Below are 57,671 nucleotides of genomic sequence, written 5' to 3'. Positions count from 1 at the left end.
TGTCGGCCGTGGTCTGGCCGCTGCTCGTCCGGCTCCTGCTCCTCGTACCGGCGCTCGTGCTCGGGCTGCTGGTGTTCTTCCTCAACGGCGCGCTGCTGCTGCTCGCCCTGCGCCTCGACCCAGGGGAGCGCGGCACCGCCGCCCCGGAGACCGCCGTCGTGGTCGCCGCCGTGATGTCCGCCGTGGCGTCCGCCACCGGTGCCGCCCTGGCCGTGCGCGACGACGACGCCTACCGCCGCAGGCTGTACCGCCTCTCGGACCGCCGCCGCAGGTCCGGACCGCCCAGCCCGTCCACCCCCGGCACGGTCTTCCTGCAACTCGACGGCGTCGGCCACGACGTCCTGCTGGACGCGGTCGCCAAGGGCCTGATGCCCACCGTCGCCCGCTGGCTCGGCATCGGCGACGGCGCCCGCCCCACCCACCGGCTCACCCCCTGGCGCACCGACTGGTCCAGCCAGACCGGCGCCAGCCAGCTCGGCATCCTGCACGGCAGCAACCACGACGTCCCCGCGTTCCGCTGGTACGAGAAGGACACCCGCGAGGTCGTCGTGTGCAACCGCCCGAGCAGCGCCGCCGAACTCCAGCGCCGCGCCGTCGGCTACGCGGGGCACGGCGGTCTGCTCGCCGTCGACGGCGCGAGCCGCGGCAACCTGTTCAGCGGCGGCGCCGAGCAGCAGGCCCTCGTGCTGTCCGTCGCCGCCCGCCGCAGCCGGGAGAACCGCTCCCGCGCGGGCTACTTCGCCTACTTCTCCGACCCGGCCAACGCGGTGCGCACGGCCCTGTCCTTCGTCGCCGAGGTGGGCCGGGAGATCGGCCAGTCCACCCGGACCCGCCTCGGCAAGCAACGCCCGCGCGTCTCCCGCGGCGGCCTCTACCCGCTCGTGAGGGCCTTCGCGACCGTCGTCGAGCGGGACGTCGTCGTGGCCGCCGTGACGGGCGACATGCTCGCCGGCCGCACCGCCGTCTACGCCGACCTCGTGGCCTACGACGAGGTCGCCCACCACTCCGGCCCGGCCAGCCGCGACGCGCAGAAGGTCCTCGAACGCCTCGACCGCTCCCTCGCTCTGATCGAGAACGTCGCCGAGCACGCCCCGCGCCCGTACCGGATCGTCGTGCTGTCCGACCACGGCCAGAGCCCCGGCGAGACCTTCCGCTCCCGCTACGGCCTCACCCTCGGCGACCTGGTGCGGGCCGGCTGCGGACTGCCCGTACCGCGCCGCGCGGAGCGCACCCGCAGCGGGACGGAGGCCCGCGCCGCCGTCCGCGCCGCCCTGCGCATCCCTGTCGAGGAGCACGGCGAGGAGCACCGCCCCACGCGCCGCTCGGAGCCGATCGTGCTGGCCTCCGGCAACCTCGGACTGGTCTCCTTCCCGGACGTCACGCACCGCATGAGCAAGGAGGAGATCGACGCCCGCCACCCCGCGCTGCTGCCGACCCTCGCCAACCACCCCGGCATCGGCTTCCTGCTGGTCCGCAGCGACGAGCACGGCGGGGTCGTCCTCGGCGCGTACGGCGCCGAGATACCGCTGGCCGACCTCGACGACAACCCGGGCCCGCTCGCCCCGTTCGGCCCGGGCGCCGCCGACGCGGTACGCCGCACCCACTCCTTCCCGCACACCGCCGACATCATGGTCAACTCCTTCCACGACCCGGCCGACGGCGAAGTCCTCGCCTTCGAGGAGCAGATCGGCTCCCACGGCGGCCTCGGCGGCGAACAGGGCAAACCCTTCCTGCTGTCGCCGCTCGGCTTCTCCGCGCCGGTCGGCGAGGGGGAGGAACTCGTCGGCGCCGAACACGTCCACCGCGTCCTGCGCCGCTGGATGCGCGAGTCGGACGGCCCCCAGGTGCCACTGGAGAGCAGCGAGGAGCGCGCCGCCTGACTGCCGCAGCCTGATCCGGCAGGGGGTGCGGCTGCCGTTGAAGCGCCAGAGGGCCGGTCTTCCGCGTGAGTTGAACCGGAGTGTGATCGGATGGGGACCAGGAACCCGGTCGCGGTTCCGGATACTCATAGAAAGGATGCGTCATGGCAGCCACGCGCTCCGCACACACCGTGTGGGAAGGCAACCTGTTCAAGGGCAACGGCGTCGTCACCTTCGACTCCTCCGGCATCCTCGCCGAGCAGCCGGTCAGCTGGGCGGCCCGCACCGAGGAGCCGGGCGGGAAGACCAGCCCGGAGGAGCTGATCGCCGCCGCCCACTCCAGCTGCTTCTCGATGGCCTTCTCCAACATCCTCGACAAGGCCGGCACCCCGCCGACGAAGCTGGTGACCTCCGCCGACGTCACCTTCCAGCCCGGCGAGGGCATCACCGGCATCCACCTCACCGTCGAGGGCACCGTCCCCGGCATGGACGAGGCGGCCTTCCTCGCCGCCGCCGAGGAGGCCAAGGTCGGCTGCCCGGTCAGCCAGGCCCTCAAGGCCACGCCCATCACCCTGACCGCCAAGCTCGCCTGACCTGCCCCGCCCACGTCGCGCGGGCCCGCCCACCCGGGCCGGCCCGCGCGACGTCGTCGGTTCGCCGACCGCGCCCGGGGTATGAACCAGACGCTCTGCCGCCGACGGTCCGGAAGGAAAGCGATGCTGCCGGCAACGTCCACCAGCGCGACGGCGCTCGACTCCGCCACCCGTGACCGGACCCGCGTCCTGCTGCTCTTCAGCCTCTCCGGCCGGCTCCGCCCCCCGAACACCGCCCTCGGCGCCCTCGTCGACCGCTACGACTTCGGCCGTTTCGCCTCCCATCTGATGACCAGCCAGGACGTCCTGCCCGTCCCGGTGCTGGACGAACAGGTCGCGCCACGCCGGCTGCGGCTGCCGCACGGTGACCACGGCCTGGGCCTCGCGTCGCTGCGGATCCTCGTCGTCACCACCCCGCGCGGCGACGCCACCCTCGTCGTGGACTGCGCCTTCGCGGGCGAGACCACGGCCGGCGACCTCGCCGCCTGGCTGGCCACCACCTGCTTCGACCGGGAGCGGATCGAACTCGACGACCGCCCGCTCCTGCAGGCGCTGACCGGACAGCTCGGCGGCCGGCCGCTCGCCCTCGGCCAGAACGTGCACCAACTGGTCTTCCCCGGCGGCCGGTTACAGCGCGAGCTGCTCAGCGCCGACGAGGCCCGCAAGGCGATCCTGCTGAACGAGATCGTCTACCGCGGCCGGATGCCGTGGAACCCCGCCACGCCCTACGACGCGAGCCTCGCGCCGCACCTCAGGAACCACGGCGTCACCCTGTCCGCCCTCGGCCGGGGCGTCTCCGTGCAGGCCGGCTGGGCCCCGCACGTGGAGAACGGCCTGATGCTCGTCGCCATCGGCATGATCTCCGCCCTGGCCGCGCTCCAGCGCACCCGGCTCGCCGCCTTCGCGACGATGAAGGCCAACGAGCAGGCCCTGGCCGACTCGCCCACCGAGATCCGCTCCCTGATCTCCCGCCTCTCCGCGGGCGTCAACGAACTCCAGCTGGACCTCGCCTTCGGCGTCGAGGCCTACGTCGACAGCCTGCTGATCCCCGAGATGGTCACGGAGGCGTTCCAGTCCTCGCTGCGCGACGCACTCGGCATCCGCGACAGCCTGGAGAACTCGGCCCGCATGGTCGAGCGCCTGACCTCGGTGATCAGCGCCCGCTCCGCCGCCCTGGACGCCGAGCTCGCCGAGCGCGACGACCGCCGGGACCGCACCGTCTCCGGCCTGGTCGCCGCCGCCACGCTGATCGCCCTGCCGCCCACCCTGCTGCTGGCCTTCTTCGGCGTGAACGGCACGAACGTCGACGAGCACCGCTCCATCCTCGACCTGCGCGCCTACGCCCCGGCCTACGCGCTGGCCTGGCTCCCCTTCGTGCTCCTGGTCCTGATCGGCTACGTCCTGCTCAGACGGATCAGCACCCGCTCCGGCTCGCTGCTGCCGGCCTCCGACGAGGACGCCGTACCCGTCCCGCCTCCCCGCTCGCCCTCCGGGAGCCGACGACCATGACGCCACGCCCCGCCGTCTCAGCCCACCGGGGCGGCTCCGAGCGCGCCGGACCCGCCACCTGGGAGGCGTACGAGGACGCGCTGGAGTCCGGCGCGGAGTACGCCGAGTTCGACATCCGCCGCACGAGGGACGGGGTCCTCGTCGTCTACCACGACCCCCGGGTCGGGCCCGCCGGGCCGCCGCTGGCCGCGCTCACGCACGCCGAGCTGAGCGAGCGGGCCGGCTACGACGTGCCGGTGGCGGACGAGGTGATGGCGCTGATCGCCGGGAGGCTCGTGGCGCACCTGGACCTGAAGGAGACCGGCTACGAGCGGGAGGTGATCGACCGGGCGGTGGCCCTGCTCGGCGTGGACGGGCTCGTCGTGACGTCGCTGGAGGACTGCTCCGTGGCCGCCGTCGCGCAGGCCTTCCCCGGGGTGCGTACCGCGCTGTCCCTGGGGCGCGACCGCAGGGAGCTGGCCCTGGCCCGGCTGCCCGGGACCCGGCTGAGCGAGCTGTTCCCGGCCCGCCGCATCCAGGCCTGCGGGGCCGGCGGCGTCGCCGTGCACCAGCGACTGGCCAGGACCACTGTGCTGCGCGAGGCGACCCGCCGCGGCCTGTTCACCATGGTGTGGACGGTCAACGACGACACCCTGATGCGCGCCTTCCTCGCCCACCCGCGCGTGGACGTGCTCGTCACCGACCGGCCCCGGCGGGCCGTGGCGCTCCGCGGGCCGGTCACCCCTTCGCGCCATTGACAACAGCGCACTCAAGTTTTGTGCTGGAAAGTGAGAGTGCCCTGGCGGAAGGGGACAGCGATGGGACGTGCGGTCGGGATCGACCTCGGAACCACGAACTCGGTGGTCGCCGTGCTGGAAGGCGGCGAGCCCACCGTCATCGCCAACGCGGAGGGGGCCAGGACCACACCCTCGGTCGTGGCGTTCGCCAAGAACGGCGAGGTGCTGGTCGGGGAGGTGGCCAAGCGGCAGGCCGTGACGAACGTGGACCGCACCGCCCGCTCGGTCAAGCGCCACATGGGTGACGCGCACTGGCGCTTCCCCGGCCAGGGCGACATCGACGGCACCCGCTACCGGGCGCAGGAGCTGTCCGCGCGGGTGCTGCAGAAACTGAAGCGGGACGCGGAGTCCTACCTCGGCGAGGACGTCACCGACGCGGTGATCACCGTCCCGGCCTACTTCGACGACTCCCAGCGGCAGGCCACCAAGGAGGCCGGGGAGATCGCGGGCCTGAAGGTGCTGCGGATCATCAACGAGCCGACGGCCGCCGCCCTCGCCTACGGCCTGGACAAGGAGAACGACCAGACCGTCCTCGTCTTCGACCTCGGCGGCGGCACCTTCGACGTGTCGCTGCTGGAGATGGGCGAGGGCGTCATCGAGGTGAAGGCCACCAACGGCGACACCCACCTCGGCGGCGACGACTGGGACCAGCGGATCGTCGAGTACCTGGTCAAGCGCTTCAAGGGCCAGTACGGCGTCGACCTCGCGGGCGACAAGATGGCCGTGCAGCGGCTGCGCGAGGGCGCCGAGAAGGCCAAGATCGAGCTGTCCAGCTCCACCGAGACGACGATCAACCTGCCCTACATCACGGCCTCGTCCGAGGGGCCGCTGCACCTCGACGAGAAGCTGACCCGGGCCCAGTTCCAGGAGCTCACCGCGGACCTGCTCGACCGCTGCAAGGCGCCCTTCCACCAGGCCGTCCAGGATGCCGGTGTGAAGCTCTCCGCGATCAATCACGTCATCCTCGTCGGCGGTTCCACGCGCATGCCCGCCGTCACCGAACTGGTCAAGGAACTCACCGGAAAGGAGCCGCACAAGGGCGTCAACCCCGACGAGGTCGTGGCGCTCGGCGCCGCGCTCCAGGCGGGTGTCCTCCGCGGCGACGTCAAGGACGTACTGCTGCTCGACGTCACCCCGCTGTCCCTCGGCATCGAGACCAAGGGCGGCATCATGACGAAGCTCATCGAACGCAACACGACCATTCCCACCCGGCGTTCGGAGATCTTCACCACCGCCGCCGACAACCAGCCATCGGTCGGCATCCAGGTCTACCAGGGCGAACGGGAGATCGCCGCGTACAACAAGAAGCTCGGCGTCTTCGACCTGACGGGCCTGCCGCCGGCACCGCGCGGCGTGCCGCAGATCGAGGTGGCCTTCGACATCGACGCCAACGGCATCATGCACGTCTCCGCCAAGGACCTGGCGACCGGCCGCGAGCAGAAGATGACCGTCACGGGCGGCTCCGCCCTGCCCAAGGACGACATCGACCGCATGATGCGCGAGGCCGAGCAGTACGCGGAGGAGGACCGCAAACGCCGCGAGGCCGCCGAGACCCGCAACCAGGCCGAGCAACTCGTCTACCAGACCGAGAAGTTCCTCCGCGACAACGGCGACAAGATCCCCGCCGACACGAAGACAGAGGTCGAGTCCGCCATCACCGAAGTGAAGGAACAACTGGAGAGGCAGGCGGACACCGCCGCCCTGCGCGCGGGCGTGGAGAAGCTCGCCTCGGTCAGCCAGCGGATGGGCCAGGCGATGTACGCGCAGGCCCAGCAGACCCCCACCGAGGAGCCCCCCGGCACCCCGCGGGACGAGGAGGGCGTCGTCGACGCGGAGATCGTCGACGAGGAGAAGGACCAGGGAGACCGCAAGGGCGGGGCGGCCTAACTTCCCGCCGGGCTTTCCGCGGGCGGCAGCGTCGCGTGCACGGCGTCGACGACGGAGGCGTAGGGAGTGCCGGAGTCGGCCAGTCCGGAGCGGAGTCGCTCCAGTCCGGCCCGGTGCTCCGTGAGCAGGACGGTGTCGCCGGTACGTGCCGTGAACTCCAGTACCGCGGGCAGGAAGTCGGGCAGCTCCCCACCGGTGAGCTCCAGTCCGTGGGAGCTGTACAGCTCCTGGAAGCGGGCCGGCGAGATCCCGCGCCAGCGGCTCAGGTACAGGCTGTGACCGTCCGCGCTCTCGAAGACCTGGAGGTAGTGGGCGGCCAGCTCCCGTGGCTCGGTGACGGCCGCGTGATCGGCGAACTCCCTCAGCTGCGGGGCGGCTTCGCGCAGCAGCGGCAGCCGGGCCCGGAACTCGTCGCCGGGATACGTCAGGCACAGCGCGGCCGCCTGGTACAGCAGCTCGAAGCCGGGCATCTGACCTCCTTGGCGTGCGCTCTTCGCCCCGCCCCGTGCAGACGACGCTAGGGGCGGGCGGGGGAGCGCACCCGTCGGCGGCGCCCGTACGGGTCAAGCCCGCGCGCGAGGGGCCTCGCTCAGTAGGTCTCGCGGTACTCCCGCAGCAGCCTCTCGGTGCGCTGCGTCGAGGCGGCGCCCGCGGTCATGTGGTCGAGGACCTCCAGGTGCGCGGAGACCTCCTTGCGGGAGTCGAGGTAGAGCGCGCCGGTCAGGTACTCGGTGAAGACCATGTCGGGCAGTTCGGGCTCGGCGAAGCGGAACAGGGAGAACGGCGCGTACGTGCCCGGGTGCGGGCCGTCCTTGAACTCGGCGATCTGCAGCGTGACGCGGTCCCGCTCGGAGTACTCCAGCAGCTTGTCCAGCTGGTCCCGCATCACCTGGCCGTCGACGCTCACCGGCCGCCGCAGCACCGTCTCGTCCATGATCACCCACAGGTGCGGCGGGTTCGGGCGATCCAGCAGCCGCTGCCGCTCCATGCGCAGCGAGACGTGCCGCTCCACGGCCTGAGGCCCGGAGTTCCCGATGGTGCCGGCCTGCAGCACCGCACGCGCGTACCCCTCGGTCTGCAGGAGCCCCGGCACGAAGTGCGGCTCGTAGGACCGGATGATCCGGGCGGCGCCCTCCAGACTCACGTACAGGCTGAACCACTCGGGCAGCACGTCGTGGAACCGCTGCCACCAGCCCGGCCGGTTCGCCTCCTCGGCGAGTTCGACGAACGCGGTCACCTCGTCCTCGGCGACGCCGTACGCCGTCAGCAGGATCTGCACGTAGGGGATCTTGAGCGCGACGTCGGCGGTCTCCATCCGCCGGACCGTCGCGGGGGCGACGCGCAGCACCCGGGCGGCCTCGTCACGACTGAGGCCCGCCGCCTCGCGCAGCTCCTGCAGCCTCTTGCCCAGCACCACCTGGCCCACGGTCGGTGCGGCCCGCCGTTCACTCACGCCACGCCTCCCCAACGTGCCCCAGCCTGTGATCAGTCTGTCACGTTCCGACGGCAGTCTCACAGGGCCGCGGGCGAGAAGATCGCGGGAATCGGACGGGGCGCCGGGGCATTACCCCGCGGGTAATCGACCGGGCGCGCCCGGGACGGGATCGTGAACGCACCGGGTTCCGGGCCGGCGCACTCCGGCCCGGGACCCGGTACCCGCTGCCGCACCACGACACGACGGAGAGTGATGCACCATGTCCGCGACCCCGCTCGCCACGCTCGCCCGGACCAGCGCGCCGCAGTCGATGCTGCGCCGCTTCCTCGCCCTGGACGCGGCGGTGACCGGCACCAACGCGCTCGCCTACCTCGCGTTCTCCGGCCCGCTCGGCCGTTTCCTCGGCGTGGACCCCACGCTGCTGCTCGCCCTGGGCGCGTTCCTCACCGCCTACGCGGCGGGCGTGGGCCTGCTGGCCTCCCGCCGGCGGCCGCCGGCGCTCGGCGTGCGGGCCGTCGTGGAGGCCAACCTCGCCTGGACGGCGGTGAGCCTCGTGGCCCTGGCGCTGTGGCTCACGCCGAGCACGGCGGGCGCCGTGTGGACGGTGCTCCAGTCCCTCGTCGTGGCCGCGTTCGCCGCCCTCCAGTACACGGCGCTGAGGGCCCGTCAGGACAGGAGCGACTGAAGGTACTTGACCGTCGCCGGGTCGGCCGGGAGCAGCGTCTCGATGGCCAGCTCGGCGACGGTCACGTCCATCGGGGTGTTGAACGTGGAGATCGAGGAGATGAACGACAGCGTCCGCCCCTCGTGCTCGATCCGCAGCGGCAGCGCGAAGTACGGCACCGGCTCCGCCGGCTCCTCCACCGGATCCGCGTCGGGCACCGGATACGACGCCACCTCCTCGTACAGCGCCCGCAGCGGCTCGGAGCGGTGCAGCGCGATCTGCCGCTCCATCTGCTCCAGCAGGTGCCCGCGCCAGGCGCGCAGGTTGCGGATGCGCGGCGCCAGGCCCCGCGGGTGCAGGGCGAGCCGCATCGCGTTCAGCGGCGGTTCGAGCAGCGACTCGTCCACGCCGTCGACCAGCGCCATGATCCCCCGGTTGGCCGCCACGACGTCGTACACCGCGTCCACCACCAGCGCCGGATACGGCTCGTAGCCCCCGATCAGCCGTTCGATGCCCTCGCGCAGCGCGCCCAGCGCCGGGTCGTCCAGCGGCGTCTCGGGGTAACGCGGGGCGTAACCGGCCGCCAGCAGCAGCGCGTTGCGCTCCCGCATGGGGACGTCCAGGTGCTCGGCCAGCCGCAGCACCATCTCCTCGCTCGGCCGGGAGCGGCCCGTCTCGATGAAGCTGATGTGCCGGGCGGAGGAGTCCGCGCGCAGCGCCAGCTCCAGCTGGCTGACCCGGCGCTGTTCCCGCCAGGCCCGCAGCAGCGGCCCCACGCCCTGGTCGGTGGTGGACGGATGAGTGGTCATGCCGGGACCGTAGTCGAGAACCGGTCGCGCCGGACAGGTGCACCGCTGTGACCAGGGCCCCTGACGTCCCGCTGTGGCAGGCTGAGAAGGGAGAAGAGGTCTCCCGTGTCAGGGAAGGAGCGCTGCCCATGCCCGTCGAACCGCTGTCGCAGAAGGAGGTCGAGGACCGGCTGGCCGAGCTGCCGGGCTGGTCGCTCGACGGGGACCGCCTCACCCGCTCCTACCGGCTCGGATCGCACTTCGCGGCGACGGCGATGGTCGTGCACATCGCCCAGGTCCAGGAGGAGCTCGACCACCACTCCGACCTCACGCTCGGCTACAACACGGTGTCCCTGTCCGTGCACACGCACAGTGCGGGCGGCGCCGTCACCGAGAAGGACATCGAGCTCGCCCGCAGGGTGGAGGACCTGGCCCCCGGGCACGGGGCACACTGACCGGGTGCTCGACTACGACAAGGAAGCGGAGCGGTACGACGCCTCGCGCGGCGGTGAGCCCAGGGCGGCCGCCGCCGCGAACGCGGTGCTGAGCCTCGTGCCGCCGGACACGCGCAGCCTGCTCGACGTCGCCTGCGGCACCGGCATCGTGACCCGTCGGCTCGCGGCCGCGCGCGAGGGCATGCGGGTGACCGGCGTGGACCTCTCCCCGGCGATGGCCCGGCAGGCCACCGCCCGGCTGCCGGGTGCCGTGGTGCTCGCCGACAGCCGCCGGCTGCCCTTCCGGGACGGTGAGTTCGACGCCGTGTCCAGCGTGTGGCTGCTGCACCTGGCCGCCGGGCCCGCCGACGTCCGGACCATCGTCGGCGAGTGTGCCCGGGTGCTGCGGCCCGGCGGTGTCTGGGTCACCACGGTCGACAAGGCCGCCTCCCACAACGTGGGCAGTGACATCGATGTCGTCCTGTCCTCCCGCCCGCCCAGCCCGGTCCGGGACGCGGCGGCGGACGTCGAGACCCACGCCGCCGCCCACGGCCTGGTCCCGGCCGGGCAGGCACGCTTCCGCGGCCACGGTCAGGGCCGCAGCCCGCGCCGCACGGTCGCCGACCTGCGCAGAGGCTGGTTCGTCACCCTGCCGCCCGGCCACCCGCTCGCCGACGGCTTCGCCACCCGTCTGGCGGAACTCCCCGACCAGGACAGACCCCGCCCCGACCCGTACTTCACGCTCCGGGCGTTCCGGAAGCCGTGAGGGGCTGAAGTACGGCAACTCCCGCGCCCCCGGCGGCGACTGAGAGGCGGAACCCGCCCGTCCTTTCAGGAGGTCCGTCCCGTGAAGCACCCGCACAGGCACCGCAGACGCCGCCTGCTCCTGCCCGTCGCCGCCGTCACGGCGGCGCTCACCGGCGCCGGCCTGACCACGTTCGCCACCGGCGACACCGCCGAGGCGGCCACCGCCCGCCAGGTCGAGAAGCTGGACCGGGGCGTGGTCAGCGTCCACACCGGCAGCGGCAACCTGGTCAGCTGGCGCTGGCTGGGCACCGACCCGAACGACGTGTCGTTCAACGTGTACCGGGCCGGTACGAAGGTCAACGCGACCCCGGTCACCGGCTCCACGAACTACTTCCACTCCGGCGCCCCCTCGCACGCCGACTACACCGTCCGCGCGATCGTGAACGGCGTGGAGCAGGGGGACTCCGTTCACGCGATCCAGTTCCGCACCGGCTACAAGGACGTCCCGATCTCCCCGCCCGCGGGCGGCACGGCCCCGGGCAACTCGGCGTACACCTACGAGGCCAACGACGCCTCCCTGGGTGACCTGGACGGTGACGGTGCCCTGGACATCGTCCTGAAGTGGCAGCCGACCAACGCCAAGGACAACTCCCAGTCCGGCTACACCGGCAACACCATCGTCGACGGCATCAAGCTGGACGGCACCCGGCTGTGGCGTATCGACCTGGGGCGCAACATCCGCTCCGGGGCGCACTACACGCAGTTCCAGGTGTACGACTACGACGGCGACGGCAAGGCCGAAGTCGCCATGAAGACCGCCGACGGCACCCGCGACGGCACCGGCGCGGTCATCGGCGGTTCCTCGGCCGACCACCGCAACTCCAGCGGCTATGTGCTCTCCGGCCCCGAGTACCTGACGATGTTCAACGGGCAGACGGGCAAGGCGATGCAGAGCGTCGACTACGTCCCGGGCCGCGGCACCGTCTCCTCCTGGGGCGACAACTACGGCAACCGCGTGGACCGCTTCCTCGCGGGCACGGCCTACCTCGACGGCTCCCGCCCCTCCCTGATCATGGCGCGCGGCTACTACACCCGTACCGTCATCGCCGCCTGGGACTGGCGAGGCGGTCAGTTCACCCGCCGCTGGACGTTCGACACCAACTCCTCGACCAACAGCGGCAAGGGCTACGACGGTCAGGGCAACCACAGCCTGTCCGTCGCGGACGTCGACGCCGACGGCAAGGACGAGATCGTCTACGGCGCGATGACGGTCGACGACAACGGCAACGGCCTGTGGACGACCAGGCTGGGCCACGGCGACGCCGGACACGTGGGGGACCTCAACCCCTCCCGCGCGGGCCTGGAGTACTTCAAGGTCTCCGAGAACTCCGGCTCACCCGGCTCCTGGATGGCCGACGCCCGCACCGGCCAGATCCTGTGGCAGACGGCCTCCGGCTCCGACAACGGCCGCGGTGTCGCCGCCGACGTCTACGCCGGCAGCCCGGGCGCCGAGGCCTGGTCCGCCACCGACACCACCCTGCGCTCGGCGACCGGCGCCTCGCTCGGCCGGGAGCCGTCCAGCGTCAACTTCCTGTCCTGGTGGGACGGCGACCCGGTCCGCGAACTCCTCGACGGCACCCGCATCGACAAGTACGGCACCTCGGGCGACACCCGCCTGCTGACCGGATCCGGCGTCTCCTCCAACAACGGCACGAAGTCCACGCCCGTCCTGTCCGGTGACATCCTCGGCGACTGGCGCGAGGAGGTCGTCTGGCGCACCAGCGACAACACGGCGCTGCGCATCTACTCGACCCCGCACGAGACCAGCACGAAGATCACGACCCTGCTCCACGACACGCAGTACCGCACGGCCCTGGCCTGGCAGAACACGGCGTACAACCAGCCCCCGCACCCGAGCTTCTTCATCGGCAACGCGATGCCGACGGCTCCGAGGCCGACGGTCCACACCCCCTGAGAAAGCCGAGAGGGCGTATGCCGTCTCCGGCATACGCCCTCGTCGGGCACGGTCAGGCCACCGTGCAGCTCTGGTCACCCAGCTTGAACGCCGTCGGCTTCGTGTTCGTCCCCGACGAGTTCGCCGTGAAGCCGAAGCTCACGGTCGAGCCCGCCGCCACGTTGCCGTTCCAGCCGACGTTCTTCGCCGTCACCGCCGAACCCGACTGCGCGGCCTCGGCGTTCCACGCCTGGGTCAGCTTCTGGCCGTCGCTGAAGGACCAGCCGAGTGACCAGCCGCTCCAGGCGCCGGTGCCGGTGTTGGTGAGCTGCACGTCCGCCTGGAAGCCGCCCGACCACTGGCTGGTGACCTTGTACGTCACCTTGCAGGCACCGGCGGGGTCGGGGCCGGGCCCGGGGCCCGTGGTGCCGCCGTCGGAGCTGTCGCCGTAGATGACGCCACGGCCGTTGGTCGCCACGTACACCCTGCCGTACACCCTCGGGTCACCGGTGATGGCCGCGCCCGTCCAGCCCCACTGGTGGGCGTCGTCGTTGATGCGGGTCCAGTTCGCGCCCTTGTCCGTGGAGCGGAAGATGCCGCGCACGCCGCCGATCTTCGCGCTGGTGTAGAGCGTCTGGTAGGAGGCGCCGGGGGCCGCCTTGCCGAAGCCGATGGTGTCGGCCTGTTCGACGTTCGGCAGCTTCGTGAAGCTCGTGCCGCCGTCCGCCGAGTGCCACAGGCCGTACGCCCCGTCGCTCGCGCCGCCCGCCAGCCACACGTCGCCCTTACCGCCGGGCAGCGCCTTGAAGCGGACGCTGTCACCGCTGGGCAGCCCCGTCGCCGGTGACTCCTTGAACGTCGCCCCACCGTCCGTACTGACGTAGAACTTCCCCGACTTGAAGCCGTAGAAGGTCTTCGGGTCGACACGGTCCGACTCGACGATCGCCCCGGTGGGGATCCCGCCGGACGCCTGCCACGACGTGCCGAAGCCCGTCGTGTGGTGCACGCCGGCGCCCTCAGGGCTCCACACGAACCGGCTGCCGTCGGCCGCCGCCGCGACCGTGCCGCCGCCGCTCACACCCGAGGGGTCGGTCCCCGCGAACCAGTTGGCGCCGTTGTCCGTCGAGAACGAGATGTGCGGCCCCGAGTCGAGGTTGCCGACCCGGACGACCGTGTTCGGGTTCGACTCGGCGAAGTCCAGGCTCGTGGTCGTCGTGAAGTTCGGCTGGGTGAACATCATCGACGGGACCTTCGTCAGATCCGTGTGCCGGAAGCCGCCGATGTCACCCAGCGCGCTCAGCAGCGGCGCGCCCGACGGCGGTGACGCCAGGTCGTTGACCGCCGTCTCCTCCAGCCCCTGCACCATCGGCTTGACGGCGAACTTGCTTCCGCTGTCCCAGTTGGTGAGGTTCTCGGTGCCGTAGATCGTCGCGCCCGTCCCGTACATCATGCGGTTCGAGTTGAACGGGTCGATCTCCAGGGCTTCCGTCATCCACCCCAGCTTCGGCGTCTGCTCCGGCGGCTGCGGGTTGGCGCCCCAGGTCAGCCATGGCGAGGACGAGAGATCCATCGTGTAGCGGTTCTCGCGGTTCGGGTACGACGAGTAGTCCCAGGCCTTGGTCCAGGTGGCGCCGCTGTCCGTGGAGCGGAAGATCTGCGTGTCCGGCCACCAGGCGCTGTACGCGGTCGCCATCACCGTGCCCGGCTTCTGCCGGTCCACCGTCAGCCCGCTGAAGCCGTAGAAGGTATCGGCCTCCGCCACCGGGCTGATGTCCTTCCAGGTCCCGGTCCCGGTCGCGTACCGCCACAGCTGCCCCTTGCCGCCGTCGTACGGTCCGCCCTTGTCGCTGTAGGCGAGGTACAGATGGCCGTTCTTCGCGTCCAGCACGCCCTTGTGGGCGAGGTAGCCGGTGGGCTGCCCGGCCAGCCGCTGCCAGGTCGCGCCCGCGTCCGTCGAGCGGTACACCGCGTTGTCCTTGTCGGCGACCCCCACGTAGATCGTCTTCGTGGCGCTGCCCGACGTGCCCGTGGACTCGTCGAAGGTGACCCAGACGATGCCCTGGTTGTCGGAGGCGTAGCCGCTGGTGTCGCTCGGGTCCTGCGCGTAGTTGCCGACGTTGGGGAAGTTGGCCACCTGCGACCAGGTCACGCCCGAGTCCGTCGACCGCCACAGCCCCTTGCCGCTCGGCGCGCCCAGGTACAGCACGCTGTTCCGGTTCGGGTCGACGGCCAGCCGCTCGCCCATGCCCCGCCCCGGCATGTTGCCGCCCAGCTTGAACGGCAGATTCGCCTTCTGCCAGCTCGCCCCCCGGTTGGAGGAGCGCATGACCGCACCGTTCTTGGGATCCCAGCTGTTGGTGTACGTCCCGACCGCCGCGTACACCTTGTCGGGATCGACGGAGTCGGAGGCGATGCTGACGACCCCCGTGTGCCCCCAGTCGTCCCACCCGACGGAGTCCAGCAGCGGCGTCCAGGTCTTCGACGCCTCCTGCCACCGATAGGCACCGCCGATGTCGGTCCGGGCGTACGCGAGGTTCTTCTCGGTCCGGTTGAAGACGATCCCGGGGACAAAACCGCCCCCGTCGATCCGTGCGTTCTTCCAGGAGTACGTATCGGCGGCGATCTTCGTCGACGGCGGATCGGCGGCCAGGGCGACAGGAGCGCCCGACAACAGCCCGGCCGCCAACGCGAGCACGGCCGTGAGTATGCGGGTTCTTCGCACGGTGGGGTTCCTTCCGTGGGAGGGGGAACGTGCGAGAGCCGGGCGGCCCCCAGTGCGGGTGGGGACCGCCCGGCCGGTCGGCCCCGTCGTCAGGTGACGGGACCTCGAACGCAGAGCTTCGGACGCTGCTCAGGGGCGAGGGGAACTGCGCGACCAGCCACATACGGCCCGCAGACAACAACCGCCCAACCCGCGGAGCGCCCGGCGGGGGCTATTCGAGAAGCTCCGCGTACGAGCCCATGGCCAGGGCGATATCCGCCTGAGCCCAGAACCGGTGATACGTGAACGACGGCACCGCACCGCCCGCGAGATAACTCTCGATCTTCGACCAGGCGGGGTCGTCCTCGTAGAAGGACCGGATCGAGTCGAACGTCGACGACGAGTTGATCGCGTCACCGTTCGGCATCGTGCCCGTCCAGCCACTCGGGATCGACACCGGGTCGTCGAACCGGTTGTAGTCCGCGCGGTTCTCCGGGACGGCGACCCCGATGTCGTCCTGGTGGTTCGCCCACATCCCGTCCAGCAGCTTCTTCGCCGCCGCCGCGGCCTCCGTGTCACCGGAGCGGTCGGCGTAGTACGTCAGGGTCTTGGCGTACGAGGCCGCCACACCGACGTCGTTGGTGTAGTCGGCGACGGTGACGTGCAGCCCGCTGTTGGAGCCGGGGCTGGAGGCGTTCCAGGTGTCGGGCTGGCCCGACCACTGGAGCGTCGACGGGATGCGGAACGTGCCGTCCGGGTTGAACGTGGTCTTGGACAACGCCCAGTCGACCCACTTGTCGAGGACCGTCTTGGCCTGCGCGTTCCCCGTCTGCTGGTACAGCTCGGCGACCCGCTCCATGGACCACGCCTGGAAGCCGAACCACTGGTTGGACGGCGGGTCGTGGTAGACCGGCTTCTCGTCGTAGTACATGCCGTAGAACGTCGACTTCCCGGCGGGCGGGGTCGCGTACCGGCCCGCCCAGCTGTTGGTCGCGCCGCCGGCGATGGCACCCTCGTCGGACTGCAGCCAGCGGTAGAACTCCAGCTGCCGGTCCATGGACTTGGCCCAGTCCGCCGCGCCCGTCGCCGACTTGGGCTTCAGCGGAGCGTAGCTGCTCAGCGCGTACGCGGCGAGCGGGTTCTGGTAGCCGCCGTGGGCGTGGCTGGAGCCGATCCGCCAGGCCCAGCCGGCCGAGGTGTCGGTGGCGCCGCCCCAGGCGTAGTACCAGGACATCAGGTACATCGAGGCGTCCTTGCCGGTGCCCGCCGGGCAGGCCGAGGGGCCGACGCAGTTGCCGATCTTCTTGAAGTACTTGTCGAACATGGAGTAGCGCAGGTAGTCGCCCATCTTGGCCGCCTTGGCGACGGTCCCGGAGACCTGCCCGCCCTTGCCCTGCTCCTTCGCCCACAGGTCCGCCCAGTAGGCGGCCTGCACGGCGCGCGCGTCGGCGTCCGGCGCGTTGGTGAACTTCCACTGCTTGGCGTAGGAGGCGTCACCGGTGAACAGGTCCAGATAGCCGTTCTTGCCGCCGTACTTGAAGGCGTCACAGGTCGGCTGCGGCACCGTCTCCCACACCGACTCCTGCGGGCCGCGCTGGAAGGTGTTGATGTACGACGGGCCGGTGTCCGACGGCCCCGCCTCACACTTGCCGGGCGAGTTGCCGTAGCCGTAGACGTTGTCGACGTCCTGGAGCCAGTGCATGCCGTAGACGTCGTCCGTTCCGTACGCGCTCTTCAGCTCGGCCGCGATCGGGTCCCGGCCGACCGAGACGCCGGTGTCGAGCTTGGCCGGGTATTCGCCCGGTGTGTCCAGCTCGGGCGCGTAGGTCGCCGGCTTGGAGGCGTTGTAGAAGGAGTTGGTCGGCTGGTCGGCCTTGGTGGGGATCATGTACTTCTCCATGAGGTCCCACGCGCCGTTGAACTTGGACCAGTCACCGGTCACCTTGCCGTACATGGCCTGGAGCCACAGGAGGTAGCTGTACGCCTCCGAGGTGGTCTCGTGGCCGTGGTCCGGCGCCTCGACGATCAGCGTCTCGACCGAGTGGTAGGGAATGCCCTCGGGGGAGAAGTAGCCGTTCGCCGGGTTGGTGATCTTTCCGTAGAGCTCCAGGAAGCGGGCGTCGTAGGCCTTCGTCGCCGCCAGCTGGGTGACGGTGACCGAGGCCTTGGCGTGGCCCGCGGCCGTCGACTCGAACACGGCGGAACCCGTACCGGAGTTGGCCGCTGTCACGGTCACCTTCTGCGCGGTGTTCCAGTTCTGCGGGGTGAAGGTGAGCGAGGCGCCGCCGGTGACCGACAGGCCCGAGTTGCCGCTCGCCCTGGCCGACGTCACCGTCACGTTGGACGCCGGCTGCTTGGACAGCTTCACCTCGTACGTGCCCGATTTGCCAGACTGCACGCCCAGTTGGAGGGGCGAGGCGACGACGGTGGGGCCGGAGGCGACCGTGATGCCGACCGGGGTGGAGTCGGCGGAGGCGCCCATGCTGTCGTAGGCCTTCGCCGCCAGGGAATGACTGCCCACGGTCAAATCCGAGACGGACAGCGCGTAGGGTGCGCTGGTGTCCGTGCCCAGCAGCTTGGTGTCGTCGTAGAACTCCACCTTGCTGATCGTGGCGTTGTCCGCGGCGGCCGCGGTGGCCGCCAGCGGAACCGCCTCGCCCTGGGTGTAGACGGCGCCGGCGGCCGGGCTGGTCAGCACGGCGATCGGCGGCTGGTGCGCGCCGGTGCAGGGGGTGCCGTTGACCGCGAAGGACGTGGGCGCGGTGTTGCTGCCGCTGTAGCTGAACTGGGCGCCGGTGGAGACGGCGGCGCCCGCGGCGACCCGCCCGTTGTGGGCGGCGTTCTTGACGGTGATGTTCTGGCCGGACTGCGACCAGGTGCCGTTCCAGCCGTTGCCCAGCTTCTGGTTGCCGGAGTAGGCGTAGGTCAGCGTCCAGCCGTCGATGGCGTCCGTGCCGCGGTTGGTGAGGGTCAGGTCCGCGGTGAAGCCGGAGCCCCAGTCGTTCGTCTTGTAATCGACACTGCACTGAAGTGCGGCCGCCTGCGCGGTGGTCGACCCTGAGGAGAGCATCGTCAACGGAAGTGCGAGAGCTGCGAGCGCGGCGGTCCACAGACGCCGCACCGCTCTCCGCCTCCGGGGTGGGGGATGCATGGTGCTGGTTCCTCCTTGCGGCTCGGAGAAGTCAAGGCTTGAACCAGTGGGAGCGCTCCCATAGTGAGGACGGGTCAGGTACCGGTCAAGGTTTTTGAAGAGTCGAAAAGATTCGACGCCGTGTGTTGAGCGAAAGTCAGTGACTCCCCTGTTCTTTGCCGACACTTGGCGCTACCTTCCTTGACACCAGTGGGAGCGGTTCCATCAGTCGACGCGTCCGTCACGACGGGCCCGACCTGCACGGAGTCGCTCATGCGACACCCCTCGCGTTCAGTACTTAGAGCCGCCGCCCTCGCGGTCGTCCCCGGCTGCGCGAGTGCCGGTGCCGGGTTCCTCATGTCCTTGTCGGAGCGCGCCCTGAACGGCTGACACCCCCACCACCGAAAGGGAAACCCGCACTCATGAGCCGTACGAGAACAGCGTTACTGGCCGCCATGGCCCTGGTCGCCGGAGCGACCGGCACGGCGTTCGCCGTCGATCCGGGCGGGATCGGCACCGCCGCCGTCCCCTGCACCGTCGACTACAAGGTGCAGAACCAGTGGAACACCGGCTTCACCGCCGCCGTGACCATCACCAACAACAGTGCCGCGAAGTCGTCCTGGTCGCTGAAGTGGTCGTACGCCGGCAACCAGAAGGTCACCAGCGGCTGGAACGCCAAGATCAGTCAGAGCGGTGCCGACGTCACCGTGGCCAACGAGAGCTACAACGCCCAGCTCGCGACGGGCGGTTCGGTCAGCTTCGGCTTCCAGGGCTCCTACAGCGGCAGCAACGCGATCCCGGCCACCTTCACGCTCGACGGCGTGACCTGCAACGTGGACAGCGGCGGTCCCGGCGGCCCCACGGACCCGCCGGACCCGGGCGGCCCCGCCAACCGGGTGAACAACCCCTACGACGGCGCCAAGGTGTACGTGAACCCCGAGTGGTCCGCGAACGCCGCCGCCGAGCCGGGCGGCAGCCGCATCGCCAACCAGCCGACCGGTGTCTGGCTGGACCGGATCGCCGCGATCAACGGCGCCGGCGGCAAGATGGGCCTGCGCGCCCACCTCGACGAGGCGCTGCGCCAGAAGGGCTCCGGCGAGCTCGTCGTCCAGCTCGTCATCTACAACCTGCCCGGCCGTGACTGCGCCGCCCTCGCCTCCAACGGCGAACTGAAGCCCGACGAGATCGGCCGTTACAAGACGGAGTACATCGACCCGATCAAGGCGATCCTCGCCGATTCGAAGTACTCCTCGCTGCGGATCGTCACGACCGTCGAGATCGACTCGCTGCCGAACCTCGTCACCAACACCGGCAGCCGCCCGACGGCCACCCCGGCGTGCGACGTGATGAAGGCCAACGGCAACTACATCAAGGGCGTCGGCTACGCGCTGAACAAGCTCGGCGACGTGCCGAACGTCTACAACTACGTCGACGCCGGCCACCACGGCTGGATCGGCTGGGACGACAACTTCGCCCCCTCCGCGACCCTGTTCAAGGAGGCGGCGACCGCCGAGGGCGCGACCGTCAACGACGTCCACGGCTTCATCACCAACACGGCGAACTACAGCGCCCTGAAGGAAGACCACTTCTCCATCAGCGACAACGTGGCCGGCAAGTCCGTCCGCGAGTCGAAGTGGGTCGACTGGAACCGCTACGTCGACGAGCTGTCCTTCGCCCAGGCGTTCCGCAACCAGCTGGTCTCGGTCGGTTTCAACTCCGGCATCGGCATGCTGATCGACACCTCCCGCAACGGCTGGGGCGGCGCGAACCGGCCCACCGGCCCCGGCGCCCAGACCTCCGTCGACACCTACGTCGACGGCGGCCGCTACGACCGCCGCATCAATCCCGGCAACTGGTGCAACCAGTCCGGAGCCGGCCTCGGCGAGCGCCCGCAGGCCAGCCCGGCCGCCGGGATCGACGCCTACGTGTGGATGAAGCCCCCGGGCGAGTCCGACGGGGCGAGCAAGGAGATCCCGAACCCCGAGGGCAAGGGCTTCGACCGGATGTGCGACCCGACGTACGAGGGCAACCCGCGCAACGGCAACAACCCGTCCGGTGCCCTGCCGGACGCCCCGCTGTCCGGGCACTGGTTCTCCGCCCAGTTCCGGCAGCTGATGCAGAACGCGTACCCGCCGCTGTCCTGACCCGCTGACACCCCGTCCCCACGGATCCGCCGGGGCTTCGGCCCCGGCGGATCACTTTTTGCGGGGGCGGCAAGAGCGGTGGCCTTCCCCGGTGCGTCGGCGCAGGCTGACGGCATCCGAGGGAGAGGCTGAACACCATGGCGCACGACCACGACCACGAGCACAACCCGGAGCACGGGCAGGGCCATGGCCACCATCACGGCTCCACGGACATCGACTGGGCCGAGATGGGCCCGAAGCTGGAGTCACAGGCGGAGCTGTTCGCCTCCCTGTACGAACGGGCCATGGCCTGGCTGGCGCAGGAGGTGACCGAGCCGGGCCTGATCGTCGACGCGGGCAGTGGGCCGGGCGTCGTGTCGTGTCTGTTCGCCGAGACGTTCCCGGGCGCGCGGATCGTCGCAGTGGACGGCTCCGAGCCACTGCTGGAGCGGGCGCGGGCCCGGGCCGAGCGGCTGGGAGTCGCCGACCGCTTCGGCACGATCGTCGGTGAACTCCCGGATGTACTGGACCAGTTGGACTACCCGGCCGACCTGCTCTGGGCGAGCCGCAGCCTGCACCACCTGGGCGACCAGCGGGCCGCGCTCACCGCCTTCGCGGCTCGGCTGGCGCCCGGTGGCACGCTCGCCCTGATGGAGGGTGGTCTGCCGCCGCGGTACCTGCCGCGCGACTTCGGCATCGGACGGCCCGGACTGCAGGCGCGCATCGACGCGGTGGAGGCGGAGTGGTTCACGCGGATGCGGGCGGAGTTGCCGGGGCATGTCGCGGAGGCGGAGGACTGGCGGGGGCTGCTGGCCGCCGCGGGACTGAAGCACACCAGGACGCATACGTTCCTGCTCGACCTGCCCGCGCCTGCTTCGGAGCGGGCCCGGGGCTATGTCGTGGCGTCTCTGTCACACGTGCGCGAGAGGCTCGGGGGCGGGCTCGACTCGGAGGATCTCGCGACTCTTGATCGGCTGCTTGATCCCGACGACGAGGCGAGTCTGTACCGGCGGGCGGATGTGTTCGTCTTGGAGGCGCATACGGTGCACACGGCGGTTCGGGCGGCTGCCGGTTGATACGGGGTGCTCTGCGTTGGTGCTGAGGGCGGGTGGGTGCGCAGCCCGGCGTGGCGGGGTGCCGCTGCGCCCACCCGTGTCGCCTGGGGGCACCGCCAGGCCCTTAAGGCACTGGGGAGACACGACTGCCCGCAGCTAGGTGGCTGCGGGCAGTCGTGCGGATCAGGCGCCGTCGAATGTTGCCGGGTCGGGGCCCAGGCGGCGGTTCTCGTTGAGGGCGCTGATGGCCGCCAGGTCCTCCGTGTCCAGGCTGAAGTCGAAGACCTCGATGTTCTCCTTGATCCGCGCCGGTGTCACGGACTTGGGGATGACCACGTTGCCCAGCTGGATGTGCCAGCGCAGGACGACCTGGGCCGGAGTGCGGTTGTGCTTCCGGGCGATGGCCACGATCGCCGGGACCTCCAGCAGGCCCTTGCCCTGGCCGAGCGGCGACCAGGCCTCCGTGGCGATGCCCTGCTCCGCGTGGTACTCACGGGCCTCGCTCTGCTGGAGGTGCGGGTGCAGCTCGATCTGGTTCACGGCCGGGATGACCGACGTCTCGCCGATCAGCCGCTCCAGGTGCTCGGGAAGGAAGTTGGAGACACCGATGGCCCGGATCCGGCCGTCGGCGTGCAGCTTCTCGAACGCCTTGTACGTGTCGACGTAGGTGCCCCGGGCCGGCAGCGGCCAGTGGATCAGGTACAGGTCGACGAAGTCCAGGCCGAGCTTGTCCAGCGACGTGTCGAAGGCGCGCAGCGTCGAGTCGTACCCCTGGTCGGCGTTCCAGAGCTTCGTCGTGACGAACAGCTCCTCGCGGGGGAGACCCGACGCGCCGATGGCCTTGCCGGTGCCCTTCTCGTTGCCGTAGATCGCCGCTGTGTCGATGCTGCGGTACCCGGCCTCCAGCGCCGTCGCGACGGCCGACTCGGCCTCGTCGTCCGGCACCTGCCAGACGCCGAAGCCCAGCTGGGGCATCTCGACGCCGTTGTTCAGGATGATCGGGGGGACCTTGCTCACGAGCTCTCGATCCTTCGGTTTGTGGTCGGTGTACCTCCCATCGTCAACGATCACGAGCCGTGATGCATTCCTGACGGGAGAATTCCGGCGTGAGATTCACCTGTTACCTGGACATTCATGCCCGGTACAGTGCCTCGACCTCTTTCTCGTACGCCTTTTCGATCGCCTTCCGCTTCAGCTTCAGGGACGGGGTCAGCAGCCCGTGCTCCTCGGTGAACGGCTGGGCCAGGATGCGGAAGGTGCGGATGGACTCGGCCTGCGAGACAAGGGTGTTGGCCGCGACCACCGCGCGCCGCACCTCCGCCTCCAGATCCGCGTCGCGCACCAGCTCCGCCGCGGACATCCGCGGCTTGCCCCGCATCGTCAGCCAGTGCTCCACGGCCTCCTGGTCGAGGGTCACGAGGGCGGCGATGTACGGGCGGTCGTTGCCGACGACGATGCACTGGTTGACCAGTGGATGGTCACGGACGCGTTCCTCCAGCACGCCGGGCGAAACGCTCTTGCCGCCCGATGTGACCAGGATCTCCTTTTTGCGGCCGGTGATGGTGAGGTAGCCGTCCTCGTCGAGTGCGCCGAGGTCGCCGGTGGCCAGCCAGCCGTCGTGCAGGGTCTGGTCGGTCGCCTTGGGGTTGTTGAGGTACCCCTGGAAGACGTTCTGGCCGTGCAGCCAGATCTCGCCGTCGTCCGCGATGTGCACGGTCATGCCGGGGATGGGCTGCCCGACCGTGCCGAAGCGGGTGCGGCCGGGCGGGTTGGCGGTCGCGGCGGCCGTGGACTCGGTCAGGCCGTAGCCCTCGTAGATGTGCACGCCCGCCCCGGCGAAGAACAGGCCGAGCCGCCGGTCCATCGCCGAACCGCCCGACATGGCGTGCTTGATGCGGCCGCCCATCGCGGCGCGGATCTTGGCGTAGACGAGCTTGTCGAACAACTGGTGCTGCATGCGCAGGCCGGCGGACGGGCCGGGGCCGGTGCCCCAGGCCTTCGCCTCCATCGCGTCGGCGTACTTGATGGCGATGTCGACGGCCTTCTCGAACGGGCCGGAACGCCCCTCCTTCTCGGCCTTGCGGCGGGCCGCGTTGAACACTTTCTCGAAGATGTACGGCACGGCCAGGAAGAACGTCGGCTTGAACGCGGCCAGGTCGGGCAGCAGGGCCGCCGCGTTCAGCTGCGGCTGATGGCCGAACCTCACCTTGCCCCGGATCCCGGCGACCTGGACCATCCGCCCGAAGACGTGGGCGAGCGGCAGGAACAGCAGGGTGGCGGCCTCGTCGCCGCGCTTGGAGTGGAACACCGGCTCCCAGCGCTCGATGACGGTGTCCGCCTCGTACATGAAGTTGCCGTGCGTGATGACACAGCCCTTGGGGCGGCCGGTGGTGCCCGAGGTGTAGATGATCGTGGCGACCGAGTCGGGGGTGACGGCCTGGCGGTGGCGGTGCACCACCTCGTCGTCGAGGTGCGCGCCGGCGTCGTACAGCTCGTGCACGGCGCCGGAGTCGAGCTGCCACAGGCGCCGCAGCTGGGGCAGCCGGTCGATGACGGTGGCGATCGTCATCGCGTGGTCCTCGTGCTCCACGACCGCGGCCGTCACCTCGGCGTCGTACAGCATCCAGAAGCACTGCTCGGCCGAGGACGTCGGGTAGACCGGCACCACCTGGGCGCCGATCGTCCACAGCGCGTAGTCGAACAGCGTCCACTCGTAGCGCGTCCGCGACATGATCGCGACCCGGTCGCCGAACCGGATGCCGCTCGCCAGCAGGCCCTTGGCCAGGGCGAGCACCTCGTCGCGGAACTCGGCGCTGGTGACGTCCCGCCACTGCCCGGACTCGTCCTTGCGGCCCAGCGCGATGCGCAGCGGGTCCTCCCGGGCATGCTCGAAGACCACGTCGGCCAGACCGCCCACCGGAGGTGCCAACGCCAACGGAGGGTTGGTGAACTCGCGCAAACCCCGCTCCCCGCTCCTCAGCGCTTTTGTTGAGTGACGCTCCGCACAGCGCCGTGAAAGCTACCCCAACCGGGCAGAGGGCGGGAGGGGTGGCGAAGGCGAGCAGCACTCTTGTCCGCGCTGGTCAGGGAGGGAAAATGCGCCCACATGGGGAAGGGTCGGACAGAATCCTGACGGTTGAGTAAGTTTCGGAGCCGTAATCTCCACCGAATCTGTACGACCCCCTACGGCCCGAGGCTCCTCGTGCGCGGTGCTCGGCCGTCTCTTCTGTCAGCGCCCCTAAGGCGGATTTCGTCACTCCGGTTCAGTCGGTCGCCGCCCGCCAGGATCGCCGCGGCCAGGGCGTCCGCCGCTCCCTGGGCGGCGGGGCTCCGTCGGCCGTGGACCACGACGAAGTCGACCTGTCCCAGTTCCGGCAGCCCCGCCCGGTCCGGGATCCGGACCAGGCCCGGCGGGATGAGCCCGCGGGAGTGGGCCATCACACCGAGCCCCGCCCGGGCCGCCGCGACGAGGCCGTTGAGGGAGCCGCTCGTGCACACCACACGCCACTCGCGGCCCTGCCGCTCCAGCGCCTCCAGGGCGAGCGCGCGGGTGATGCCCGGCGGCGGGTAGACGATGAGCGGCACGGGACGGTCCGGGTCGAGCCGGAGGCGCTCCGCGCCGATCCACACCAGCCTGTCGTGCCGGACCAGCTCCCCGCGCGGATCCTCGGGCCGCCGCTTGGCCAGGACGAGGTCCAGCTGCCCGGCGGCGAGCTGCTCGTGCAGCGTGCCCGACAGCTCGACCGTCAGCTCCAGGTCGACCTCGGGGTGGTCGTGCCGGAAGCCTTCCAGGATCTCCGGCAGCCGGGTCAGCACGAAGTCCTCCGACGCGCCGAAACGCAGCCGGCCGCGCAGCCGGGTGCCCGTGAAGAACGCCGTCGCCTGCTCGTGCACCTCCAGGATCCGGCGCGCGAACCCGAGCATGGCCTCGCCGTCCTCCGTGAGCTCCACCGAGTGCGTGTCCCGGGTGAACAGCGTCCGCCCGGTGGCGTCCTCCAGCCGCCGCACGTGCTGGCTGACGGTGGACTGCCGCAGCCCGAGCCGCCGGGCGGCCTGCGTGAAGCTCAGCGTCTGCGCCACCGACAGGAAGGTGCGCAGATGGGCGGGGTCGTACATGTCCGCCAGGTTATCGCGGAACGTGATGACAGTGAGAGCGGTATGCGGGATTCCCGATCGCCGGGTCGGGGAGCAGGATGGAAGGGGGCCGTACCGGCCCTGTACCGCACGTGAGTACCGCACGTATGTACCGCCCGTAAGTCCCGAGCAAGTGGAGCACCGTGAAACGCCTGCGCCGGCCGCGTCGGATGCCGATCGACCCGTACATCCTTCTCCTCCTCGCGACGGTGGGTGTCGCCGCGCTGTTCCCGGCGCGCGGAGCGGTCGCGGATGTCGCGTCCGGTGCCTCGACGGCGGCGATCGCCCTGCTGTTCTTCCTCTACGGCGCCCGGCTGTCCACCCGTGAGGCCCTGGACGGGCTGCGCCATTGGCGGCTCCACGTCACCGTTCTGGCCTGCACCTTCGTCGTCTTCCCGCTGCTCGGCCTGGCGGCCCGCGGGCTGGTGCCGGTGATCCTGACGCACCCGCTGTACCAGGGCCTGCTCTTCCTCACGCTCGTCCCGTCGACCGTGCAGTCCTCGATCGCCTTCACCTCGATGGCCCGCGGCAACGTGCCCGCCGCGATCTGCGCGGGCTCCTTCTCCTCCCTCGTCGGCATCGTCGCCACCCCGCTGCTCGCGGCCTCGCTGCTCGGCGGCAGCGGCGGCGGGTTCTCCGCCGACTCGCTGCTGAAGATCGTGCTGCAACTGCTCGTGCCGTTCCTCGCCGGGCAGCTGCTGCGCCGCTGGATCGGCGGCTTCGTCACCCGCCACAAGAAGGTCCTCGCGCTGGTGGACCGCGGCTCGATCCTGCTCGTCGTCTACACCGCGTTCAGTCAGGGCATGGTCCAGGGCATCTGGCACCAGGTGAGCCCCCTCCGCCTGGGCGGGCTGCTCGTGGTCGAGGCCGTGATCCTCGCCGTGATGTTGCTGCTGACCTGGTACGGCGGCAAGGCGCTGGGCTTCGTCCGGGAGGACCGGATCACCCTCCAGTTCGCCGGCTCGAAGAAGTCCCTGGCCGCCGGACTGCCCATGGCGAGCGTCCTGTTCGGCCCGCAGGCCTCGCTGGCCGTGCTGCCGCTGATGCTCTTCCACCAGATGCAGCTGATGGTCTGCGCGGTGATCGCCAAGCGCCGCTCGCACGACCCCCGCCCGGAGGTCACCGGGGCGGAGCCAGCCGCAGCGTCACGAACCGCGGTCGGTACAGGGACACGTTCCGGCTGAGCTGGGCGGCGGCACCCGTCGTCTCCAGCCAGTTGACGTCGTAGCTCAGCACGAGACGTCCCTCGCCGCTCAGCACCGGGTGCGCCTGCGGGTTGTAGGCGGCCACCTGGCCCTGCGGCAGCGACGGGCTGAACTCCTTCGCGGGCCCGTGCCACGGCCCGGCCGGGGAGCACGCCCAGTAGGAGGCGACGGTGGTCAGGCCCTTCGCGCCCGCGGCCATCGTGAACAGCAGGTACGTCCCGCCGTCCCGGACGACCGAGAACGCGCTGCCCACGCCCCTGCGCTGCCCGTCCCCGAGCACCGCCCGGGGACGGGCGCCGGCCGCCCACGCCGAGCCGTTCCAGTACCGCCAGGCCGCCGGATCCCCGAGCCGGCCCTCCGGCACCCGCACCACGTAGGCGTGCGAGACCGGGCGGGAGGCGGCCCGGCCGTCGTCCCCGCCGAAGACGTACGTCCAGCCGTCCTCCTCGACCAGCGTCGTGCCGAACAGCACCCGCCGGGAGGGGTCCGGGACCAGCTGCTGGTCGAGCACCTTGACGACCGACTCCAGGCGCAGCTCGGGCAGCGACAGCGTGGCCACCTCGGTCGCGGTGGGCACGCCGTAGATCCACGGGGCCTGGCCGGCCGTGCGCACCCACAGCAGCACCCGGACGACCTGCTCCGAGGAGCCGGGGGAGCGGGGTTCGACGCGGGCGGCGACCGGCCAGCGCCACTGGTTCGGCGCCGGGTCGGCGAAGAGCGGGGCGGGGAGGGTGGTCTCCAGTCGGCCGTCGCGCATCAGCACGGCCGAGTTGCGCACCAGCGGCGCGGTGGTGTCCCGCCAGGCGTGGGACTCACCGGCCGGGTTGGGCGGGCCGTACACCCGGCCCAGGTAGGTGTCGGAGAACAGCCACAGCACCCTGCCGTCCGGCAGCCGCACCGAGTGCGTGCCGTCACCGCCGGTCCAGTCGTCGGTGCGGGCCGCGTCGTCGCCGTAGCGGGCGAACTCGGCGGTGAGGCCGTCGTCCGCCTGCCAGGAGCGCACGGTGCGCGCCCGGCAGGCGGCCTCGTCGTCCGGACTCTCGTCCTCCGGGAGGGCGATGAGCAGCGCGGCCCCGAGAACCAGGACCAGCAGCAGGCCGATCCCGGTTCCCGTGCGCTGTCGTGCTCGTGCTGCTTCTGCGTCGTCGGGCACGTGGCGTGACGTTAGTTGCTGCCGCTCACCCGGTCCATGGGGAGCCACAGCACCGTGCCCCTGGTGGCCGCGCCCTTGGTGCCGGCGCCCAACTCCCTGTCGCTGAGAGCCCGGTTCCAGACGCGGACGTCGTCGATCGCCCCCGTCAGGAACGCCCGGCTGTCCATGCGCTGGCCGATGTGCACGCCGAACGGGGAGTTACGGCTGACCGAGCCCGGCACGTCCGGAGTGCTGATCGGCGTGCCGTCGAGGAAGAGGGTCAGGTGCCCGCCGCCCCGGCGCAGGACCAGGTGGTGCCAGCGGCCGTCGTTGTGGGCGCCGTCGGTCCACACCGAGGCCGTCCGGAGGGTCGTCGCGCCCGACCGGGTGGTGATGAGCGCCCGGACCCGGTCGCTCGCCGGTTCCCCGCGCAGCCAGACCTGCGGCTGGGTGCTGCCGATGCCGCCCATCCACAGGAAGGGCTGTTCGCCGGTCGTGGCCGTGTAGCGGAAGAACAGCGAGGCCGTGAAGTCCCCCTCGCCGAGCGGCAGGCGGGACCGGTAGGGCAGGCGTACGGCGTCGTCGGTGCCGTCGAAGGACAGCGCGCTGCCGCGGACACCGGCCGTCCGCCCGGCATCGCCGAGGACGGCCGCGGGCCGCGCGCCCGGTGCCGCGTCGAGGGTGGTCGGGTCGGCGCCACGGCGCGGTTTGAGCCAGTCCTCGGTGAAGCGGGCGAAGCGGATCTCGTCGCGGGCGTCGACCGCGCCGCCCTCGTACAGCAGGCCGACCGTCGAGGCGTCAACCGCCGCCATGTCGGAGTAGCCGGACCAGTCCGTGGTGACGACCGTGCCCCGGTCCACGCTGTCCCAGGTGCGCCCGCCGTCGTAGGAGGAGCGGACCGTCATGGTCCGGCGGCGGTCGGGATCGGCCGGGGCGGAGAGCAGCATCCGGTGGCCGAGGCGCAGCGTCGCGCCCTGGACCTGCGGGGTGTACAGGTCCGGGAGGGCGCGGAAGGGCGTGGCGAAGCTGTCGCCGCCGTCCAGGCTGAGGGTCTGGGAGCGGTGCCCCAGGTCGGTGCCGTCCTGTTCGCGGCCGCTGACGAGGACGGCCCCGTCGGCCCGTTCGGTGAGCGTCACCTCGGAGGGCTTCTGCCGGAACATGCCGTCCTGCGCTATCGGCCAGGAGTCCGTGGCTCCGATCCGCCAGTGGTCGCCGCCGTCGTCGCTGACGATGAGCGCGGCGTGGTTGGCGCTGACCCGGCTGCCGTTCCAGGTCTCGGTGTTGACGCCGAAGACCAGCCGCCCGGCGTGCTTGCCGCGGGTGAGCTGGATGCCGTGCACGGGCCCGGTGGCGTACCAGGAGTTCCAGTGGCCGGGCAGGATCTGCTCGCTCAGGTCGCGCGGCTCGGACCAGGTCCGGCCGTCGTCGTCGCTGTACTGGAGGTGCGGGGTGCGGTCGCAGGGGACGGTGCAGTTGCCGGCGTCCGTACGGCCCGGGTTGTACGTCTCGGCCAGCAGGATCCGGCCGGTCCTGCGGTCCACGAGGGGCGCCGGGTTGCCGTGCGTGTCGCCCGCGCCCTCGTTGACGACCTGGAGCGGTCCCCAGGTGCGGCCGCCGTCGGTGGAGCGCTTGAGGACGATGTCGATGTCGGCCGCGTCACCGCAGTTGAGGACGCGGCCCTCGGCGAAGGCGAGCAGTGTGCCGGCCGTGGTCCGCACGATCGCGGGGATCCGGAAGCACGCGTAGCCGGGGTCCTGCGAGGCCTTGAAGAGGACCTGTTGCTCGAACTCCGGTAAGGCGGTGACGGGTTGGGCGCGGGCCGGGCCGACGGGCGCGAGCAGCGCCGCGGCGGTGAGGACGGCTGTCAGGGTGGATCTCAGACGTGCGCGAAGTCTTGACGGCATGGTGCGACCTGCCCTTCATGCGTCTGTCGGCTGGACCACCGAGGCACGGGAACGGAAATCCGGAGGTCGGAAGTCCGAGGCGCGGACATTCGGTCAATCGGACATCCCACGTCCCATGTGTGGGGCCACAGACGGTACTTGGCTTCACAGACCCCCCACAAGGAGCGTGCGTCAGGGGATCAGGACGACCTTGCCGAGGTTGGCCCTCGCCTCGATCTCCCCGTGTGCCTTGGCCGCGTCCTGAAGGGCGAACTCCCCGTGCACGAGGGGCCTGACCTCGCCGGCCGCGAACAGCCGCCACAGTTCCTCGCGCCACTGCTCGTACAACTCCGGTTTCCCGCGCGCGACACGGGCCATCTGGAACCCGATGACCGACTTGGCGCCGGCGAGCAGGTCGTACGCCTGGACGGTGCCGCCGCCCGAGCTGTACGCCACCAGCCGTCCCTCCGGGGCGAGTGCGGCGAGGGCCGGGGTGAGCAGCTCGCCGCCGACCGCGTCCAGGGCGTAGTCGACCGGGGCGCCCCAGGTGTCGTCGCCGTAGGTGACGACGTGGTCGGCGCCGAGGCCGCGGACGAAGCCGGCCTTGGCCGGGTCGGAGACGGCCCCCACGACCCGTCCGGCGCCCCGCGTCCTGGCCAGTTGCACGGCCAGGTGCCCGACACCGCTCGCCGCGGCGGTCACAAGGGCCGCTTCCCCCGGCTCGGGCCGTGCCGCCTCCAGGGCGCCGAGGGCGACCAGGCCGCCGCGGACCAGGGCGACGGCCGTGACGGCGTCGGCGTCCGCCGGGACCGGGGAGGCCATGGCCTCGTGCAGGAGCGCGAAGTCGGCGTAGCCGTGGCCGAAACAGAGCCCCGTCACGCGGTCGCCGGTGCCGAAGCGGGTGACGCCCTCGCCGACGGCCGTGACCTCCCCGGCGATCTCGCCGCCGAGCGGGACCGGCTCCGCCGCCTCGCCGACCTTGCGGACGACCGGGAGCGTGACGCCGATCGCCTCCGCGCGCACGAGCAGCTCTCCGGGGCCCGGCTCGGGCACCGGTGCCTCCTCCAGGAACAGGGGGCCGCCTCGGGATTCGTAGCGGACGCGGCGCATCGCACCTCCGGATGTCGTCGGTAACCCCAACGAGTTCGTTGGGGTGCCCAACGGTATAGGAGAGTCATAGGGAGAACCAACGATTTCTTGGTTAGGCTGCGGCCATGTCGGAAGCCCCCCTCCCCGCGATCCGCTCCCTGCCCAGCTGGCTGCTCGGCCGTGCCGCCGCACGCGGCCGGGCCCTGGTGGCCGCGGCACTGGCCGAGCAGGACATGCGGATGTGGCACCACGTGGTGCTGTCCGCCGTCCGCGACCTCGGCCCCGTCGCGCAGGCCGACCTCGGCCGCGGGGTCCGGCTGGACCCCAAGGACCTGGTCGGCGTCCTGAACGACCTGCAGGCGGCGGGCCTGGTGGTGCGCGAGCCGGACCCGAAGGACCGGCGGAAGAACGCGGTGTCCCTCACCGCCCGGGGAGCCCGGCTGCTGACGCGCTGCGAGAAGGCGGCCCGCGCCGCCAACGACGAGCTGCTCGCCCCGCTGTCGGCGGCCGAACGCGAGCAGTTCACGAGCATGCTGCTGCGGATATCCGGCACCGCGGACTGACACTCCAGGGCCCGGCAGGCCGAGACGGGGCCCCTGCGGCGCAGGGGGCGCTCCCCGCCGGTCGGGGCCCCGCCGCCGTGTCGCGGAAGGAGCCTGGTCAGCCCTGGGCGGCCGCGGCCCGCAGGGCGATCCGGTCCTCACCCGCGTACACGTTCATGGAGCTGCCCCGCAGGAAGCCCACCAGCGTCAGGCCCGTCTCGGCGGCCAGATCCACCGCCAGCGAGGACGGCGCCGACACCGCCGCCAGGACCGGGATACCGGCCATCACGGCCTTCTGCGCCAGCTCGAAGGAGGCGCGGCCCGAGACGAGCAGGATCGTCCGGGACAGCGGCAGCTCCCCGTTCTGCAGGGCGCGGCCGACCAGCTTGTCGACCGCGTTGTGCCGGCCCACGTCCTCCCGGACGTCCAGCAGCTCGCCCTCCTGTGAGAAGAGGGCCGCCGCGTGCAGGCCGCCGGTCCGGTCGAAGACCCGCTGGGCGGCACGCAGCCGGTCGGGCAGGTCCGACAGCAGCTCGGGAGTGACCCGGACCGGGGGAGTGTCGGCGATGGGCCAGCGGGCCGTCGTCCGCACCGCGTCCAGCGAGGCCTTGCCGCACAGCCCGCAGGAAGACGTCGTGTAGACGTTCCGCTCCAGCGTGATGTCGGGGATCACCACCCCGGGGGCCGTCTGCACGTCGACCACGTTGTACGTGTTCGAGCCGTCGGCCGTGGCCCCGGCGCAGTAGACGATGTTCCGCAGGTCCCGCTGCCCGCCGAGCACCCCCTCGCTCACCAGGAAGCCCGCCGCCAGCGCGAAGTCGTCGCCCGGCGTGCGCATGGTGATCGCCAGGGGCTTGCCGTTCAGCCGGATCTCCAGGGGCTCCTCGGCGACGAGCGTGTCCGGACGGCTGGAGACCGCCCCGTCGCGGATGCGGAGCACCTTGCGTCGTTCCGTGACTCGTCCCATGTCCTGATCAGCCCCGGTTCTGTACGTGCTGGTAGCCGAAGCGGCCCTTGATGCAGAGGTTGCCGTGGGTCACCGGGTTGTCGTGCGGTGACGTGACCTTCACGATCTCATTGTCCTGCACGTGCAGCGTGAGATTGCAGCCCACTCCGCAGTACGCGCACACCGTCGTCGTCTCCGTCTGCCGCGACTCGTCCCACGTACCCGCCGCGCGCATGTCGAACTCGGACTTGAAGGACAGCGCACCCGTGGGGCACACCTCGATGCAGTTCCCGCAGTACACGCACGCCGAGTCGGTCAGCGGGGCGTCGTGCTCCACGGCGATCCGGGCGTCGAAACCGCGCCCGGCGACCGAGATCGCGAAGGTGTTCTGCCACTGGTCGCCGCAGGCGTCGACGCACTTGTAGCAGAGGATGCACTTGTCGTAGTCGCGTACGTACAGGTCGTTGTCGACCCTCGGTTCCTCGTTGAGGCGGGCCGCGTCCGGGCCGAAGCGGTCCGGCTTCGCCTCGTACTCCTTGAGCCACTCGGCGACGCGGGGCGTGGTCGACAGATCGACCGACGACGCGAGCAGTTCGAGGACGACCTTGCGGCTGTGCCGGGCGCGTTCGGTGTCGGTGCGGACCTCCATGCCCGGCTCGGCCTTACGGGAGCAGGCCGGGACGAGGGTGCGGGACCCCTCGACCTCGACGACGCAGACCCGGCAGGCGTTCTTCGGGCGCAGGGTGTCGCCCTCGCACAGGGTCGGGATGTCCTTCCCGGCCGCCCGGCAGGCGTCGAGGATCGTCGAGCCCTCGGGGACCCTGGCCTCCTCGCCGTCGATCGTGAACTCCAGCATGCGGCGCGGGATCCCCAGCGGTGTGACGGTCATTCGTACGCCCCCAGACGGTCGATGGCGGATTCCACGGCGTTCCACGCGGTCTGGCCGAGACCGCAGATCGAGGCGTCCCGCATCGCGCGGCCGACCTCCCTGAGCAGGGCGATGTCCCCGGCCGCGGAGGCGCCGGTACGCTCCACGATCCGGTGCAGCGCCTCCTCCTGCCGCACGGTCCCGACCCGGCAGGGCACGCACTGGCCGCACGACTCGTCGCGGAAGAACTCCGCGATGCGCAGCAGCAGCCGGGGGAGGGGCACAGTGTCGTCGAAAGCCATGACGACGCCCGAGCCGAGCGTCGTGCCCGCCTCCCGTGTCCCTTCGAAGGTGAGCGGGATGTCCAGCTCGTCGGCCCGTACGAAGCCGCCCGCCGCCCCGCCGAGCAGCACCGCCCGCAGCCCGTCCCGCACCCCGGCGAGGGTGAGCAGGTCGCCCAGCGTCGCGCCGAACGGCAGCTCGTAGACGCCCGGCCGCTCCACACTCCCGGACACGCAGAACAGCTTCGGCCCGGTGGACCGGCCCGTGCCGATCGCCGCGTACGCCGGGGCGCCCATGGTGAGGATCGGCAGCACGTTGACCAGCGTCTCGACGTTGTTCTCGACCGTCGGCTTGCCGAACAGGCCCTTCTCCACGGGGAACGGCGGCTTCGAGCGGGGCTCGCCCCGGTAGCCCTCGATGGAGTTGAACAGGGCCGTCTCCTCACCGCAGATGTAGGCGCCCGCACCGCGCCGGATCTCGATGTCGAAGGCGTAGCCCTGGCCGAGGACGTCGTCGCCGAGCAGTCCCCGGGCGCGGGCCTGCGCGATCGCGTGTTCGAGGCGGTGCAGGGCGCGCGGGTACTCGCCGCGCAGGTAGAGGTAGCCCTGGTGGGCGCCCGTCGCATACGCGGCGATCGTCATGGCCTCGACCAGCGCGTACGGGTCGCCCTCCATGAGCACGCGGTCCTTGAAGGTGCCCGGCTCGGACTCGTCGGCGTTGCAGACGAGGTAGTGCGGATGGTCCGGCTGGGACGCCGTGGCCTGCCACTTGCGGCCGGTCGGGAAAGCCGCGCCGCCCCGCCCGGCCAGGCCCGAGTCGGTGACCTCGCGGATGACCCCGGCGGGACCCAGTTCGAAGGCCCGGCGCAGGGCGGTGTAGCCGCCGTGGGCGCGGTAGTCGTCCAGGGACGCCGGGTCGACCACGCCGACCCGGTGCAGCAGCATCAGGCCGTCCTGCCCGGCCTGGGGCACCGCCAGCGCGGCCGGGGGTTCCTCCGGCGCCGAGTCGGGGGCGCTCGCGGCGAGGACGGCGTCGTGCACGGTCGCCGGCGCCGAGACCGCCGTACGGACCGGGTCCCCGGCCCTGATCGCGAGCGCGGCCGGGGCTCGTTCGCACAGGCCCAGGCAGGGGCTGCGCTGGACGCTCACCCCGCTGCCGAGCCCCAGCCGCTCCTCGATCCCCGCGCACAGCTCCGGGGCCCCGGCCGCCGCGCACGCCAGGTCCGTGCACACGTGGAGCACGGTCGCCGGACGCGGCTTGACGGAGAACATGGCGTAGAAGGTGGCGACCCCGTACGCCTCCGCCGGCGGCACCGTCAGCCGCCGGCACAGGTAGTCCAGGGCGCCGTCGCTGATCCAGCCGACCCGGTCGTTGATCGCGTGCAGCCCCGGCAACAGCAGGTCGCGGCGGTCCCGGGCCTCACGTCCGCCACGGGCCCACCTGAGATCGGCGTCGGAACGGTCGGCGCCCTCCCAGGAGGACTCCGGAGGCCCGAGCAGGGCGTCGACGGCCGCCCGTTCCTCGTCCGTCGGCTTGCTGTCACCGAAGTGCAGGTCCACAGTGCGTCACCCCACGATGGTCGCGATGGGCAGCTTCTCGATCCGGATCGCCGACGCCTTGAACTCCGCCGTCCCCGCGATCGGGCAGTTCGCCTCGATCGTCAGCGCGTTGGTGTCCACCTCGTCGGGGAAGTGCATGGTCATGAAGGCGAGCCCGGACCGCAGCGCGGGGTCCACCCACACGGGCGCGGTCACCGACCCGCGCCGCGAGGTGACCTGCACCTGCTCGCCGACCACCACGCCGTAGCGCTCGGCGTCCTCCGGGCTCAGCTCGATGTACTCGCCGCGCCGCAGCGGCGAGGCGTAACCGCCGCTCTGCACCCCGGTGTTGTACGAGTCGAGGCGCCGCCCGGTGGTGAGCCGGATCGGGTACTCCTCGTCGGTGAGGTCCACGGGCGGGTCGTGCTGCACGATCCCGAAGGGCGCGAGCCGGCCGCGCTCGGCGGGGTCGGACTCCCACAACCGGCCGTGCAGATAAGTCGGTTCGATCCCGTCGGTGCTGGGGCACGGCCACTGGATGCCCTGGTGCTCCTCCAGGCGCTCGTACGTCATGCCGTAGTGGTCGGGCGAGACCGACCGGAGCTCGTTCCACACGGTCTCGGCGTCGGCGTACTTCCAGTCGTGGCCGAGGCGGGCCGCGAGGTCACACAGGATGTCGATGTCCTCGCGGGCCTCGCCGGGCGGGGTGACGGCCTTGCGGACGCGCTGCACCCGTCGCTCGCTGTTGGTGGTCGTCCCCTCGGTCTCCGCCCAGCCGGCCGTGGCGGGCAGGACGACGTCCGCGAGCTCGGCCGTCTTGGTCAGGAAGATGTCCTGCACGACCAGGAAGTCGAGCGCCTGGAGCCGCCGTACGGCCTGCTCGCTGTCGGCCTCCGACTGGGCGGGGTTCTCGCCGATGCAGTAGACGGCCTTGAGGGCGCCGTCCTCCATGGCCTCGAACATCTCCGTGAGGTTCAGGCCGTAGTGCGGCTGGATGACGGTGTCCCAGGCGGACTCGAACTTCAGCCGGGTGTCCGGGTCGAGGATGTCCTGGAAGCCGGGCAGGCGGTTGGGGATCGCGCCCATGTCGCCGCCGCCCTGCACGTTGTTCTGCCCGCGCAGGGGTTGCAGGCCGGAGCCGTAGCGGCCGACGTGCCCGGTGAGCAGGGACAGGTTGATCAGGGCGCGGACGTTGTCGGTGCCGTTGTGGTGCTCGGTGATGCCGAGGGTCCAGCACAGCTGGGCCCGCTCGGCGCGGGCGTAGGCGTGCGCCAGCTCGCGGATGGCGGCGGCCGGAACGCCCGTCACCTTCTCGGCGAGCGACAGCGTCCACGGCTCGACCAACGCCCGGTACTCCTCGAAGCCGGTGGTCGCCCGCGCGATGAACGCCTCGTTCGCCAGGCCCGCGTGGATGATCTCGCGGCCGATCGCGTGCGCCATCGGGATGTCGGTGCCGACGTTGAGGCCGAGCCAGCTCTCCGCCCACTCGGCGGTCGACGTCCGGCGCGGGTCGACCGCGTACATCCGGGCGCCGTTCCTGATCCCCTTCAGCACGTGCTGGAAGAAGATCGGGTGCGCGAAGCGGGCGTTGGAGCCCCACATCACGATGACGTCGGTGTGCTCGATCTCCTCGTACGACGACGTCCCGCCGCCCGAGCCGAACGCCGCCGACAGGCCCGCCACGCTCGGCGCGTGGCAGGTGCGGTTGCAGGAGTCGACGTTGTTGGTGCCCATGACGACCCGGGCGAACTTCTGGGCCACGTAGTTCATCTCGTTCGTGGCCCGGGCGCAGGAGAACATCCCGAACGCGCCCCGGTTGCGCGCCAGTCCCCGGGCGGCCCGGTCCAGGGCCTCCTCCCAGGTGGCCCGGCGGAAGGGCTCGTCACGCGAGTCCCTCACCAGCGGATGGGTGAGCCGTGTGTAGGTCTTCGGGGTTCGGTCGCGTTTGCTCATGCGGCGCTCCTCAGCGCGAGCAGGTCCGAGATGGCGTGCACGGTGCGCAGGGTGGGCACCTCCACGCCGGTGATGTCCGCCAACTCGACGACTGCCGCGAGGAGAACGTCGAGTTCGAGCGGTTTGCCGCGCTCCAGGTCCTGGAGCGTGGAGGTGCGGTGGTCGCCGACCCGCTCGGCGCCCGCGAGCCGGCGCTCGATGGAGACGCCGACCTCGCAGCCGAGGGCGTTCGCGACCGCGAGCGTCTCGGTCATCATGATCTCGATGACCTTGCGGGTGCCGCCGTGCAGGCACATCTGCCGCATGGTCGCGCGGGCCAGCGCGCTGATCGGGTTGAAGGAGATGTTGCCGAGCAGCTTGAGCCAGATGTCGTTGCGGAGGTCCGGTTCGACCGGGCACTTCAGCCCGCCGGCCTGCATGGCCTCGCTGAGCGCCACGCACCGCGGGGACACGCTGCGGTCGGGCTCGCCGATCGAGAACCGCGTGCCCTCCAAGTGCCGGACGAGGCCCGGTCCTTCCAGCTCGGTCGCCGCGTAGACGACGCATCCGACGGCCCGTTCGGGCGCGAGCACCGCACTGACCGCGCCGTCCGGGTCCACGCTCTCGATCCGGTGGCCGTCGTAGGGGCCGCCGTGCCGGTGGAAGTACCACCAGGGGATGCCGTTCTGGGCGGCCACGACCGCCGTCGTGTCGCCCAGCAGCGGCGCGATCAGCGGCCCGCACGCCGCGTACGCGTTGGCCTTCAGGCCGAGGAAGACGTAGTCGACCGGGCCGACTTCGGCCGGGTCGTCGGTCGCGTGGGGGTGCGCGGTGAAGTCGCCGCGCGGGCTGCGCACCCGGACTCCGTGCTGCCTCATGGCCGCCAGATGCGGTCCACGGGCGATGAGATGCACCTCGGCGCCCGCGCGGTGGAGCGCGGCGCCGACGTAGGCGCCGATGGCACCGGCGCCGAGAACTGCGACTTTCACGGGAACACTCCGTTCGGTTTGAGGGATACCGCGGAGGTGACTGCCGAGTGGCCGGCTCACGGCCGGTGTCAGCTTGTGTCGACGGAATATTGTCTACAGTATGGACGTTGGGTCAGCAAGGGTCCGTGCGGTGACCGTTCGGCGCATGTTGGATACCGCTCACCGCATACTCGATGCGCCGCCTTCTCAACTCCCCTGCCCATGCCTACGGTTCCGGGTTCATGAGTCCCCCAGTCGCGCCCCCGGGCTGGAGCCGCTGGCTTGTCCCGCCCGCCGCTCTCTCCGTCCATCTCTCCATCGGCCAGGCCTATGCCTGGAGCGTGTTCAAGCCGCCCCTGGAGTCCGCACTCGGCCTCAGCGGCACGCAGAGCGCGCTGCCCTTCCAGCTGGGCATCGTCATGCTGGGCCTGTCCGCCGCGTTCGGCGGCACGCTCGTCGAGCGCAACGGGCCGCGCTGGGCGATGACCGTCGCCCTGGTCTGCTTCTCGTCCGGCTTCCTGCTCTCCGCGCTGGGCGCGTCCTTGGAGCAGTACTGGCTGATCGTCCTCGGCTACGGCTTCGTCGGCGGCATCGGCCTCGGCATCGGCTACATCTCGCCCGTCTCCACCCTGATCAAGTGGTTCCCGGACCGGCCCGGCATGGCCACCGGCATCGCCATCATGGGCTTCGGTGGCGGCGCGCTCATCGCCTCGCCGTGGTCCGCGCAGATGCTGGAGTCGTTCGGCGCCGACAGCTCCGGGATCGCCCTGGCCTTCCTGGTGCACGGGCTGACGTACGCCGTGTTCATGCTGCTGGGTGTGCTTCTGGTCCGGGTTCCGAGCAGTGCCCCAGGGGCGCGGGGAACTGCGCGACCGGCCCCCACCGGCCCGCAGGTCTCCGCGAACCAAGCCATCCGCACGCCGCAGTTCTGGTGCCTGTGGATCGTGCTCTGCATGAACGTCACCGCGGGCATCGGCATCCTGGAGAAGGCCGCCCCGATGATCACGGACTTCTTCGCGGACTCCTCCACGCCCGTGTCGGTGACGGCCGCCGCGGGCTTCGTCGCGCTGCTGTCGGCGGCGAACATGGCGGGACGCATCGGCTGGTCCTCGACGTCCGACCTGATCGGCCGCAAGAACATCTACCGCGTCTACCTGGGCGTCGGTGCGCTGATGTACGCGCTCATCGCCCTGTTCGGCGATTCCTCCAAACCGCTGTTCGTCCTGTGCGCACTGGTGATCCTGTCCTTCTACGGCGGCGGCTTCGCGACCGTACCGGCGTACCTGAAGGACCTGTTCGGCACGTACCAGGTCGGTGCCATCCACGGGCGGCTGCTCACCGCCTGGTCCACGGCGGGTGTGCTCGGGCCGCTCATCGTCAACTGGATCGCCGACCGGCAGGAGGAGGCCGGCCGGCACGGCGCGTCCCTGTACGGGCTGTCGTTCGTCATCATGATCGGGCTGCTCGTCGCCGGCTTCGTCGCCAACGAACTCGTCCGGCCCGTCCACCCGCGCCATCACATCCCGGCACCGAAGGAGGCCGCGCATGTCCAGCGACAGCAGTCAGAGTCCGCCTAGCACGGACCGGCGGTGGCTGATCGCCTTCGCCTGGGTATGGGTGGGCCTGCCACTCGCCTACGGCCTGTACGAGCTGGTCCGCAAGGCGACCCAGCTGTTCACCGGCTAGGCAGCGGGTCAGGTGACAGGTGCTCGGTCGCCCGAAGTCCTGACCGAAGCTGACAACGCGGGCACCTGTTTCCTGTCACCTTGCCCGCCGTCGTACCGGCGAGTCACTGATCAGACTGGTGGATCCCGCTACCCAAGTTCCAACGAGGGGGACCATCCACATGATCGGCTCGCGCATCGCCGCCGTCGGCCACTACCAGCCCGCCAAGGTGCTCACCAACGAGGACCTGGCGGGCCTGGTCGACACCAGTGACGAGTGGATCAGGAGCCGCGTGGGCATCCGCACCCGCCACATCGCCGGCCCCGACGAACCCGTCGACGAGCTGGCCGCCCACGCCGCCGCCAAGGCCCTCGCGGCGGCCGGGCTGACCCCCGCCGACATCGACCTGGTGCTGGTCGCCACCTCCACCGCCATCGACCGCTCGCCCAACACCGCCGCCCGGGTCGCGGCCCGCCTCGGCATCCCGCAGGCCGCCACCATGGACCTCAACGTGGTGTGCGCCGGGTTCACCCACGCCCTGGCCACCGCCGACCACGCCGTCCGCGCGGGGGGCGCGAGCCGGGCCCTGGTCATCGGGGCCGACAAGATGTCCGAGGTGACCGACTGGAGCGACCGCACGACGTGCGTGCTCGTCGGCGACGGGGCCGGCGCCGCGGTCGTGGAGGCGGCCGACGAGACCGCCATCGGACCGGTGCTGTGGGGTTCGGTGCCCGAGATGGGCAACGCCGTGCGGATCGAGGGCACGCCGCCGCGTTTCGCGCAGGAGGGGCAGAGCGTCTACCGCTGGGCGACGACGCAACTGCCGCCCATCGCGCGGCGGGCGTGCGAGCGGGCCGGACTGGAGCCGGCGGACCTCGCGGCGGTCGTACTGCATCAGGCCAATCTGCGCATCATCGAACCCCTCGCGGAGAAGATCGGCGCCGTGAACGCGGTCGTCGCGCGCGATGTCACGGAGTCCGGCAACACGTCGGCCGCGAGCATCCCGCTCGCCCTGTCCAAGCTGGTCGAACAGGGTGCGATCGCCACGGACGACCCGGTCCTGCTGTTCGGCTTCGGCGGGAACCTGTCGTACGCCGGGCAGGTCGTCCGCTGCCCCTGAGTCCGCGTCCGAGCCCGCGTCGCGGTGTGACGCGGTCAACTGTCCGTAACCCTGGCTGTTGTGCGCCGTAGACTGTAGACGAAAGACAATCAATACTGACGCCACGGCTACACCGGCTTCCGCCGCGCTGTGCACGGCCCTGCCGAGGAGGGGGACCGCGATGCTGTCGACAGGACTGCCCCAGGGGGCGGTACCCAAGCTGGAACGCCCGGGTCCGCTGCGCGACCGTGTCTACGAGGCGCTGCTCGAACTCATCACCACCCGTGCCCTCCAGCCCGGTCAGCACCTCGTGGAGAGCGAACTCGCCGGGCATCTGGGGGTCTCCCGGCAGCCGGTGCGCGAGGCGTTGCAGCGGCTCAACACCGAGGGGTGGGTCGATCTGCGGCCCGCCCAGGGCGCGTTCGTGCACGAGCCGACGGAGGAGGAGGCCGACCAGCTCCTCACGGTCCGTACGCTCCTGGAGGCCGAGGCGGCCCGGCTCGCCGCGGCGGGCGCGGACAGCGCCGGCATCGCGGCGCTGGAAGCGCTGTGCACGGAGGGTGAGAAGGCCGTCGAGGCGGACGACGTGGACGGGGCCGTCGCCATGAACGCCCGCTTCCACGCGAAGATCATGGAGCTCGCCGGCAACGCCGTCCTCGCCGAACTGGCCGCCCAGGTCGACCGCCGCGTCCGCTGGTACTACACGCCGGTCGCCCGCCAGCGGGGCCACCAGTCCTGGATCGAGCACCGCGCACTCATCGCCGCGATCACCGAGCGCGACGAACAGCGGGCCACGCACCTGATGCGCGAACACACCGAGCACACGAGGCGCTCGTACCACGCGCGGGAGCGCTCGTAGGCCTCAGCCGGCGGGGCTAGTCCCGTCTGAGCTCGCACCCCTCGCCTTTGTCCTGTGAGTGGAAAAAGTAGAGGGCAATTCCTGCGTGACTTCTTCCCACCTTCGGCAGCCGCTGCTACGTTCCCTCCGAAAGCAAGCCACTGATGTGGCGGAAAACCGGCGCGCACAGGCCGATTGAGGCGGGGAGGGGCTCGTGAGACGTATGACCGCACGACCCGGGAACGCCCACCAGGCCCGACTGCTCAAGCTGCTGCGCGACGGCGGCCCCAACTCCCGTGCCCAGCTGGGCGACCAGGTCGACCTCTCGCGGTCCAAGCTCGCCGTGGAGGTGGACCGGCTGCTGGAGACGGGGCTGGTCGTGGCCGACGGACTCGCCGCCTCGCGCGGCGGCCGCCGCTCCCACAACATCCGGCTCAACCCCGGGCTGCGCTTCCTCGGCGTCGACATCGGCGCGACCTCGGTCGACGTCGCCGTCACCAACGCCGAACTGGAGACGCTCGGGCACCTCAACCACCCCATGGACGTGCGCGAGGGCCCGGTCGCGGTCTTCGAGCAAGTCCTGGCCATGGCCGCCAAGTTGAAGGCCTCGGGGCTCGCGGAGGGGTTCGACGGCGCCGGCATCGGCGTCCCGGGCCCGGTCCGCTTCCCCGAGGGCATTCCGGTGGCCCCGCCGATCATGCCGGGCTGGGACGGCTTCCCCGTGCGGGAGGCGCTCAGCCAGGAACTCGGCTGCCCGGTCATGGTCGACAACGACGTGAACCTCATGGCGATGGGGGAGCAGCACGCGGGCGTCGCCCGCACCGTCGCCGACTTCCTCTGCGTCAAGATCGGCACGGGCATCGGCTGCGGCATCGTCGTCGGCGGTGAGGTCTACCGCGGTACGACGGGCAGCGCCGGCGACATCGGGCACATCCAGGCCGTGCCCGACGGCCGTCCCTGCGCCTGCGGCAACCGGGGCTGCCTGGAGGCCCACTTCAGCGGGGCGGCCCTCGCCCGGGACGCCACGGAGGCCGCCCAGCAGGGGCTCTCCGCCGAACTGGCCTCGCGGCTGGAGACAGGCGGCGGGCTCACGGCCGTCGACGTAGCCGCCGCGGCCGCCGCGGGCGACGCCACCGCACTCGACCTGATCCGCGAGGGCGGCAACCGCACCGGCCAGGTCATCGCCGGCCTGGTCAGCTTCTTCAACCCGGGCCTGGTGGTGATCGGCGGCGGGGTGACCGGCCTCGGCCACACCCTGCTCGCCGCGATCCGCACCCAGGTCTACCGCCAGTCGCTGCCGCTGGCGACGGGCAACCTGCCCATCGTCCTGGGCGAGTTGGGACCGGCCGCCGGAGTCACCGGCGCGGCCCGGCTCATCAGCGATCACCTGTTCTCACCCGCGTAAGCACTCAGTTCGGTACGGCTTCTCACTCGCGTAAGCGCTCAGTTCAGTACGGCTTCTCACTCGCGTAAGCGCTCAGTTCAGTACGGCGTACCAGCACCGCGCTCTGCTTTGCCCTGCCCTGCAACCGGCCCGCACGCCCGCCAAGGGGAATTCGCATGGCACCAGAACCACCGCTGCTCAGCATGTCCGGCATCACCAAGTCGTTCCCCGGAGTCCGGGCCCTCGACGGCGTCGATCTCGACGTCCAGGCCGGCGAGGTGCACTGTCTGCTCGGCCAGAACGGCGCCGGGAAATCGACCCTTATCAAGGTCCTGGCCGGCGCCCACCAGCCCGACACCGGCGAGATCCGCTGGCGCGGCGAGCAGGTCACACTCCGCTCGCCGATCGCCGCCATGCGGCTCGGCATCGCGACCATCTACCAGGAACTCGACCTGGTGGAGCACCTGTCGGTCGCCGAGAACGTCCACCTGGGCCACGAGCCGACCGCCGCCGGTTTCGTCGTCCGCGGGAAGGCCGCCAAGGAGTCGACGGCCGCTCTGCTCAAGCGACTCGGACACGCGGAGATCGATCCGGCCCGGCTCGTCGGGGAGTTGTCCGCTGCGCAGCAGCAGATCGTGTCCATGGCCCGGGCGCTCTCCCACGACGTGCGGCTCATCGTGATGGACGAGCCGTCCGCCGCCCTCGACCCCGACGAGGTCGACAACCTCTTCCGCATCGTCGGCGCCCTCACCGCCGCCGGTGTCGCCGTCGTCTACATCTCGCACCGCCTGGAGGAGATCCGGCGCATCGGCGACCGGGTGACCGTGCTCAAGGACGGGCGGGCCGTGGCGAACGGACTGCCGGCGAAGACGACCCCCACCCGCGAGGTCGTCGCCCTGATGACGGGCCGCAACGTCGAGTACGTCTTCCCCGACCGCCCCGCCTCCCCGCCGCCCGGCGAACCCGTGCTGAAGGTCCAAGGGCTGTCGCGGCAAGGGGAGTTCGAGCCCCTCGACCTGGAGGTACGGCCGGGCGAGATCGTGGGCCTGGCCGGACTCGTCGGCTCGGGCCGCTCCGAGATCCTGGAGACCGTCTACGGCGCCAGGAAACCGACGTCCGGTCAGGTGCTGGTCGACGGCAAGCCGTTGAAGCCCGGCAGCGTCCGGGCCGCGGTCCGGGCCGGACTCGGGCTCGCCCCGGAGGAACGCAAGGCGCAGGCCCTGCTGATGCTGGAGTCCGTCACCCGCAACGTGTCGGTCTCCTCCATGTCCCGCTTCTCGCGCGGCGGCTGGATCGACCGGGGCGCCGAACTCGGCGCCGCCCGCGCCGCGACCCGCGAACTGTCGCTCAGGCCCGACAACCCGTCCGTGCCGGTGCGCACCCTGTCCGGCGGCAACCAGCAGAAAGCCGTCCTGGCCCGCTGGCTGCTGCGCGGCTGCAAGGTGCTGCTGCTCGACGAACCCACCCGCGGTGTCGACGTCGGCGCCCGCGCCGAGCTCTACGCGGTCGTCCGCCGGCTGGCCGACGAAGGCCTCGCCGTGCTGCTGGTCTCCAGCGAGGTGCCCGAGGTGCTCGGCCTCGCCGACCGCGTCCTGGTGCTGCGCGAGGGCCGTGTCGTCCACACGGCACCCGCGCGCGAACTCGACGAACACCGCGTACTCGACCTGGTCATGGAAGGAAGTCCGGCGTCATGACGCAGCCCGTCTCCCCGCCGCGGGACAGCATCACCGACAAGGTGCCCCAGGACCGGCCCACGGCCTGGCGCGGCCTGCTGGCCCGCACCGACGTCCGCACCCTGTCCCTGCTCGGTGTGCTCGCCGTGCTGATCCTCATCGGCGGCATCACCAAGCCCGACGAGTTCCTCGACACCCGCAACCTGCAACTCGTCCTCACCCAGGCGTCCGTGATCGGTGTCGTCACCGTCGGCATGACCTTCGTCATCGTCTCCGGCGGCATCGACCTGTCGGTCGGCGCCATCGTCGCCCTCGCCTCGGTGTGGGCGACCACGGTGGCCACCCAGGAGTACGGCTTCGCCGGCATCCTCTTCACGGCGGTCGTCGTCGGAGTTGGCTGCGGCCTGGTCAACGGGGTACTCATCGCCTACGGCGCCATGGTGCCCTTCATCGCCACCCTCGCCATGCTGGCCTCCGCCCGCGGCCTCTCCCTGCAGATCACCGACGGCAAGACGCAGATCGTGACCGTGCCCTCCGTCCTCGACCTGGGCGAACGCGACGCCTACGTCCTCGGCATCCCGCCCCTGGTGCTGGTCTTCGCGGTCGTCACCGTCATCGGCTGGCTGGTGCTCAACCGCACCACCTTCGGCCGCCGCACGGTCGCCGTCGGCGGCAACCCGGAGGCCGCCCGGCTCGCCGGCATCGACGTCCGCCGCCAGCGGCTCTACCTCTACCTGCTGTCCGGGCTGTGCTGCGGCATCGCCGCCTTCCTGCTGATCGTCCTGTCCGGCTCCGGACAGAACACCAACGGCAACCTCTACGAACTCGACGCCATCGCCGCCGCGATCATCGGCGGCACCCTCCTGACCGGCGGCCGGGGCACCATCACCGGCTCCGTGCTCGGCGTCCTGATCTTCACCACGATCACCAACATCTTCGCCCTGAACAACCTGCAGAGCGACGTCCAGCAGATCGCCAAGGGCGCGATCATCGTCGCCGCCGTGCTGGTCCAGCGCCGTACCGCGAGCACGACCTGAGGAAAGGGTTCACCGCCATGACCGAGATCACGAGCCGCAGAGGACTGCTCTTCGGAGCCGCCGCCGTCTCCGCCGGTGCCCTCCTCACGGGGTGCACGAGCAACGAGCCCTCCGACTCCAAGGACGAGCCGGCCGGGAACGACCAGCCCGCCGCTGACGACAAGCCCGGCAAGCAGGTCACCATCGGTTTCGCCGGACCGCAGGCCGACCACGGCTGGCTCAACGCCATCAACGACAACGCCAAGAAGCGGGCCGAGAAGTACTCCGACGTCACCCTGGAGATCACCGAGGGCTCCAACGACACCGCCCAGCAGATCGGCCAGATCGAGACCCTCATCAACAAGAAGGTCGACGTCCTGGTCGTGCTCCCCGCCGACGGCAAGGCCCTCACCCAGGTCGGGCTGAAGGCGATGCGCGCGGGCATCCCCGTCGTCAACCTCGACCGGATCTTCAACACCCCGCAGGCGTACCGCTGCTGGATCGGCGGCGACAACTACGGCATGGGCCTCAACGCCGGCCACTACATCGGCGAGAAGCTCAAGGGCAAGTCCGGCGCCCGCGTCATCGAGCTGGCCGGCCTGGACAACCTGGAGCTGACCAAGCAGCGCACCCAGGGCTTCGACGACGCCCTGAAGAACTACCCCAACATCAAGAAGGTCGCCCGCCAGGCCGCCGAGTTCACCGTCGAGTCCGGGCAGGCCAAGATGGCCCAGCTGCTCCAGGCCCAGTCGAAGTTCGACGCGCTGTGGAACCACGACGACGACCAGGGCGTGGGCGCGCTGCGCGCCATCGAGCAGGCCGGGCGCGACGACTTCCTGATGGTCGGCGGCGCGGGCGCCCTGTCCGCCTTCCAGGCCATCAAGCAGGACAGCGGCGTGCTGAAGGCGACCGTCCTCTACCCGCCGACCATGGCCGCCTCCGCGATCGACCTCGCCCGCGCCCTCGGACAGGGCAAGGGCATCGGCGGCATGGCCGAGTTCGAGATCCCGGCGTCCATCACCCTCTACTCGGCCGTCGTCGACAAGACCAACGTCGACCAGTACATGCCCACCGGCTTCCGGTGACCGCTTCCGCCCGCACCCCCCACGTGCGCCACCCCGACCAGGACGAGGAGGACACCCGTATGGGACAGCCGCAGCAGCAGTCAGATGGGACCGAGGCAGGCAAGCCACCCCTGCGCGTGGGAATGGTCGGCTACGCCTTCATGGGCGCCGCCCACTCCCAGGGCTGGCGCACCGCGGGCCGCGTCTTCGACCTGCCGCTGAACCCCGTGCAGACCGCGATCTGCGGCCGGGACGCCACCGCCGTACGGGCGGCGGCCGACCGCCACGGCTGGGCGTCCACCGAGACCGACTGGCGCGCCCTCGTCGAACGCGACGACATCGACCTCGTCGACATCTGCACCCCCGGCGACAGCCACGCCGAGATCGCGCTGGCCGCCCTCGCGGCCGGCAAGCACGTCCTGTGCGAGAAGCCGCTGGCCAACACCGTCGAGGAAGCCACCACGATGGCGCGGGCCGCCGAAGAGGCCCACCGGCGCGGGCAGGTGGCGATGGTCGGCTTCAACTACCGCCGGGTCCCGGCCACCGCCCAGGCCCGCCGCATGGTCGCCGAGGGCCGCCTCGGCGCACTGCGGCACGTGCGCGTGACGTACCTCCAGGACTGGCTGGTCGACCCGCAGTTCCCGCTGACCTGGCGGCTGCGCAAGGAGCAGGCCGGCTCCGGTTCGCTCGGCGACCTCGGCGCGCACATCATCGACCTCGCGCAGTACCTGGTGGGGGAGCGGCTGGCGGGCGTCTCCGCGCTGACGGAGACCTTCGTACGGCAGCGGCCCCTGCCCACCGGCGCCACCAGCGGCCTGTCCGCCGTCTCGGCCGCCGGCACGGGGGAGGTCACCGTGGACGACGCCGCCCTGTTCACGGCCCGCTTCCCCTCCGGCGCCCTCGCCTCCTTCGAGGCCACCCGCTACGCCACCGGCCGCAAGAACGCCCTGCGCATCGAACTCAACGGGGAGAGCGGCTCGCTCGCCTTCGACCTGGAACGGCTCAACGAACTGTCCTTCCACGACGGCACCGAACCCGGCGCGGAGGCCGGCTTCCGCCGCATCCTCGTCACCGAACCCGACCACCCCTACCTGGACGCCTGGTGGCCGCCGGGCCACGGCCTCGGCTACGAGCACACCTTCGTCCACCAGGCCCGCGACCTCGTCCACGCCATCGCCGAGGGCCGCCGCCCCGAACCCTCCTTCGCCGACGGGCTCCAGGTGCAGCGCGTGCTCGCGGCCGTGGAGGAGAGTGCCGAGAAGAACTCCGTCTACACGCCGATCGCGGTCTGAGGAGGCTGACGCGCATGCCGCGCACATTCACTCTGTTCACCGGCCAGTGGGCCGACCTGCCGCTGGAGGAGGTCTGCCGGCTCGCCCGCGACTTCGGCTACGACGGGCTCGAACTCGCCTGCTGGGGCGACCACTTCGAAGTCGACAAGGCACTCTCCGACCCCGGGTATCTCGACGGCCGCCGGGCCCTGCTCGACAAGTACGGCCTCAAGTGCTGGGCCATCTCCAACCACCTGGTCGGACAGGCCGTCTGCGACGCCATCATCGACGAACGCCACCAGGCGATCCTGCCGGGAGAGATCTGGGGCGACGGCGACCCGGAAGGGGTCCGGCAGCGGGCCGCGGACCGCATGAGGGACACCGCCCGCGCCGCGGCCGCCTTCGGCGTCGACACCGTCATCGGCTTCACCGGCTCCGCCATCTGGCACCTGGTCGCCATGTTCCCGCCCGCCCCCGACGCGATGATCGAGCGGGGCTACCAGGACTTCGCCGACCGCTGGAACCCGATCCTGGACGTCTTCGACGCGGAGGGCGTCCGGTTCGCGCACGAGGTCCACCCCAGCGAGATCGCCTACGACTACTGGACCACGCAGCGCGCCCTGGAGGCCGTCGGCAACCGCCCCGCGTTCGGCCTGAACTTCGACCCTTCGCACTTCGTGTGGCAGGACCTCGACCCGGTCGGCTTCCTCTGGGACTTCCGCGACCGCATCTACCACGTCGACTGCAAGGAGGCCCGCAAGCGCCTCGACGGACGCAACGGCCGGCTCGGCTCCCACCTGCCCTGGGGCGACCCCAGGCGCGGCTGGGACTTCGTCTCCGCCGGGCACGGTGACGTCCCCTGGGAGGACGTCTTCCGGATGCTGCGCTCCATCGGCTACCAGGGCCCGATCTCGGTCGAGTGGGAGGACGCCGGCATGGACCGGCTGCAGGGCGCCCCCGAGGCCCTGACCCGCCTCAAGGCGTTCGACTTCGAACCACCCAGCGCGTCCTTCGACGCCGCGTTCAACAGCTGAACCACGCACTCCCCGCAGGTCGGGGACGGGGACCGGTTCCACCGCCGGCCCCCCCTCCGACCTGCCCGGATCCCGCTTTGTCCTGAGCGGGGAGAAAGCTCAACCGAACCCGATCCAAGGGGTGTTCGCCCCGGACGGACGCAGTTACCTTCCTTGAAGCGTTCAGGACACACGCACCTCCGGGGTGACGGCGCACCCCGGCGCCCGCACCGCACGTCTTCGCACCCGTTCCGTACGGCCCACCCCGTTCCCGGAGGGACTTCGTGCACAGAACCAGACCCGGAAACACCCGCACCCCCAGGCGGCCCAGGCTGCGCACCGCCGTCGCCCTGTTCACCGGCCTGCTCCTCGCCGTGGGAACCCCGGCCACCGTCGCCGGAGCCCAACCCGGCCAAGCGGGACAGGACGTACCGGCGGCCGCAGAGGGCCAGTTCCAGCAGGTGCCGCTCGCCAAGGGCGAACCCGAGACGGGCGAGCCGATGTCGCTCGCCGTGCTCCCGGACCGCAGCGTCCTGCACACCTCGCGCGACGGCACGCTGCGCCTCACCGACCAGGGCGGCGTCACCAAGGTCGCCGGCAAGATCCCCGTCTACAGCCACGACGAGGAAGGCCTCCAGGGCGTCGGCATCGACCCGGACTTCAAGAACAACCGGGCGATCTACCTCTACTACGCCCCGCCGCTCGACACCCCCGCGGGCGACGCCCCGGAGACCGGCACCGCCGAGGACTTCAAGAAGTTCGACGGCGTCAACCGCCTGTCCCGCTTCGTGCTGAACGCCAACGGCACGCTGAACATGGCCAGCGAGAAGAAGGTCCTCGACGTCGCGGCCTCCCGCGGCACCTGCTGCCACGTCGGCGGCGACATCGACTTCGACGCGGACGGCAACCTCTACCTGTCGACCGGCGACGACACCAACCCCTTCGCCTCCGACGGCTACACGCCGATCGACGACCGGCCGAACCGCAACCCGGCCTTCGACGCCCGCCGCAGCTCGGCCAACACCAACGACCTGCGCGGCAAGATCCTCCGCATCAAGGTCGCCGAGGACGGCTCGTACACCATCCCGGAGGGCAACCTCTTCGCCCCCGGCGCCGAGAAGACCCGGCCCGAGATCTACGCGATGGGCTTCCGCAACCCGTTCCGGATGAGCGTCGACGACAAGACCGGCATCGTGTACGTCGGCGACTACGGCCCCGACGCGGGCGCCGCCGACCCCAAGCGCGGCCCGGCGGGACAGGTCGAGTTCGCCAAGGTGACCAAGGCGGCCAACTTCGGCTGGCCCTTCTGCACCGGCGCCAACGACGCCTACGTCGACTACGACTTCGCCACCAAGGAGTCCGGCGAGAAGTTCGACTGCGATGCCCCGAAGAACACCTCGCCGTACAACACCGGCCTGGTCGACCTGCCGCCCGCGCAGGCCGCCTGGATCCCCTACGACGACGGCTCCGTGCCCGAGTTCGGCACCGGCTCCGAGTCACCGATGGCCGGCCCGGTCTACCGCTACGACCCCGAGCTCGACTCCAGCGTGAAGTTCCCCGAGGCCTACGACGGCGACTTCTTCGCGGGTGAGTTCGGCCGCCGGTGGATCAAGCGGATCGAGCAGAACGACGACGGCTCCGTGGCGAAGATCAACGACTTCCCGTGGACCGGCACCCAGATCATGGACATGGAGTTCGGCCCCGACGGCGCGCTCTACGTCCTCGACTACGGCGTCTCCTGGTTCCAGGGCGACGAGAACTCCGCGCTCTACCGGATCGAGAACGCCGAGGACGGCTTCTCGCCGATCGCCGAGGTGAGCGCCGACAAGACGTCCGGCGCGGCCGGCCTGAAGGTCAAGTTCACCGGCTCCGCCAAGGACGCCGACTCCCCGGACCTCACCTACAGCTGGGACTTCGGCGACGGCACCAAGGGCGAGGGCCTCAACCTCACCCACAAGTACAAGAAGGTCGGCACCTACAGCGCCACCTTCACCGCGAAGGACCCCGAGGGCAACACTGGCAACGCCAGCGTCCGGATCGTGGTCGGCAACACCGAGCCCAAGGTGCGGATCGACGTCCCCGGCAACGGCACCCTGGCCGAATTCGGCAAGCCCGTCCCGTTCAAGGTGACCGTCACCGACCCAGAGGAGACCGTCGACTGCTCCAAGGTCAAGGTCGTCTACAGCCTCGGCCACGACTCCCACGCCCACGAGCTGACCAGCGAGATGGGCTGCGAGGGCACCCTGAAGCCGCCCCCCGGTGACGGCGGCCACGACCCCAACGCCGACATCTACGGCGTCGTCGGCGCCGGCTACACCGACGGCGGGGCGAACGGCCAGGAGGCCCTGACCGGCACCGCCCGCACCGTGCTCCAGCCGCTGCACCGCCAGGGCGAGCACTTCACCACCCAGTCGGGCGTGTCGGTCATCGAGAAGACCGGCGCCAACGGCGGCAAGACCGTTGGCGACATCGACGACGGCGACTGGATCTCCTTCAGCCCCTACCGGTTCGACGGGCAGAAGAAGATGACCGTGCGGGCCTCCTCCGGCGGCGCTGGCGGCTTCATCGAGCTGCGCACCGGCTCGCCCGACGGTCCGCTGCACGGATCGGCGTACATTCCGCCGACCGGCGGCTGGGAGAGCTTCCAGAACGTCGACGTGCCGCTGCGGTCGCTCCCCAAGAAGACCACCGACATCTACCTGGTCTTCAAGGGCGGCGAGGGCGCGCTGTACGACGTGGACGACTTCGAGTTCTCCAAGGAGCCGTTCAAGGGCGGCAAGAAGGTCCTGGTCTTCTCCAAGACCGCCGGCTTCCGCCACGACTCCATCCCGGCCGGCATCGCCGCGCTGAAGGAACTGGGCGGCCCGGCCGGCATCACGGTCGACGCCACCGAGGAGGCGAAGCAGTTCACCACGGCCAACCTCGCCAAGTACGACGCGGTCGCCTTCCTGTCCACCACCGGTGATGTCCTCAACGCCGAGCAGCAGCAGGCGTTCGAGAACTACGTGAAGAACGGCGGCGGCTACATGGGCATCCACGCCGCCGCCGACACCGAGTACGACTGGGAGTTCTACGGCGGCCTCGTCGGCGCCTACTTCGACTCGCACCCGGCCATCCAGAAGGCCACCGTCCGCGTCGAGGACCACGACCACCCGTCGACCGCGCACCTGGACGACGCCTGGGAGCGCACCGACGAGTGGTACAACTACCGCACCAACCCGCGCGAGCAGGCCAAGGTCCTCGCCACCCTGGACGAGACGACGTACCAGGGCGGGAACATGAAGGGTGACCACCCGATCGCCTGGTGCCAGAGCTACGGCGGCGGCCGGTCCTTCTACACCGGCGGAGGCCACACCAAGGAGTCCTACGCCGACGAGGCCTTCCGCGCCCATCTGCTCGGCGGCCTGAAGTACGCCACCGGCCAGGTGAAGGCGGACTGCAAGCCGAGCAAGGACTACCGGAAGATCTTCAACGGCCAGACCCTGGACGGCTGGAAGCAGGCCGGCCCCGGCAAGTTCAACGTCAAGGACGGCACCCTGGAGACCGAGGGCGGCATGGGCCTGCTCTGGTACCAGGCCAAGGAGCTGAAGTCGTACTCCCTCAAGCTCGACTGGAAGATGCGGGGCGACGACAACTCCGGGATCTTCGTGGGCTTCCCGGCCTCCGACGACCCCTGGTCCGCGGTGAACAAGGGCTACGAGATCCAGATCGACGCCACGGACGCGGCCGACCGCACCACGGGCTCCGTCTACTCGTTCAAGTCGGCGAACATCAAGGCCCGTGACCAGGTCCTGCGGCCGCCCGGCCAGTGGAACTCCTACGAGATCAAGGTCCAGGGCGAACGCCTCCAGGTGTTCCTCAACGGAGTCAAGATCAACGACTTCACCAACAAGGACCCCCAGCGGAGCCTGACCGACGGCTACATCGGCCTCCAGAACCATGGCGCCGACGACCAGGTCTCCTTCCGCGACATCCAGTTGAAGGAACTGCCCGTCACGGGTGGCTGAGAGCGGCGGCGGGCGGGGGACGCCGGACCCCCGCCCGCCGTCTCCCGTCCCTCCCCCCGGGTTCGCGCACGATCAGGAGGCTGCACATGTCCGCGTCCCTCTCCCGACCGCGTGTGGGGGTGTGGCTGATCGGAGCCCGCGGCTCCGTCGCCACCACCGTCGTCACCGGGTGCGCCGCCGTCGCCGCGGGACTGCACCCGCCCACCGGCATGGTGACCGAGACACCGGCGTTCACCGACAGTGGTCTGCCCACGCTGTCCGACCTCGTCTTCGGGGGCCACGACACCGTCGACTGCCCCCTGCCCAAACGCGCCGAGACCCTGACCGCCGGCGGCGTCCTCCCGCCGGGCATCGCCACCGCGGTCGCCGCCGAACTCGCCGCCGCCGACCGGGAGATCAGGCACGGTGGCCCCACTCCGGGGGACACCAGGAGCGAGGCCGAACTGATCACGGCCTTCGCCGACGACATCCGCGACTTCATCCACCGCCATGAACTGGAGCGGGCCGTGGTGGTGAACGTCGCCTCCACCGAACCCGCCTGCCAGGGGCCCGACGCCCCGCTGCCGGCCAGCACCCTGTACGCGCTGGCGGCCCTGCGCGCGGGCTGCCCCTACGTCAACTTCACCCCCTCCGAGGGCATGCACCACCCCGTCGCCGCCCGCGAGGCCGAACGCAGCGGCCTGCCGTACGCCGGCCGCGACGGCAAGACCGGCCAGACCCTCCTGCGCTCGGTGCTGGGCCCGATGTTCGCCCAGCGGGCCCTGACCGTCCGCGCCTGGTCCGGCACGAACCTGCTCGGCGGCGGCGACGGCGCCGCCCTGGCCGACCCGGCCGCCGCGGCGGCCAAGAACGCCGGCAAGGAACGCGTCCTCACCGCCACCCTCGGCACCACTCCCCAGGGCGAGACCCACATCGACGACGTCCCTGCCCTCGGCGACTGGAAGACCGCCTGGGACCACATCGCCTTCGACGGCTTCCTCGGCACGCGCATGATCCTCCAGACCACCTGGCAGGGCTGCGACTCCGCCCTGGCGGCCCCCCTCGTCCTCGATCTGGCCCGCCTGACCGCCCGGGCCCACGAGTCGGGCCTGTCCGGCCCGCTCGACGCCCTCGCCTTCTACTTCAAGGACCCGGTGGGGGACGCGCCGTCGGCCCTGTCCGAACAGTACGAGGCACTGGTCGGCTTCGCCGGGAGCCTCAGGGGAGCGGGGGCGATGGGCCCGGCGGGGCGGGGAGGCCCGGCGGAGCCGGGAGGCCCGTCGGGGCCGGCCGGGTCGGGGGAGGGCGCGGGTCTTCGGCAGGGGGTAGGTGCGGACGCGGGTCTCCGGCAGGGCGCGGGTCTCCGGCAGGGCGTGGATGAGGGCCGCGGGCTCGGCCGGGCGTACGCCCCCACCCACGAGCACGGACACGGGCCCGCGGCCCAGGGGATGGAGGGCCTTCGGTGAGGTGGCGAGAACGCCCTTGCGGAGCCTCGGGCAGCACGGATGACACCTCCCTTGGAAGGGACGCCGACGGCACGGCCCCCTGCGGCGGCACCGGCCGCCCCGCACGCGCACGCGCCTGGGCCGAACTCCTGCGGCTCCCGGCCCTGTTCAGTGTGCCCGGCGACGCACTCGCCGGTACGGCCGCCGTGGGCGCACCGCCCAACGCCCGCACTCTGCTCGCCATCGGCTCCTCCCTCTGCCTGTACGAGGCCGGCATGGCCCTCAACGACTGGGCGGACCGCGAGGTGGACGCCGTCGAACGCCCCCACCGCCCCCTGCCCTCCGGCCGTATCCGCCCCGCCGCCGCGCTCACGGCGGCCTGTGCCCTCACCGGAGCCGGACTGGCTCTGGCCGCCCGCGCCGGCCGCCCGGCCCTGGCCGTCGCCGCGCCCCTGGCGGCGACCGTCTGGGCGTACGACCTCGCCCTGAAGCACACCCCCGCCGGACCCGTGGCCATGGGCGCGGCCCGCGGACTCGATCTGCTCCTGGGAGCCGCGGCCACCACCGGCCGTACCCGCCAGGCCCTGCCCTCCGCCGCCCTCCTCGGCACCCACACCCTGGCCGTCACGACGGTCTCCCGCCAGGAGGCGCGGGGCGGCTCACCTCTGGCTCCCCTGGCGGCGCTTGCGACGACGGCCCTGCTGACCCGTCTGGTGACACACCGCCCCGTGCGTCTCCCCGAAGGCGGCGGGGCAGCAGCCACCCGCGTCCCGCCGGATCTGCCGGGCCTGCTCTCCTCCCGTCCCCGACGACCTGAGCCGGGCCGACAGCCTGTGGCACACCTCACCACCGCCCTCGCAGCCGCCTACGCCGCGAGCACCGCACGCCCCTACTTCCACGCCGCCCTCAATCCCTCACCTCCTCTCACTCAGCGAGCAGTCGGCGCCGGCATCCGCGCCACGATCCCCCTCCAGGCCACCCTGACCGCCCGCTCCCGGGGGACGGCCACCGCTCTCCTCATCGCGGGCCTCGCCCCGCTCGGAGCGAGATTCGCGAGGAAGGTGAGCGTCACATGAGGTCCGACGGCATATCCTCCGACGTCCGAGCCTCTGGCAGCCGAGCCACCCCCACAGGACCGGCCCGCTCTTCGCTCCGCTTCGGCTACGGCACCAACGGCCTCGCCGACCTCCGGCTGGACGACGCGTTGCGTCTTCTCGCCGACCTCGGATACGACGGCGTCGGGCTGACCCTCGACCACATGCATCTCGACCCGCTCGCCCCCGACCTCGCCGCCCGCACCCGCCGGGTCGCCCACCGGCTGGACGCGCTCGGGCTCGGTGTCACCGTGGAGACGGGCGCCCGCTATGTGCTCGACCCGCGCCGCAAACACGGCCCCTCCCTGCTGGACCCGGACCCCGGCGACCGGGCCCGCCGTGCCGACCTCCTCCTGCGGGCCGTGCGGGTCGCGGCCGACCTCGGCGCCCACGCGGTCCACTGCTTCAGCGGGATCCTCCCGGAGGGCACCGACACGGACACCGCGTGGAAGCGCCTCGCCGAGACCCTCACGCCCGTCCTGGACGCCGCCGAGTCCGCCGGCGTTCCGCTCGCCGTCGAGCCCGAGCCTGGTCACCTCCTCGCCACCCTGGCCGACTTCCACCACCTCCGCCGCATCCTCGGCGATCCCGAACCGCTCGGCCTCACCCTCGACATCGGCCACTGCCAGTGCCTCGAACCCCTCTCTCCCGCCGACTGCCTGCGCGCGGCCGCCCCCTGGCTTCGGCACGTCCAGATCGAGGACATGCGGCGCGGCGTCCACGAGCACCTCCCCTTCGGCGACGGGGAGATCGACTTCCCGCCGGTCCTGGCGGCCCTCGCCGCCACCGGCTACCAGGGCCTGACCGTCGTCGAACTGCCCCGCCACTCCCACGCCGGCCCGCATTACGCCGGGCATTCCCTCCCGTTCCTCCGCCACGCCGAGCAGACCGCGGCCACCGCCTCACCGCACCCTGCTCCGGCCCTCCAGCAGGCCGCGCCACCCCACGGCGCTCCCTCCACCGCCCCTGAAGGGAGCAGCACCCCATGACCCACCCCCGCACCACACCACCAGCGAGAACCGACGGCTTCCAGGACACCCCGGACATCCAGAACACCCAGGCCCACAGCACCCACACCCCCCAAGCCGCCCTCGACACCGCCCTCGCCTCCTCCCTGAAAGAGCTCCGCCGCCACCTCACCGCCCATCTCGATCCCGCCGCCCGCGCCTGGCTCCAGCACGCCCTCGACGAAGCCGCCGCCCACCCCGGCATGCACGGGCCCATCTCCGCGTGGGAACTGCGTCTCGCCGAGGCCGGCCGGCGCTGCGGTGCCGCACACGCCGATGCGGCACGTGTCCTCATCCTCGACGCGGCCCGTGCCGGCACCGACGCCCTGACCCGGGTGTACTTCCAGGGCACCGCCGACGAGCGCCGTGCCGTCCTGCACGCCCTGCCCCACCTCGTGTCCGGCCCCGGCGCCCTGCCGCTCGTCGAGGACGCCCTGCGCACCAACGACACCCGGCTCCTCAGCGCCGCCGTCGGCCCCTACGCCGCCCGGCACCTGCCCCCGCACGACTGGCGCCACGCCGTGCTGAAGTGCCTGTTCACCGGCGTCCCCGTCGACCACGTGGCGGACCTGCCCCAGCGTGCCCGCGGCGACGGCGAGCTCGCCCGCATGCTGGGCGACTACGCCGCCGAACGCACCGCCGCCGGCCGCACCGTCCCCGAGGACCTGTACCGCGTCCTGGACCTGACCGAGTCCGTGACCCCGGCCCCGGGTACGGACCACCCCCACGGCAAGGAGTCCTGATGCGCATCTTCGACCCCCACATCCACATGACGTCCCGCACCACGGACGACTACGAGGCCATGTACGCCGCCGGTGTCCGCGCCGTCGTCGAGCCCTCCTTCTGGCTCGGACAGCCCCGCACCTCGCCCGCCTCCTTCCTCGACTACTTCGACTCCCTCCTCGGCTGGGAGCCGTTCCGCGCCGCCCAGTACGGCATCGC

General features: G+C 71.3%; 45 protein-coding genes (2 of these 45 cut by a window edge). 29 read left to right on the top strand and 16 right to left on the bottom strand.

Annotation, left to right across the window (positions count from 1 at the left end; all coding sequences use genetic code 11):
* The 5 genes from ABZ192_RS27115 to dnaK form a co-directional block, all read left to right on the top strand.
* Positions 1-1,880, top strand: partial view of a phage holin family protein gene (locus ABZ192_RS27115; RefSeq protein WP_356927066.1) — the 3' portion only. 190 nt of this gene lie to the left of the window's left edge; only the last 1,880 of its 2,070 coding nucleotides appear in the window; its start codon lies off the left edge, out of view; the stop codon is at positions 1,878-1,880.
* Positions 1,881-2,023: 143 nt separating this feature from the next.
* Entirely contained in the window at positions 2,024-2,452 is a 429-nt protein-coding gene (locus ABZ192_RS27110) for an OsmC family peroxiredoxin (protein WP_037668927.1), read from the top strand.
* Between the two features lie 123 nt (positions 2,453-2,575).
* Positions 2,576-3,961, top strand: a complete 1,386-nt coding sequence (locus tag ABZ192_RS27105) for a hypothetical protein (RefSeq protein WP_356927065.1) — start codon at positions 2,576-2,578, stop codon at positions 3,959-3,961.
* A complete protein-coding gene (locus ABZ192_RS27100) occupies positions 3,958-4,698 on the top strand; it encodes a glycerophosphodiester phosphodiesterase family protein (RefSeq protein WP_356927064.1) in 741 nt (246 codons plus the stop codon). The genes ABZ192_RS27105 and ABZ192_RS27100 overlap by 4 nt, the downstream gene beginning before the upstream one ends.
* A 60-nt stretch (positions 4,699-4,758) precedes the next feature.
* Positions 4,759-6,624: a molecular chaperone DnaK gene (gene dnaK, locus ABZ192_RS27095; RefSeq protein ID WP_356927063.1), complete on the top strand. Its 1,866-nt coding sequence runs from the start codon at positions 4,759-4,761 to the stop codon at positions 6,622-6,624.
* Here dnaK and ABZ192_RS27090 read toward each other — a convergent pair.
* Both ABZ192_RS27090 and ABZ192_RS27085 read right to left on the bottom strand, forming a co-directional pair.
* A complete protein-coding gene (locus tag ABZ192_RS27090) occupies positions 6,621-7,094 on the bottom strand; it encodes a molecular chaperone TorD family protein (protein ID WP_356927062.1) in 474 nt (157 codons plus the stop codon). The two genes, dnaK and ABZ192_RS27090, sit on opposite strands and share 4 nt — an antisense overlap.
* A gap of 119 nt (positions 7,095-7,213) precedes the next feature.
* On the bottom strand, positions 7,214-8,077 hold the full coding sequence (locus ABZ192_RS27085) for a helix-turn-helix transcriptional regulator (protein ID WP_356927061.1): 864 nt from the start codon (positions 8,075-8,077) through the stop codon (positions 7,214-7,216).
* Positions 8,078-8,318: 241 nt separating this feature from the next.
* On the opposite strand from ABZ192_RS27085, the gene ABZ192_RS27080 reads away from it, so the two are divergent.
* Entirely contained in the window at positions 8,319-8,744 is a 426-nt protein-coding gene (locus ABZ192_RS27080; protein ID WP_356927060.1) for a hypothetical protein, read from the top strand.
* Here the strand turns inward: ABZ192_RS27080 and ABZ192_RS27075 are convergent.
* Positions 8,726-9,532 (bottom strand): helix-turn-helix domain-containing protein, encoded by an 807-nt coding sequence (locus tag ABZ192_RS27075; RefSeq protein ID WP_356927059.1) that lies wholly within the window; start codon positions 9,530-9,532, stop codon positions 8,726-8,728. The two genes, ABZ192_RS27080 and ABZ192_RS27075, sit on opposite strands and share 19 nt — an antisense overlap.
* 128 nt (positions 9,533-9,660) lie before the next feature.
* Here ABZ192_RS27075 and ABZ192_RS27070 point away from each other — a divergent pair, with 128 nt between their 5' ends.
* From ABZ192_RS27070 to ABZ192_RS27060, 3 genes are all read left to right on the top strand, one after another.
* Positions 9,661-9,966 (top strand): 4a-hydroxytetrahydrobiopterin dehydratase, encoded by a 306-nt coding sequence (locus tag ABZ192_RS27070; protein ID WP_356927058.1) that lies wholly within the window; start codon positions 9,661-9,663, stop codon positions 9,964-9,966.
* Between the two features lie 4 nt (positions 9,967-9,970).
* The gene (locus ABZ192_RS27065) at positions 9,971-10,711 is read left to right on the top strand and encodes a class I SAM-dependent methyltransferase (protein WP_356927057.1); all 741 of its coding nucleotides are present in this window, start codon (positions 9,971-9,973) and stop codon (positions 10,709-10,711) included.
* An 81-nt stretch (positions 10,712-10,792) separates the two neighbouring features.
* Positions 10,793-12,667 (top strand): rhamnogalacturonan lyase, encoded by a 1,875-nt coding sequence (locus tag ABZ192_RS27060; RefSeq protein ID WP_356927056.1) that lies wholly within the window; start codon positions 10,793-10,795, stop codon positions 12,665-12,667.
* 52 nt (positions 12,668-12,719) lie between these two features.
* Here ABZ192_RS27060 and ABZ192_RS27055 read toward each other — a convergent pair whose 3' ends face one another.
* Together ABZ192_RS27055 and ABZ192_RS27050 are read right to left on the bottom strand one after the other, a co-directional pair.
* Positions 12,720-15,368, bottom strand: coding sequence for a cellulose binding domain-containing protein (locus ABZ192_RS27055; protein WP_356927055.1), 2,649 nt, complete (start codon positions 15,366-15,368; stop codon positions 12,720-12,722).
* Between the two features lie 211 nt (positions 15,369-15,579).
* Positions 15,580-18,498: a glycoside hydrolase family 48 protein gene (locus ABZ192_RS27050; protein WP_356927054.1), complete on the bottom strand. Its 2,919-nt coding sequence runs from the start codon at positions 18,496-18,498 to the stop codon at positions 15,580-15,582.
* 401 nt (positions 18,499-18,899) lie between these two features.
* Between ABZ192_RS27050 and ABZ192_RS27045 the strand changes: the two genes are divergently transcribed.
* Both ABZ192_RS27045 and ABZ192_RS27040 read left to right on the top strand, forming a co-directional pair.
* Entirely contained in the window at positions 18,900-20,621 is a 1,722-nt protein-coding gene (locus ABZ192_RS27045) for a glycoside hydrolase family 6 protein (RefSeq protein ID WP_356927053.1), read from the top strand.
* A gap of 137 nt (positions 20,622-20,758) precedes the next feature.
* Positions 20,759-21,676 (top strand): class I SAM-dependent methyltransferase, encoded by a 918-nt coding sequence (locus ABZ192_RS27040; protein ID WP_356927052.1) that lies wholly within the window; start codon positions 20,759-20,761, stop codon positions 21,674-21,676.
* 162 nt (positions 21,677-21,838) lie between these two features.
* Here ABZ192_RS27040 and ABZ192_RS27035 read toward each other — a convergent pair whose 3' ends face one another.
* From ABZ192_RS27035 to ABZ192_RS27025, 3 genes are all read right to left on the bottom strand, one after another.
* A complete protein-coding gene (locus ABZ192_RS27035; RefSeq protein ID WP_356927082.1) occupies positions 21,839-22,630 on the bottom strand; it encodes an aldo/keto reductase in 792 nt (263 codons plus the stop codon).
* Positions 22,631-22,787: 157 nt separating this feature from the next.
* On the bottom strand, positions 22,788-24,614 hold the full coding sequence (locus ABZ192_RS27030; RefSeq protein ID WP_356927051.1) for an AMP-dependent synthetase/ligase: 1,827 nt from the start codon (positions 24,612-24,614) through the stop codon (positions 22,788-22,790).
* 224 nt (positions 24,615-24,838) lie between these two features.
* Positions 24,839-25,771, bottom strand: coding sequence for a LysR substrate-binding domain-containing protein (locus tag ABZ192_RS27025; RefSeq protein WP_356927050.1), 933 nt, complete (start codon positions 25,769-25,771; stop codon positions 24,839-24,841).
* 188 nt (positions 25,772-25,959) lie between these two features.
* On the opposite strand from ABZ192_RS27025, the gene ABZ192_RS27020 reads away from it, so the two are divergent.
* Positions 25,960-26,973, top strand: coding sequence for a bile acid:sodium symporter family protein (locus tag ABZ192_RS27020; protein ID WP_356927081.1), 1,014 nt, complete (start codon positions 25,960-25,962; stop codon positions 26,971-26,973).
* On the opposite strand, the gene ABZ192_RS27015 is transcribed toward ABZ192_RS27020, so the two are convergent.
* The 3 genes from ABZ192_RS27015 to ABZ192_RS27005 form a co-directional block, all read right to left on the bottom strand.
* Positions 26,909-28,147, bottom strand: a complete 1,239-nt coding sequence (locus ABZ192_RS27015; RefSeq protein WP_356927049.1) for a DUF4185 domain-containing protein — start codon at positions 28,145-28,147, stop codon at positions 26,909-26,911. The genes ABZ192_RS27020 and ABZ192_RS27015 overlap by 65 nt on opposite strands.
* An 11-nt stretch (positions 28,148-28,158) precedes the next feature.
* Positions 28,159-30,030, bottom strand: a complete 1,872-nt coding sequence (locus tag ABZ192_RS27010; RefSeq protein WP_356927048.1) for a sialidase family protein — start codon at positions 30,028-30,030, stop codon at positions 28,159-28,161.
* Between the two features lie 171 nt (positions 30,031-30,201).
* Positions 30,202-31,119, bottom strand: coding sequence for a zinc-binding dehydrogenase (locus ABZ192_RS27005; RefSeq protein ID WP_356927047.1), 918 nt, complete (start codon positions 31,117-31,119; stop codon positions 30,202-30,204).
* A gap of 104 nt (positions 31,120-31,223) precedes the next feature.
* On the opposite strand from ABZ192_RS27005, the gene ABZ192_RS27000 reads away from it, so the two are divergent.
* The gene (locus ABZ192_RS27000) at positions 31,224-31,661 is read left to right on the top strand and encodes a MarR family winged helix-turn-helix transcriptional regulator (protein WP_356927046.1); all 438 of its coding nucleotides are present in this window, start codon (positions 31,224-31,226) and stop codon (positions 31,659-31,661) included.
* Positions 31,662-31,758: 97 nt separating this feature from the next.
* Here the strand turns inward: ABZ192_RS27000 and fdhD are convergent, their stop codons facing one another.
* From fdhD to ABZ192_RS26975, 5 genes are read right to left on the bottom strand one after another with little or no spacing between them, the layout of a single operon-like run.
* Complete coding sequence (gene fdhD / locus ABZ192_RS26995) at positions 31,759-32,607, bottom strand: formate dehydrogenase accessory sulfurtransferase FdhD (RefSeq protein ID WP_356927045.1); 849 nt, start codon at positions 32,605-32,607, stop codon at positions 31,759-31,761.
* Between the two features lie 7 nt (positions 32,608-32,614).
* A complete protein-coding gene (locus ABZ192_RS26990) occupies positions 32,615-33,475 on the bottom strand; it encodes a 2Fe-2S iron-sulfur cluster-binding protein (protein WP_356927044.1) in 861 nt (286 codons plus the stop codon).
* On the bottom strand, positions 33,472-35,295 hold the full coding sequence (locus ABZ192_RS26985) for an NAD(P)H-dependent oxidoreductase subunit E (RefSeq protein WP_356927043.1): 1,824 nt from the start codon (positions 35,293-35,295) through the stop codon (positions 33,472-33,474). Before ABZ192_RS26985 ends, ABZ192_RS26990 begins: the two co-directional genes overlap by 4 nt.
* 6 nt (positions 35,296-35,301) lie before the next feature.
* Positions 35,302-37,227, bottom strand: coding sequence for a molybdopterin-dependent oxidoreductase (locus ABZ192_RS26980; protein ID WP_356927042.1), 1,926 nt, complete (start codon positions 37,225-37,227; stop codon positions 35,302-35,304).
* Positions 37,224-38,195 carry a 2-dehydropantoate 2-reductase gene (locus ABZ192_RS26975; protein WP_356927041.1) on the bottom strand — a complete coding sequence of 324 codons (972 nt, stop codon included), beginning with the start codon at positions 38,193-38,195 and terminating at the stop codon, positions 37,224-37,226. The genes ABZ192_RS26980 and ABZ192_RS26975 overlap by 4 nt, the downstream gene beginning before the upstream one ends.
* Positions 38,196-38,416: 221 nt before the next feature.
* Here ABZ192_RS26975 and ABZ192_RS26970 point away from each other — a divergent pair, with 221 nt between their 5' ends.
* From ABZ192_RS26970 to ABZ192_RS26895, 16 genes are all read left to right on the top strand, one after another.
* The gene (locus ABZ192_RS26970) at positions 38,417-39,751 is read left to right on the top strand and encodes an OFA family MFS transporter (RefSeq protein ID WP_356927040.1); all 1,335 of its coding nucleotides are present in this window, start codon (positions 38,417-38,419) and stop codon (positions 39,749-39,751) included.
* Entirely contained in the window at positions 39,720-39,860 is a 141-nt protein-coding gene (locus ABZ192_RS26965) for a hypothetical protein (protein WP_356927039.1), read from the top strand. The genes ABZ192_RS26970 and ABZ192_RS26965 overlap by 32 nt, the downstream gene beginning before the upstream one ends.
* A 160-nt stretch (positions 39,861-40,020) precedes the next feature.
* Positions 40,021-40,959, top strand: a complete 939-nt coding sequence (locus ABZ192_RS26960; protein ID WP_356927038.1) for a beta-ketoacyl-ACP synthase III — start codon at positions 40,021-40,023, stop codon at positions 40,957-40,959.
* Between the two features lie 160 nt (positions 40,960-41,119).
* Positions 41,120-41,797 (top strand): GntR family transcriptional regulator, encoded by a 678-nt coding sequence (locus ABZ192_RS26955; protein ID WP_356927037.1) that lies wholly within the window; start codon positions 41,120-41,122, stop codon positions 41,795-41,797.
* A gap of 202 nt (positions 41,798-41,999) precedes the next feature.
* A complete protein-coding gene (locus ABZ192_RS26950; protein ID WP_356927036.1) occupies positions 42,000-43,181 on the top strand; it encodes an ROK family transcriptional regulator in 1,182 nt (393 codons plus the stop codon).
* Between the two features lie 155 nt (positions 43,182-43,336).
* The gene (locus tag ABZ192_RS26945; RefSeq protein WP_356927035.1) at positions 43,337-44,854 is read left to right on the top strand and encodes a sugar ABC transporter ATP-binding protein; all 1,518 of its coding nucleotides are present in this window, start codon (positions 43,337-43,339) and stop codon (positions 44,852-44,854) included.
* Positions 44,851-45,870, top strand: coding sequence for an ABC transporter permease (locus ABZ192_RS26940; protein ID WP_356927034.1), 1,020 nt, complete (start codon positions 44,851-44,853; stop codon positions 45,868-45,870). The genes ABZ192_RS26945 and ABZ192_RS26940 overlap by 4 nt, the downstream gene beginning before the upstream one ends.
* A gap of 17 nt (positions 45,871-45,887) precedes the next feature.
* Complete coding sequence (locus ABZ192_RS26935) at positions 45,888-46,934, top strand: substrate-binding domain-containing protein (RefSeq protein WP_356927033.1); 1,047 nt, start codon at positions 45,888-45,890, stop codon at positions 46,932-46,934.
* A 59-nt stretch (positions 46,935-46,993) separates the two neighbouring features.
* A complete protein-coding gene (locus ABZ192_RS26930; protein ID WP_356927080.1) occupies positions 46,994-48,205 on the top strand; it encodes a Gfo/Idh/MocA family oxidoreductase in 1,212 nt (403 codons plus the stop codon).
* A gap of 14 nt (positions 48,206-48,219) precedes the next feature.
* A complete protein-coding gene (locus ABZ192_RS26925) occupies positions 48,220-49,218 on the top strand; it encodes a sugar phosphate isomerase/epimerase family protein (RefSeq protein WP_356927032.1) in 999 nt (332 codons plus the stop codon).
* Positions 49,219-49,481: 263 nt separating this feature from the next.
* Entirely contained in the window at positions 49,482-53,204 is a 3,723-nt protein-coding gene (locus ABZ192_RS26920) for a ThuA domain-containing protein (RefSeq protein ID WP_356927031.1), read from the top strand.
* Positions 53,205-53,290: 86 nt separating this feature from the next.
* Positions 53,291-54,649: an inositol-3-phosphate synthase gene (locus ABZ192_RS26915; RefSeq protein ID WP_356927030.1), complete on the top strand. Its 1,359-nt coding sequence runs from the start codon at positions 53,291-53,293 to the stop codon at positions 54,647-54,649.
* Positions 54,650-54,777: 128 nt separating this feature from the next.
* Positions 54,778-55,704, top strand: a complete 927-nt coding sequence (locus ABZ192_RS26910; RefSeq protein ID WP_356927079.1) for an SCO3242 family prenyltransferase — start codon at positions 54,778-54,780, stop codon at positions 55,702-55,704.
* Positions 55,701-56,711 (top strand): sugar phosphate isomerase/epimerase family protein, encoded by a 1,011-nt coding sequence (locus ABZ192_RS26905; RefSeq protein ID WP_356927029.1) that lies wholly within the window; start codon positions 55,701-55,703, stop codon positions 56,709-56,711. Before ABZ192_RS26910 ends, ABZ192_RS26905 begins: the two co-directional genes overlap by 4 nt.
* Positions 56,708-57,472: an EboA domain-containing protein gene (locus ABZ192_RS26900; RefSeq protein WP_356927028.1), complete on the top strand. Its 765-nt coding sequence runs from the start codon at positions 56,708-56,710 to the stop codon at positions 57,470-57,472. Before ABZ192_RS26905 ends, ABZ192_RS26900 begins: the two co-directional genes overlap by 4 nt.
* Positions 57,472-57,671 carry the 5' end (the start) of a TatD family hydrolase gene (locus ABZ192_RS26895; RefSeq protein ID WP_356927027.1) on the top strand. Its footprint extends 721 nt past the window's final position, so only the first 200 of its 921 coding nucleotides appear in the window; its start codon is at positions 57,472-57,474; its stop codon lies off the right edge, out of view. The genes ABZ192_RS26900 and ABZ192_RS26895 overlap by 1 nt, the downstream gene beginning before the upstream one ends.

Source organism: Streptomyces sp. NPDC006235 (assembly GCF_040613735.1).
Lineage (GTDB): Bacteria > Actinomycetota > Actinomycetes > Streptomycetales > Streptomycetaceae > Streptomyces.
This window is presented reverse-complemented; position numbering and strand designations above follow the sequence as displayed.

Bases quoted from the DNA above. Each gene is read 5' to 3' on its own strand.
- ABZ192_RS27110 (WP_037668927.1), top strand. From the start codon at position 2,024: ATGGCAGCCACGCGCTCCGCACACACCGTGTGGGAAGGCAACCTGTTC.
- ABZ192_RS27105 (WP_356927065.1), top strand. From the start codon at position 2,576: ATGCTGCCGGCAACGTCCACCAGCGCGACGGCGCTCGACTCCGCCACC.
- ABZ192_RS27100 (WP_356927064.1), top strand. From the start codon at position 3,958: ATGACGCCACGCCCCGCCGTCTCAGCCCACCGGGGCGGCTCCGAGCGC.
- dnaK (WP_356927063.1), top strand. From the start codon at position 4,759: ATGGGACGTGCGGTCGGGATCGACCTCGGAACCACGAACTCGGTGGTC.
- ABZ192_RS27090 (WP_356927062.1), bottom strand. From the start codon at position 7,094: ATGCCCGGCTTCGAGCTGCTGTACCAGGCGGCCGCGCTGTGCCTGACG.
- ABZ192_RS27080 (WP_356927060.1), top strand. From the start codon at position 8,319: ATGTCCGCGACCCCGCTCGCCACGCTCGCCCGGACCAGCGCGCCGCAG.
- ABZ192_RS27075 (WP_356927059.1), bottom strand. From the start codon at position 9,532: ATGACCACTCATCCGTCCACCACCGACCAGGGCGTGGGGCCGCTGCTG.
- ABZ192_RS27070 (WP_356927058.1), top strand. From the start codon at position 9,661: ATGCCCGTCGAACCGCTGTCGCAGAAGGAGGTCGAGGACCGGCTGGCC.
- ABZ192_RS27050 (WP_356927054.1), bottom strand. From the start codon at position 18,498: ATGCATCCCCCACCCCGGAGGCGGAGAGCGGTGCGGCGTCTGTGGACC.
- ABZ192_RS27045 (WP_356927053.1), top strand. From the start codon at position 18,900: ATGAGCCGTACGAGAACAGCGTTACTGGCCGCCATGGCCCTGGTCGCC.
- ABZ192_RS27040 (WP_356927052.1), top strand. From the start codon at position 20,759: ATGGCGCACGACCACGACCACGAGCACAACCCGGAGCACGGGCAGGGC.
- ABZ192_RS27035 (WP_356927082.1), bottom strand. From the start codon at position 22,630: ATGCCCCAGCTGGGCTTCGGCGTCTGGCAGGTGCCGGACGACGAGGCC.
- ABZ192_RS27025 (WP_356927050.1), bottom strand. From the start codon at position 25,771: ATGTACGACCCCGCCCATCTGCGCACCTTCCTGTCGGTGGCGCAGACG.
- ABZ192_RS27020 (WP_356927081.1), top strand. From the start codon at position 25,960: ATGCCGATCGACCCGTACATCCTTCTCCTCCTCGCGACGGTGGGTGTC.
- ABZ192_RS27010 (WP_356927048.1), bottom strand. From the start codon at position 30,030: ATGCCGTCAAGACTTCGCGCACGTCTGAGATCCACCCTGACAGCCGTC.
- ABZ192_RS27005 (WP_356927047.1), bottom strand. From the start codon at position 31,119: ATGCGCCGCGTCCGCTACGAATCCCGAGGCGGCCCCCTGTTCCTGGAG.
- ABZ192_RS27000 (WP_356927046.1), top strand. From the start codon at position 31,224: ATGTCGGAAGCCCCCCTCCCCGCGATCCGCTCCCTGCCCAGCTGGCTG.
- fdhD (WP_356927045.1), bottom strand. From the start codon at position 32,607: ATGGGACGAGTCACGGAACGACGCAAGGTGCTCCGCATCCGCGACGGG.
- ABZ192_RS26990 (WP_356927044.1), bottom strand. From the start codon at position 33,475: ATGACCGTCACACCGCTGGGGATCCCGCGCCGCATGCTGGAGTTCACG.
- ABZ192_RS26980 (WP_356927042.1), bottom strand. From the start codon at position 37,227: ATGAGCAAACGCGACCGAACCCCGAAGACCTACACACGGCTCACCCAT.
- ABZ192_RS26970 (WP_356927040.1), top strand. From the start codon at position 38,417: ATGAGTCCCCCAGTCGCGCCCCCGGGCTGGAGCCGCTGGCTTGTCCCG.
- ABZ192_RS26965 (WP_356927039.1), top strand. From the start codon at position 39,720: ATGTCCAGCGACAGCAGTCAGAGTCCGCCTAGCACGGACCGGCGGTGG.
- ABZ192_RS26960 (WP_356927038.1), top strand. From the start codon at position 40,021: ATGATCGGCTCGCGCATCGCCGCCGTCGGCCACTACCAGCCCGCCAAG.
- ABZ192_RS26955 (WP_356927037.1), top strand. From the start codon at position 41,120: ATGCTGTCGACAGGACTGCCCCAGGGGGCGGTACCCAAGCTGGAACGC.
- ABZ192_RS26950 (WP_356927036.1), top strand. From the start codon at position 42,000: ATGACCGCACGACCCGGGAACGCCCACCAGGCCCGACTGCTCAAGCTG.
- ABZ192_RS26945 (WP_356927035.1), top strand. From the start codon at position 43,337: ATGGCACCAGAACCACCGCTGCTCAGCATGTCCGGCATCACCAAGTCG.
- ABZ192_RS26940 (WP_356927034.1), top strand. From the start codon at position 44,851: ATGACGCAGCCCGTCTCCCCGCCGCGGGACAGCATCACCGACAAGGTG.
- ABZ192_RS26935 (WP_356927033.1), top strand. From the start codon at position 45,888: ATGACCGAGATCACGAGCCGCAGAGGACTGCTCTTCGGAGCCGCCGCC.
- ABZ192_RS26930 (WP_356927080.1), top strand. From the start codon at position 46,994: ATGGGACAGCCGCAGCAGCAGTCAGATGGGACCGAGGCAGGCAAGCCA.
- ABZ192_RS26925 (WP_356927032.1), top strand. From the start codon at position 48,220: ATGCCGCGCACATTCACTCTGTTCACCGGCCAGTGGGCCGACCTGCCG.
- ABZ192_RS26915 (WP_356927030.1), top strand. From the start codon at position 53,291: ATGTCCGCGTCCCTCTCCCGACCGCGTGTGGGGGTGTGGCTGATCGGA.
- ABZ192_RS26905 (WP_356927029.1), top strand. From the start codon at position 55,701: ATGAGGTCCGACGGCATATCCTCCGACGTCCGAGCCTCTGGCAGCCGA.
- ABZ192_RS26900 (WP_356927028.1), top strand. From the start codon at position 56,708: ATGACCCACCCCCGCACCACACCACCAGCGAGAACCGACGGCTTCCAG.